Consider the following 57,671-nt stretch of genomic DNA (forward strand, 5'->3'; position numbering starts at 1 on the left):
TCGATACCCGATTTTGGCGCTGTCACCGTTGTGGCCAGCATCGTTGTCGTACCGTGCGAAGAATGGAAGCGCGTAATGACGTTCAGCTCGTCGCGGTCGGCGTCCATAAAGTCGTGACCGTAACCGCCGTGCACATGAATATCGATGAACCCGGGAAGCGCGTAGCCGCCCTCGCCGTCAATCCGCTCCAGATCGGGGGCCGCAGACGGATCAACTTCCAGTTGTTGCCTGGCTGGACCGGCAGCGCCGATTTGCGCGATGTTTCCGTCTTGCAGCAGCATCCAGCCATTCTCCAGAATCCCATCCGGAGTCACGATATTTACATGTTCAATAAGCGTTGATTTCATTGAAATAACCTCCCGGCTTCGGAATCAAGCAATACGACTAAATGAGGGTGCGTTTGCAGCAGCGATGCGGGACAATCCGTCGTAATCGGCCCGGTCAGCGCACGGTGCACGATCTCTGCTTTATCCGCACCGCGGACGACAAGCAGAATCATTTTGGCTTGCAAAATCGTACCGACTCCCATGGTCAGCGCATGCGTCGGCACTTGATCGATCGAGTCGAAGAAACGTGCGTTTGCTTGACGTGTCTCATCGCGCAAGGTCACGATGTGTGTGCCGCCGGTTAACGCATGGTCCGGCTCGTTAAAGCCGATATGCCCGTTATGTCCAAGTCCGAGCAGCTGCAGGTCGATCTGGCCGGCTTTGTCCAGCAGCATATTGTATCGGAGACACTCGGCTTGCAAATCTGCGGCGTTTCCGTCGGGAATATGAGCGCTGGATGCAGGCAGGTCGATATAGTTGAACAAGTGGCTTTGCATATAAGAATGATAGCTTTCCGGGTGTGTTTCCGGTAAACCTACATATTCGTCGAGGTTAAACGTCGTTGCCTCGCGAAAGCTGACCAATCCCCGCTCATAAGAGGCGACAACCTCCTTATAAATACCGACCGGCGTGCCCCCGGTAGCCAGGCCCAACACCGCGCGGCGGTTCGTTTGGATCAAACCGGTGATGATGCCGGCACCGGCTTCGTTTAATTTGTCCGTAGAATCGAAGGTGAGGATATTCATCCGTAATTATTCTCCTTTGGTGACGTATTTTTTAACCATTTGATAAGAATTTTCCAGCTTCGGGACATGCTCTTCGAATTGCTCGCTGACCAAAGCGGTAAACAAAATATCGATAACATGGAGCTGCGCAATTCTGGAGGCCATATCGCCGCGGCGCATGCCTTCCTCCAAGGTGGAGGTAAACAGCTGAATATCGGCGGCGCTGGCCAGCGTATTGGTCCCGAATTTCGTGAGGGAAATGGTGGTTGCGCCATTCTCCGCCGCGCAGCGAATCGCATTGACCGTCTCCGGCGTTTCCCCGGAATAGGAAATGCCGATCGCAACATCGTGTCCGGTAAGGTTAGAAGCCGATGTCAGCTGCATATGAGGATCAGCGAATGTGACCGCACGTTTGCCGATGCGAATGAGCTTCTGATAAAAATCGAGAGCGACCACGCTGGAAGTTGCAACGCCGTAAAGATCGATTTGCCTTGCCGACTTCAGGGCGTCGACAGCTTTCTGCAGCTGTTTGACGTCTTGAAGCCGCGTCGTATCGGTGATGGAGCGGAGATGATTGGCTTCCATGGCGGCGATAATGCTGGAAAGCGTGTTGCCGGCGACGATGTCCTGGTAAGATTGCACATCGGCGGGTTGGGCCAGCTCCGCGGCCAGCTTCATTTTAAATTCGGCAAAACCTTGAAAATGCAGCGCACGGCAAAAACGTGAAATCGTCGCCGTACTGCCTCCGGATTTCTCGGCCAGCTCGGTAATGGTCATCGTGACGACATCCGGAGCATGGTCCACAATGTAAGCGGCGATGTCTTGCTCCTTCGGATGCATGGAATCGTTGTGTTCGCGTATAGCGTGTAAGATACCTGACATTGTAATCACCTTATGACGAAAATGATTTACATGAATATTGTCTAGAATAAGAAAATACTTTACACAACTAATATACCTTAATCTTTCATCGACAGCAATCCTTGTCTGCATAATTTGTCGCTTTTGACCGAAAAAAAACAATCACACCCAATTGATTAATAAAATATTTCATCATGATAAAAACATATAAATTTACATTATGAAGATGATGGGGTAATCTGGATACAATGCGATATAACGTGAGTTGGACAAAGGGAGGATCATTTGATGCCAAAAGTAACCGGTTTGGAAGGAATCGTAGCTGCGGAAACAGACATTAGCTTAGTAGACGGCATTCAAGGACATCTAATTTACAGGGGATATTGGGCCAAAGACTTGGCGGTGCAAAAAAGCTATGAAGAAGTCGCTTATTTATTGTGGTTCGGCCGTTTGCCCGACGCCGCGGAAGCTTCCGGCTTTCAAGCGAAGCTGGCTCAATTGCGGGAGCTGCCGGCACATCTCAAGTTGATCATCGACAGTCTTCCCGGCACTATACCGATGATGTCGGTGCTGCAGACAGCGGTGGCTGCGCTCGCAACCCCGGATTTCGCCTGGCCGCCGACAGCGGATCAAGCGGCGCTGCTCACGGCGGTCCTGCCTACCGTTATAGCTTATCGTCAAGCGAAATTGAATGGAACGCCATGGGTTGGCCCTGACGCCGAGCTGGACCATACATCCAACTATTTATATATGCTGATCGGGAAAAAACCGGAGGAAGCTCATGCCAAAGCGCTGGGAGCGTATCTGGTGCTTGGCATGGAGCATGGCATGAACGCATCTACCTTTGCGGCGCGGGTAGTCGCTTCCACCCAGGCCGATCTGGCGTCTGCCGTATGCGGAGGTATCGGGGCGATGAAAGGGCCGCTGCATGGCGGCGCGCCGTCCGAAGTCACTGCAATGCTGGAGGAGATCGGGACCAAAGACCATGCCGAGACCTGGCTGCGCCATGTGCTTGAGCAAGGAGGCCGGCTCATGGGCTTCGGCCACCGTATTTACAAGACAAGAGACCCCAGAGCGGAAGCGCTGCAGGCTGTTGCTCTGCAACTGAACGGACAGGATCATTGGCTTGATTTGGCGCTGCACGTTGAAGAAACGGCGGTTCGCTTGTTGGAGGAATACAAGCCGGGCCGCCGGCTTTACGCCAATGTTGAGTTTTATGCGGCGGCTGTCATGAGGGCTATCGACCTTCCTGCGGAGCTGTTTACACCGACATTTACGGTCGGACGAATCGTTGGCTGGACTGCCCATGTATTGGAGCAGGCCGATGTAAACCGCATCTTCCGGCCGCAATCGGTATATACCGGAGACATGCCCGCACAATGAGGTGCAATGTTAGATATAAATAAAAAACCAGCGTCAGCCTAGGACGGCAAAGCGAAGTCCTGGGCTGGCGCTGTTTATTGAACGTGACGCAATCAGTGATATAATGGTTGCGTGATGGAACTGATATCACATCATTCATAGGGAAGTGAAATTGATGTCAACGAATGAAAGGGCATACCACCATGGCGACTTAAAAGATACGCTGATCCGCACATCTTTGAAGGTGATTTCGGAAACCGGGCTTAACGGCTTTTCAGTTGCCAAAGTTGCGAAGCAGGCAGGTGTTTCCTCGGGAGCCCCTTATCGTCATTTTCCCGATCGGGAGAGCTTGCTTGCCGCAACCGGCATCGTGTTTCTGAAAGAACTTACAGCGAGAATACGAGCTGCTATTCACGCGGCGGGAGATGACCCGATTGATCGTCTGGCTTCGACAGCCGGCGCTTATGTGAAATATGCCATTGACCATAATGTCGGATTTGAATTGTTTACCGCAATGAGAGACGCGCAGTATCCGGAATTTCATGAACGCAGCCGTGAAATGATTGGTTTACTGTTTTCGCTAGTCCAAGAAACCGAACCTCATGCCTCTTGGAGTATGATTGTCAAGTCAATGGAAGCGCATCTAGCCATGAGTCAAGGATTTGCCGATATGTACAATCAAGGTTTTTTCGCACAAATGAAACTTACGCAAGAGGAAGTTGCCGAGCGGGCCACAGCGGCCACGAGATACCTGATTAAAGGCCGAACGATGCAGTGAAGCAGCAAATAACGGTGGATATGAAAAGAGCCGCTCCATGGCCTGGGGCGGCTTTTTGTGAAGAGTAAAAATCGGGCACGTTTCGCGGCAAAACGGACCATAGGCATGCCCGAATAAACATTCAGTCCGTTTCGCGGCTCCACAAACGGCGCATTTCCTCGCTAGTCTCCAGCAGCTGCTCCAGCGTGCCTTCCGCTTCGATCAAGCCGTCCTTCAGCACGATGATATGATCCGCGCGGTGAAACGCCGCCTTCCGGTGCGATACAACCACACATGCGGCGTGCCGTTCCTCGGCCAGCCGTTCCCACAGCTTGCGCTCTGTTTCCACATCCAGCGCGCTCGACAAATCGTCAAACACCAATAAGTCGGCATCCCGCACGAACATTCGGGCGGCGGCTGTCCGCTGCGCTTGGCCGCCGGACAACTTGACGCCGCGCGGACCGATGACCGTTTCCATCCCCAGCGGCAGCCGCTCCAGATCCGGCTCCAGCACCGCGGAACGAACAGCCGCGTTTAATTGCTCCGGCGCGGCCTGCATCCCGAGCAGCACATTTTCGCGCAGCGTGTCGCTGTAAAGCCGCGGCACCTGCGGGGTGTATGCGCTGCGGGGCGGGATAAAGAAAGCTCCCGGATCGTCAATCGCTTCGCCGTTCCAGCGGATCACGCCGCCATCTTTGGGCAGCAAACCGAGCAAGGCGCGAACCAGCGTCGTTTTTCCCGACCCAATCCTCCCGGTAATGACGGTAAATGATCCCGGCCGCACCGTAAGCCGAATTTGTTCGATGCCCCGGCCGGTCTCGGGATAACGGTAGCTGAGCTCTTCCACCTGCATAAGGCGGAGTTCCGTATGAGCCGTATCCGCTTCCGGCTCCAGTTCGCCGGGTTCAGGCAGGCGGCCGCGCAAATACAGCGGGTGCGGCTCCAGCAATTTGCCCGGCTCGTCACCTTGCAGCAGGGTAGTCAGTCGATCTTTGGCGACTTGGCATTGCTTGAAGTAGGTAAGGAATTTTCCGAAATTTTGGATAAACTGAGTGACAAACGTCAAATAGTAAACGAATAGAGAGAAATCGCCTACTGTAAAACTTCCGTCGCGCATCGCCTGTGCGGCCAGCAGCAGAATCAATCCGGTCCCGATATTCACCGTGTTGGAAAATACCGAATCGAGCATCTGCGTCAGCAGCTGATCTTTCAGCGTAGCCTGACGGCGGTTGTCATTGAGCTTGCGGAATCTGCCGATCACACGCTCTTCCGCACCGGCCACTTGGATCGACTGCACCGCGCCGAACATCTCGCTGATCGCGCCGGTGACCTGAGCCGTTGCCGCCCGGCTGGCGGCGCGGTATTTCTGCAGCAGGGCGGTGGACAACTGGGCGATCGCCACAACCACGACAAGCGGTACGAACACCCAGATCGTTAAGCCGGCGTGGATTTTGACCAAAATGAAAAAGGACACGATGGCGAAAATTGTCATGCCAAAAGCGTCTACCGACCAGCTGACCGTTTCTTCGGCCTGCTCCACATCGTCCCGGAAGCTGCTGATCGCTTCGCCGGGAGAGCAGGGGATGGCGCGGGCGCCCGGTTTTTTCAGAATATGCCGGAGCAGATTGCGCCGGATCAGACCGCCGATGCGCATCCGAAAGTTGACGTCCGTAATAAAGCCGAAAATAATCAGCACCGACCTGACAAGTGCGGCGGCAATCAGCAGCGCTACCAGCGACCATACGCTGAAAGTGTAAGGAGTATGTCCCGTTAATGTATCAAAAAATTGCTTGGTTACCAGTCCCGGCAGGATAGGCGCCAAATAAATCAGCGTCCAGGCCAGCGCGTTCAGCCAATACAAGCCGGGGCGGTAACTGGTCATTTTTCGTAAAAATGATAAGGTACTCACGTCGTGCGTTCTCTCCTTCGTCCTTGATGGCCTTATGCCAGCATTTCCTCAAGCCCGACCTCCAGCGTCCGGCTGTATCTGGAGTTCGGATCGGCCGCCAGACGCACCCGGTCGCCGAGCTCGGCGATGTGCCCGTCCTCCAAAATCATGATTTGGTCGGCCCGTTGAATCGTTGCCAAACGGTGGGCGATGATAATGCAGGTGCGGTTATGCAGCAGCTTCTGGGTCGCTCTTTCGATTTTTTGCTCGGTGGCGGGGTCCAGACGGGATGAAGCTTCATCCAAGATGACCAGTCCCGGTTCGGTGAGAAATACACGGGCGAATGAAATCAGCTGCGCTTCCCCGGCCGATAAGCCGCCGCCGCCCGATTCGAGGTGTGTGTCCAGCCCTTGGGCGAGGGATTGCAGCCAGTCTTTCATGCCAAGCTCAGCGAGCACTTGTTCGATCAGCACATCCGGAACAGTGTCGTCAAACAGCGTGATATTATCGCGCAAAGTGCCTTCGACCAGTTCGATATTTTGCGTGACCAGACCCACTCTGCCGCGCAGTTCGGACAACTTTGCTTGCCGCAGATCGGTGCCTTCCAGCAGCACCCGTCCTTGGGCCGGATCATAGAAACGGAGCAGCAGCCGGGCCAGGGTCGTTTTGCCGCTTCCCGTGCGCCCGAGCAGTCCGAGCACCTTTCCGCGCGGAAGTTCAAAATCAATGTCTTTCAGCGTCATGCTGCTTTCTTCGTAACCAAAGCTGACCTGTTCGAAGCGAACGGCTAACGCTCCGTTAGGCAGCGGCGCTCCCGGGCCGTCAACGATGGCCGAGCGGGTTTGCAGCAGCTCTTTGACGCGGATGATGCTGGCATCGGCTTTTTGCAAATCTTCCATCTGTGTGCGGATTTTCTCAATCGGTTTGGCCATCAGCTCGGTATAATAAAAAACCATGTACACCGTACCCATCGAGATGGCGCCTTTCTTCCATAAATACGCCGTCAGCGCAAAGGCAATCGCATTGCCGATCGTAAACACAATCAGCGTGACAATCCACATCGACGCCCAGCCGAAAAAAGCTCTTTTGCGGATGGGCAGCCATTTGCGCAGCAGCTGATGAAACCGGTGCATGACATACCCGGTGGCGCCGCTTGCGCGAGTGTCTTCCGTGCCTTCCAGATGTTCGCCGAGAAAGCCGTAGAAATCGCTGCTCATCTGCCTCAGCCGGCCCCAATGCGGAACGGAGAAGCGGCGGACATACTGGATCGCGTAAATTGCAAAAATGACAAACAGCAGCATGCCGCAGCCAATCAGCCAGCCTTCGCGGAACATCAGGATGACGATGCCGAAGACAAGCAGCAAATTGCTGACCAGGGAAACGGCAAAGTTGGAGAAGAAGTTGGCCAAGTTGTTGATATCGCCGTCAACCCGTTCAATAATAGCGCCTGTCGTATGGGATTTATGAAAGCTCATATCCATACGGAGCGCGTGTGCCGCGACATCGCCGCGCAGCTTGTTGGTGGCGATCCATCCGATATTTTCGCCTATGTACGTAGCGACGACACTTACAGCTTGCTGGAGAATGGATACGCCGATAAACAGCCCCGCGGCATAAAGCAGCAGCCGTGAATCGCCTTGCGATTGCGCGGAATCGATGAAATAACGGATCACTTGCGGATTTACAAGCTGCATGGCCGTACCCGCAAGCACCAAAACGGCAAGCAGAATCATGCTGTTCCATTGCGAGGAGAGATAACTGCGGAGCAGCAACACATAATCTTTAATGGGAATTTTTCGCCGCAAACGATGAGCTCCTTTCAAGCAAGCGGTGCTTCTGTATTCTAGGATATGCATGTAACTTTAGTCATCAATCCTTGCGGAGTCAATGATTTTTTCAAACTCTTTTGTAAAACACAAAAAATCCCTGCTTAGTCCGCTGGGGACCGGGCAGGGATTTCGTATGCCGGGAGGATCAAAGCTTAACTGCGACGATAAAAACAACGGATAGGACACAAACTACGCTAACCATCATGCCGCTGAGGTACCGGGCCATTCCGGAACGGATGTCAAGCTGATCGCCGGCAGTCAGTTTGACGACGAGCTTTTTGCCGAGAATCGAGAGAAGCACGATAAACAAAAGAATAAACATCCCGCCGACTTCCTCCATATAATGCATCCAAAACGGTTTAGCCGATCTGATTAGACCCATATCAACGATAAGCAGAACACCACTGATTAACACGACAAATGAGCTGGGATGGGTAAGGAAATTAAAGATTTTGACTGTTTTCTGAGCGAGTTGGCCGATTTCAGGGCTGGCGATGTGCTTTTTCATCATCGTTAGCATCACAATGACGGCAACAAGTGAACCTAGCCAAATTGATAAACCGGTTAAATGAAAAAATAAAAGCAGTCCATACATCGTTTTTACCTCCAATGTGTTGTCGTTATTCATGAAGAGATTAATCACGAACAAAATAGTCATATGTGATTAATAGTACATGAGTAAGAATATCAGCTTTTGCTCTTTTAGTCAAGGGTGACTATAATGAAGTAGACGAGGTGATTTTCCGATGGATGAACGAGAGCTTTTGGTGCTGGGCTTGCTGATGACGCAAAGCCAGCACGGGTACCAAATTAACGAGTTTATAGAGAAAAATTTGGGACGAGTTTCGGATATGAAAAAGGCAACAGCTTACTCCATTTTAAAAAGACTGAACCAAAATGGCGATGTGGATGTTTCCGTCGAACAGGAAGGAAACCGGCCGCCAAGGCAAATGTATGCAATTACGCCCAAAGGGGAGCAAAAATTTTATGAGCTGCTCAGAGGCACATTGTCAACAATTGAGGAAGTTACGCCGGCCGGCGATATCGGATTTATGTTTATCGACCATCTTAGCAAGCAGGAGGCCGTTAGTTTATTGAAGCAAAAGGTTTTGAAAATCGAGCGGCAGCTTGCCTTATTGCAGGCCGTTCCCGAGCATGGCCACGGTTCCGGAGTTGATTTGTCCATTAAGCACCGGATTGCCCTGCTCAAATGTGAACAAGAATGGGCCGCTTCCACGGTCAAGGATTTCACGGACGCAGATTGAAGCCAAAAAGAAGCTTTCCGGACACAGTAAGGTTAGTGTCGGCAGCTTCTTTTTTTATAGAAATTGACACCTCGAAAAAATCGTGTTACTGTATTAATTAACTAATACAGCGATACAGGTTTTGGCCATGGAGGCTGCGATGGAATTTAATCAAAAGGAACCGATTTATACCCAAATTATCGACGACATTAAAATCAAATTCATCAATGGCACCTATAAACTGGGAGATGAGATTCCTTCACGGCGCGAGTTGGCCAAGACACTGGGGGTCAACCCGAATACGATCCAGAGAGCCTACCGGGAAATGGAAGAAATGAATCTTATTATGACAGCAAGAGGACAAGGCAGCTTTCTAACAAACGATCCCGGCATGCTCGAATCGCTGCGGGAGGAAGCGCTGCATGAGGCGGTGAGCCGCAGCATCGAGCTGCTGCGTTCCTTCGGGAAATCGGATCAGGAGATTCTGGAAACGATGAAAAGATATATGGAGCAGGGGAAAGGTCTGTAGAGAAAGCGCCGCGAACACTCAACGGTGAATCAAAATCAAAAGGAGCCTTCTTATAATATGAAGAAACTATTGTTTTTGAAAGAGTATTTCCTCCACGCCCGCCAAGTGGGAAGTGTGATTCCGAGCTCCGGGTTTCTGGTCCGCAAAATGCTGCCGGCTACCATGCCTTGGCATAAAATGAACCAAATTGCCGAGCTCGGTCCCGGCACCGGTGTGATGACCGGATTTATAGACAGCCGCAGACATGATCGCAGTCATTTTTACCTATTTGAGAAAAATGCCGTGTTTCAAAACGATTTACAACTCCGGTTTCCCCATCTAGTAATGTTTGACGATGCCTTGCAATTAAATGAAGTCGTCAAGGCGACAGGGCGCCCGTTTGATCTTATCGTTTCAGGATTGCCCTTTGCGAATTTCCCCGAGGAATTGCAGGAGCGGCTGTTTCGGACCATTCATGATGCCTTGGCACCCAACGGGGCATTTATTGCGTTCCAGTATACACTGATGCTGAGAAAAAAATTCCAGGCCCATTTTCCGGCCTGCGATCTTGGCTACACGTGTTTAAACATTCCTCCGGCGTGGGTTTTCAGATGGAAGAAGTCAAATGAAGCGCTAAATGAGCCGCATTTCGCTTCGACAACAATTTTGCAATAAAGGAGCGTCCCGCAAATGATAAGGGTTGATCATGCCGAGAAAACGTTCAGAACGAAAAAAGTTATCGACGATATGTCGTTTGTCGCGGCGGAAGGAAGTATCGTGGGACTGCTTGGAGCAAACGGCGCAGGCAAAACGACGCTGCTTAAAGCGATGGCCGGGCTGCTGAAGCTTGACCGCGGGGCGATCACGATCGACGGAAAATACCCGGGCCTTCCGGCCAGAGCGATTCTCACATATTCCCCGGATCTTGACATATGGTATCCCTGGATGAAGCTTTCGGACGCGATGCGGTTTTTAAAAGATGTGTATTGGGATTGGGACGATTCGAAGGCCCAACATCTGCTGGATTTCCTGGAGTTAAGCCAAGAAACGGTGATTGCCGAAGCTTCCAAAGGAACAAAAGCCAAGATGAGGTTATTGCTAGCATTAAGCCGCCAATCCAAATATTTGCTGCTGGATGAACCGTTTTCCGGGATCGACCCGTTTACCCGAAAGTTGATCGCCCAAGCGATTGTGGAGGATTTTATGGAGGAAGGGCAGACGGTTGTAATCAGTACGCATGAAATCGCTGAAGTGGAAAATATTCTTGATGAAATTGTGTTTATTCATGAAGGCAAGCTGCTGCTTAAAGGCAACGTGGAAACGTTAAAAAGCGATAAAAACAAGAGTTTGCTCGAAATCGTAGAAGAGGTGTACGACCATGCGCGTCTTTAGCCGTCTGATCAAAAACGATCTCCGAAACCGCAGAAATATGTTATGGGCGATCTTGTGCACCCTTATATTGTTCCATATTGCGTTTATTGCTTTGCTTGAATGGACAGATATCAACTTGCAGCTTGCTTTATCGATCGATACAACGGTATTTGTCGCGATATTCGGGTTCCCGTTTATGCATGCATTCTCAACCTGGCGTGCGGAATGGAGACAACAATCGATCCATCTGTTATTGTCCTTACCGGTATCTAGAGCTTATTTCTTATTGTCCAAATACATTGTGATCTTATTGGAAGTTTTGATGATTGCCATTGTGATGTTAACCGGATTGAGTGTGCAAAATTGGATCTGCCAAGGCCGCTTGTTTCGGATCGAACCGCTGATTACGTTTGACGCGTCCAAATTGTTAATTGTATTCGGACTGCTGCTTGGTATTACATGCCTGATCTTCTTATGTTTTTTCAGCGTACTCCTCGCCGCATGTGTCCGAAAAGCTCCTTTTGTCGTTGCCTTCCTCATTTTTACTCTAGGGTTCTTCATCTCCAGCCTGATCGTGACGAATTTGTCGCAAATCGCCGCGTTGTCTTGTCTATGCTTGCTCTTTTTTTTCGGCAGCCTCTACCTGCTTGAGCAAAAAATAGGGACGAACTAATTAACATAATTAAATAATCGAAAAATAAATTAATAACATTAACTATTTTTATTAATTGAATTAATCATTTATTAATGAATTAAATTAAATTTAAGCGGGCGCTTCAAGCGTATAAAACGGTACAGGGCTGCAAACGATAACGGTAAATTTCTTATGTTGCCGGAGACTACATGAATGGACGCATACTGATCATCGAAGACGAGGAGCATATTGCCCGCGTGCTGGAGCTTGAGCTTGGGCACGAGGGATATTCCACGCAAACCGCTTATAACGGGCGGTCAGGGGCGGACATGGCATTATCGGAAAGCTGGGACCTGATTCTGCTGGATATTATGCTTCCCGAACTGAACGGACTTGAGGTGCTTCGCCGTATCCGTCAAGCCAACGCCAACGTGCCGGTCATTCTGCTGACCGCCCGCGGCACGACCCCCGATATTGTGAGCGGCTTCGGGCAAGGAGCCAACGATTATGTCACAAAGCCGTTTGCGATTGAGGAGCTGCTGGCCCGGATCCGAAATTTACTGGCGATCACCAAAGTTGTGCCCCGGGACGACGGCATCTTAATCGCTGCGGATCTGAAGGTGGAGCCGAAGACGCGGAAGGTGTCAAGAGCCGAAACTGCGATTGAATTGACGCCGACCGAATACGATCTGCTGCTTTATTTGATTCAGCATAAAAGCCAAGTATTGTCGCGTGAGCAGATCATCTCCGACGTGTGGGGATACGATTTTGTAGGGGATACCAACATCGTGGATGTGTACATCCGGTATCTGCGGCAAAAAATCGACAAAGGCCGCACGCCCAAGCTCATTCAAACCGCGCGGGGCGTCGGTTATTATATCGAGGACTCAAGTGGTGCTAAGATATGAGCTTGAAATTTCGGCTCATTATGTTGACCAGCATCTGGCTTATACTCATTGTCGCGTTTTTCAACATATTCATCTATTTCTTTTTTGTCCGCATGTCCATGCTCAGCGAAAGCCGGGTTTTATGGAATAAAGCGCAAATTATTTTGCGCAATCCCGACGTGCATTTGCCGGATTATTGGAGCAATAAGAAGCTGCTTAACGAATTTTCCGAGCCCAATACGTTAATCCGGCTGATTGGTTCCGACCGGATCGTACACAATCAAATCGCTACCAACGACGATCTCGTGCAGCATCCCGCCGTATACCGCACCAGCTACCATTGGGAAAGCGAGAGAAGCAGCGCAGGCCGTCTTTTGTATGTGCAAGTGCCGATCTATGATGACGATAAGCAGGTCGGCCAGTTGGAGATTGGAAGAGCGCTTAATGTGCTGAACGATTATATTACGGTGCTGGCGACCGCTTTGACGCTGACGTCCGTAGGGATTTTATTGTTTTCCGTGGTCGGAGGCTTGATCTATTCCCGTTTCATCTTCCGGCCGATCCATGAACTTGCCAATACGATGCAGGAGATACAGCATAAAGGAGCGTTTGCCAAGCTGAATCCGGACTTAACACGCAAAAACGACGAGTTAGGACGGCTTGGCTACACGTTTAATGAAATGATCGACCGGCTGCAGGAAAACGACAAGCTGCAGAAGCAGTTTGTCGCCGATGCTTCGCATGAGCTGCGAACGCCGCTGACCGTGATTGAAAGTTATGTAAGCCTGCTGGGTCGTTGGGGCTGGAGCGATGCGGCGATCCGCAAGGAAGCGCTGGAGGCGATTAGCTCGGAAACGGCGCGCTTAAAATCGCTGACAGGTTCGCTGCTTCAGCTTGCGCAAGCGCACAAAGAGGATAAGCCCGAAAAACAGCCGACCCGACTGACTCCGCTTCTTACGTCGATTTCCAGACATCTAAGCGTTACCTTCCGGCGGCATATCGAGCTGTCCGAGCCAAGCGAAGATGTGGTGCTGCGGATCGATCCCGAACAGATCCGCCAACTCGTCATTATTTTGCTGGACAACGCGATCAAATACAGTTCCGATGATATTGCTCTGGAGTGGTACAGGGCACAACATTCCGTTGTCATACGGGTAATCGATAAAGGCATCGGCATCGCCGAAGATGAGTTGCCGCACATTTTTGAACGGTTCTATCGGGTCGATAAAGCGCGGAGCCGCCAAACCGGCGGATCGGGGCTTGGATTGTCCATAGCCAAACGAATTGCCGAGCTGCATGGAGGCACCATTCAAGCGGAAAGCGTAAAAGGGCAGGGGACACAACTTACCGTCACTTTGCCTACGGAAATAGAACTGATGTAGGGGGAGCCGGATTTTGCCGCCTCGCAACAAAAAAAATATTGTAAAAAATGGAATATTGCGATATGCTTGGCTTATCCAAACGGTGCGTGACTGGCGGAACATGGGTTACCATGAGGAAGCGCACCGATATGAGCCGTACGCCTGGGCGAGTGTTTGATCGATAAGATCAGGCACTTTTTTGTTTTCACCAATTAATGATGAGAGGTTGGGATTCGCCCATGAAGATGGCGTTTATTTTGTTTGATCAGATGACTGCACTGGATTTTGTCGGGTTTTACGATGCGGTGACACGGCTGCGTATTCTAAAGCTGATGGATGAAGTGAGCTGGGATTTATGCGCCGTTACGCCGGAGGTGACCGACGAGCTTGGCATTACGATGAAAACCGGGCTGCTCCGGCCGGACTTGTCGGCGTATGATCTGATTTTTATCCCGGGCGGCAGGGGGACAAGGTCTTTAAGGCATGACGAGGACTTTGTCGCGTGGATCCGTACATCCGGCAGCGAAAACATCAAGGTGTCGGTGTGTACCGGGGCGCTGCTATTGGGAGCGGCGGGATTTCTGGCCGGGAAAAGAGCGACGACCAATCCTCCGGCTTATGAGCTGCTTGAGCCGTATTGCAAGGAGGTTGTCGAGGCGCGTATTGTGCGGGATGGACGAGTGATTACCGCCGGTGGCGTGGCAACTTCCGTGGACCTCGGGCTTTATGTCGTCGAATGGTTGACCGATGCAGAAAAAGCACATAATGTGCAGGTTTCCATGGATTATCCGTATTACCAAACAGGCCGTTTGGGCGCGGATTATAAGGCTTAATTGGATGGTTGCGCTTTAAAAACCCAGCCTTCGACAAATTTCAATATATTTTGTTAATTTAATTCTCATCGTTTTCTAATAAAGCGCTAAAAAGCCAGTTCCCGTCTATGTTCGCAGGTTGCAGTGTAAATGTTGGAATTTTTCCTTGTGCTATAGTGTGTTTAGGCAATTTTGAAAGCCTCACATCACGAACCGACACAAGGGGGAACTCAGATGACGAACACGTTAAACGCGAAAAAATGGGGAAAATCTTTGATTGCAGCCGGAATCAGCTTTACTATACTATTTTCCGGCAGCATGGCACTGCCACAGCAAAGCGCATACGCTTACTCTTCATCCAAAGCCCAAAGCGTCATTTCCACGGCGAAAAAGTACACGGGCGTCAAGTACAAATACGGTGCGACGCTTGGCAATACCAGCTCTTTCGATTGCTCTTCGTTCACTTGGTATGTTTATCATAAATATGGCGTGAATTTGCCGCGTACTTCGCTGGCTCAATCCAAAGTGGGCACTTATGTTGCCAAAAGCCAATTGAAACCCGGAGACCTTGTCTTCTTCTACAGCCCGGTTCATCATGTCGGCATTTATATCGGCGGCAACAAGATGATTAATACTTACGGCGCAGGCGGCGTGAGAATTTCCGACCTGAACAGCGCTACTTGGAAAAAGAACTATAAAACAGCCCGCCGCGTGCTGTAATCCGCTTCGCTGCTGCGTTTATCCGCTAGCCGCATCCGCATTGCGGGTACGGACAAGCCTGCGGATGTATTCGACGATCGTTGGCAGCGGCGTTCCCGGGGTGAAGATGGCGCTGAATCCCGCTTTCAGCAGCTCGGCCCCGTCTTCATCGGGAATAATGCCACCCCCAAGCACGGGGATATCCAGCTTGTGTTTATGAAGCAAACGGAGCACTTCGGGAAAATGCTCCATATGAGCTCCGGATAAGCACGACAAGCCGATGCAATCGACGTTTTCGGTCGCGGCCAATGCTACAATTTCGGCAGGAGTTTTGCGGATTCCGGAGTAAACGACCTCCATTCCCGCGTCGGTTAACGCCTGCGCGACGACAAGAGCGCCGCGTGTATGGCCGTCCAAACCGGGCTTGGCGATCAATACTTTGATGCGATTTCCCACGTCCATTTAAACCTCCTCGTATTCACCGAATATTTCTTTCAGCGCACCGCATATTTCTCCGATCGTCGCATACGCTTTGACACAATCGGTAATATAGGGAATAAGATTTTGATCGCTGCCGGCGGCTTGCTTCAGTTTATGAAGCAGGGCCGCCGTTTTGCCGTTGTCCCGGTTTTGCCGAAGCTGGGCGAGACGGGAAAGCTGCCGTTCGGCGATATCGGGATCGGCGGCAAATCGTTTGAGCGGGAAGGAGCGGCCGCCGGTAAACCGGTTCAGCCCAACGATGACGGTTTGCTGCCGGTCAATATTCAGCTGGGCATCATAAGCGGCTTGGTGAATTTGGCTGCGCATGTATCCGCTGCGCAGGGCGGCCAGCGGACCACCCAACCGCTCAATCCGCTGCAAATGATCCGCCGCTTCGGCTTCCAGCCGGTCGGTCAATGCTTCGACGTAGACCGACCCGGCCAACGGGTCGCATACCTCGGCGACGCCGCTTTCGTAGGCGATGATCTGCTGCGTGCGCAACGCCGTCCGGGCGGTCTGCTCGGTCGGCAGGCCAAGCGCTTCGTCGCAAGCGTTTGTGTGCAGGCTTTGCACGCCGCCGAACACGGCGCCCAAAGCCTGCAGCGCCACGCGCGCGGCGTTATTCTCCGGCTGCTGCGCCGTGAGCGCCGAGCCGCTGGTCTGCGCATGCACGCGCAGCTGCAGCGCTTTTGGCGCCGCCTCGGCGAAGCGCCGCTTCATCAGCCGCGCCCACAGCCGCCGCGCGGCGCGCAGCTTGGCCGCCTCTTCGAGCAGGCGCAGCCCGGCGGCGAAAAAAAACGTGAAACGCGGGGCGACGATGTCGACCGGGATCCCGCGTTTCACGGCCGCTTCCACATAGGCGGCGCCATGCGCCAAGGTGAAGGCGATTTCCTGCGCGGCGGTGGCGCCCGCTTCGCGCAAATGATATCCGCTGACGCTGATCGGGTTCCAGCGCGGCAGGGCATGGACGCAATGCTCGATCACATCGACGGCCAGACGTATGGAAGGCTCAGGCGGAAAAATATACGTGCCGCGGGCAACGTATTCTTTGAGCATATCGTTTTGCACCGTACCGCTCAGACGTTCCAGCGGAATGCCGCGTTGCTCGGCGACGGCGCAATACATCGCAAGCACAATGGCGGCCGGAGCGTTAATCGTCATGGAAGCGCTGATTTCGCCGAGCGGGATGTCTTTAAGCAATATTTCCATATCGGCAAGCGAACAGACGGATACGCCAACTTTGCCGACCTCGCCCGCAGCAAGCGGATCATTCGGGTCAAGCCCAAGCTGAGTGGGCAAATCAAAAGCAAGCGATAAGCCCGTCTGGCCTTGCTTCAGCAGGTAGTGGAGGCGGCGATTTGTTTTCTCAGCCGTTCCAAAGCCGGTATATTGGCGCATCGTCCACAGCTTGGCGCGGTACATTTCGGAATGGATCCCGCGTGTATACGGATAATGGCCGGCACGTTCAGTTTCGGAGGGGCTATGCGGCTCCAGGAATGCATTCGAAGCACATTGGCCGGGATGTTCATTTTCGCCTGCAGCATGCGGCTCCAAGAAGGCATACGAAACGGATTCCGAAGGAGCCGATTTTGCCAAATGTGTTGCTGGGGCAGAGTGCGGCCCTAGTTCCTTTGCATCTGTGTCGTTCTCACCGATCTGCTGCGGATGCGTCATCGCAGGTTTCTCCTTTAGGGCTGAAGCGAAGCTGCGTTTAAAGCCGCTTCTTCAACAGAAATCCGATGCCGCAAAACAATGATATTGCCCAGCGTAACAACCGCCGCCGTCATATAAGCGCCAAACATCAGGGGTAGCGTCAACAACTCCAGCGAAACAACGACATAGTTCGGGTGGCTGATCCAGCGATAAGGCCCGCGCCGCACCCGGTTCATCCCGGGGAGAACATAGATTCGCGTATTCCAATGCACCCCTAAGCTGCTTATACACCAGATCCGCAGCACTTGGGCCGCCCCGAAGAGGAGGCAGGCGGCCGGCCACCAGACCGGCGGTTCAGTATGCAGCAGGGAGGTTTCAACCGCAAGAGCTGCGAAGAAAAAGACATGCAGCGCCACCAAATATTTATAGTGGCCGGCTCCCGCTTCATACCCGCCCATTTGCAGCAGCCGCTTGCCGTTTCGTTTGGCAATCGCCAGTTCGATCATCCTTTGTCCGATTACCAGGCTCCATAAAATCCAAAATATTGTCGGCATAGCCGGTTCCTCCTTGATTATGAAGTCCAATCGAGCAGCAGCAGCTCGGAGCTGAAGCCCGGGCCAAGCGCTCCCGCCAAGCCGTAACCCGATGTTCCGGCGGATTCCATCGCTTCTTTTAGCACAAACAGCACGGTGGCCGAAGACATATTGCCGTACCGCCGCAGCACGCTGCGCGCGTAGCCCAGCTTATCGGGGCTGAGTCCAAGCGCTTCCTCGTATGCCTTCAGCACTTTCATACCACCGGGATGCAGCACATAAGTGTCGAGCTGAGCGAGGGATAAATGGCGTTCCTGCAACAAGCTCTCCACATTGCTTTTCATCTCCTGGTGAATAAGCGTGGGGATGTCCCGCGAGAAAATGACCTTAAGTCCGTCGTTGGTCACATCCCAGCCCATGACATCCAGCGTATCCGGCCAAATGGTGCTTTGTGTGGCGGCAATTTTCGGCCCCCGCGCCCGTTCCCATTCATCTCCGCATACAAGCGCTGCCGCGGCGCCGTCGGCGAACAACGAAGTGGCCACCAGGTTGCTTTTGGATTTGTCATCGGCGATAAACGTCAACCCGCACAGCTCCACGCTGACGACAAGGCAGCAGGAGCGGGGGAAGGCGGTCACATATTCATAAGCTCTCGACAATCCGGCGGCCCCTCCGGCACATCCCAGTCCCCACACGGGGGTACGTTTGATATTTCTTCGAAAAGGAAGCCGATTGGTCAAATAAGCGTCAATGCTGGGCGTAACGGTGCCGGTCGTAGATACAAACACCAGTTGGTCTATGGTGGAGGCATCGGTTTCCGCTTCGTGCAAACAACGCACAATCGCCTGTTCGGCCAAGTCTACGGCATGCCGGGCGTATAGAAGATGTTTTTCCTCGACCGAGTGTTTGCTTTGAAACCAATCTATCGGCACGCAAGAATACCGCTCCTCGATCCCGCTGTTGTCAAATATGGTCAGTAATCTGTCCAAATGCTCAAATGAGCCTGAGAACAAGCGTTCCACTGTCGAACGCGCATCCGCTTTGCTTAACCGGAAAGGCGGGAGGGCGGTGCCTACCGAAACGACGTGTGCCATCATCATCACCTCAAATAGAAATTATACATAGCGTAACCACTAATTGGAAAAATATGCATGTGCGATTGAACGACGAACGATGCCTTGCGCAGCCCATTATAAGCATGCCGCTATGCTTTATGGTAAAATCAAACATAAATCTTATTTTGCATTGGAAAAGAGGGATATGTGGATGTCGGACCAGTTGGAGCATTATTTCACGTCGAACCGTCAAGCTCATTTGGAGGAATTAAGCCAGTTTCTGCGCATTCCGAGCATTAGCGTAGGAACCGAGCATAAAGAGCATATTCGCAAAGCAGCCGCATGGCTTGCGGATTCGCTGAAATCCGGCGGCATGGAGCATGCGCAGCTGCTTGAAACGGGCGGCAATCCCGTTGTTTACGCCGATTGGCTGCACGCTCCGGGTAAGCCGACGCTGCTTATCTACGGGCATTACGATGTCCAGCCTTCGGACCCGGATGACCGCTGGGATTCGCCGCCGTTCGAACCGACGATCCGCGACGGCAAGTTGTATGCGCGCGGCGCAACGGACGATAAGGGCCAGCTGTTCATCCATATGAAGGCCGTTGCCGCCCTGCTGGCTACAGAAGGCAAACTCCCCGTCAACATCAAATGGTGCATCGAAGGGGAAGAGGAGATCGCCAGCAAACATCTTTTTGCCTTATTGGAAAAAGAAGCGGAAAAACTGCAGGCGGATGCCGTTGTTATCTCCGACGGCCCGATGCAGGAGCGGGGCGTCCCGTCCATTCTTTACGGACTTCGCGGGTTGTGCGGATTCCAGCTGGATGTAACGGGACCACGGCACGATCTTCACTCCGGGTTATACGGAGGAGGCGTGCAGAACCCGATTTTTGCGCTGAGCGAGCTGCTCGCTTCGATGAAAAACAATGAGGGAACCATCACCATCGACGGATTTTATGAGGGAGTTGAGCCGCTGAGCGAAGCTGACCGCGAGCGTTTTACCACTCTGAAACATGACGATGCGAAGGTACAGCGGGATCTCGCTGTAAACGCCTTGTTTGGCGAAGCCGGCTACAGCTTCCTTGAAAGAACGACCGCTAGGCCGACGTTGGAGATTCATACGATAACGGGAGGATTTCAAGGGGAAGGCATTAAGCCGATCGTCCCGTCGTCCGCTTCCGCCAAATTATCGTGCCGTTTGGTCGATCAGCAGGACCCGGACCGCATTTTTGAATTGATTGAGCGCCATATTGAACTGCACAAACCGGCGGGCGTCGAAGTCAAGCTAACGCTGCTTGTCAAAGGCAAGCCGTTTCGCGTTTCCACCGACAATCCGTATATTCAAGCGGCAGCGCGTGCCTATGAAGCGGGCTTTGGCGCTTCACCCGTTTTCGTCCGGGCGGGCGGTTCGATTCCGATCGTCGATTCGTTCAGTAGATTGCTTGAAGCCCCGGTTGTGCTGATGAATTTTGGCTTGCCTGATGAGAACTTGCATGCGCCTAACGAGCATTTCCATCTTGAAAACTTTGACTTGGGCCTCCGCACGGTGTGCCATTTCGTTCGGCTGGTGGGGGCCCCCTAAATCCCCCAAGGGGGGACTCCATGCGCTGCGCCCTGGACCCGCCTTACGGTGGAGTTTCTACGTGCCGCATCCGCCGCGCTTTCGTTCGCCGTACCATCGCTGTCGCTCGGCATAGGCGAACAGCGCTCACATCGGCGCGAAGAAGCGTGGAGTTTCTACGTGCTGCATCCGCCGCGCTTTCGTTCGCCGCACCGTCACTATCGCTCGGTGTAGGCGAACAGCGCTCACTGTGGCGCGAAGAAGCGTGGAGTTTCTACGTGCCGCACCCGCCGCGCACACGTTCGCCGTACCATCGCTGTCGCTCGGTATGGGCGAACAGCGCTCACATCGGCGCGAAGAAGCGTGGAGTTTCTACGTGCCGCATCCGCCGCGCATAAGTTCGCCGCACCATCGCTAACGCTCGGTGTAGGCGAACAGCGCTCACATCGGCGCGAAGAAGCGTGGAGTTTCTACGTGCCGCAACCGCCGCGCAAACGTTCGCCGCACCATCGCTGTCGCTCGGTATAGGCGAACAGCGCTCACTGTGGCGCGAAGAAGCGTGGAGTTTCTACGTGCCGCACCCGCCGCGCATAAGTTCGCCGTACCGTCACTATCGCTCGGTATAGGCGAACAGCGCTCACATCGGCGCGAAGATGCGCGGAGTTTGTCCGTGCCGCATCCGTCGCGCATAAGTTCGCCGCACCATCGCTCTCGCTCGGTGTAGGCGAACAGCGCTCACATCGGCGTGAAGAAGCGTGGAGTTTGTACGTGCCGCATCCGCCGCGCATAAGTTCGCCGTACCATCGCTGTCGCTCGGTGTAGGCGAACAGCGCTCACAGCGGCGCGAAGATGGTGGAGTTTCTACGTGCCGCATCCACCGCGCAATTGTTCGCCGCACCCTCGCTAACGCTCGGTATAGGCGAACAGCGCTCACAGCGACGCAAAGAAGCGTGGAGCTGCTACGTGCCGCACCCACCGCGCCTTCGTTCGCCGTACCATCGCTGTCGCTCGGTGTAGGCGAACAGCACTCCACCTTGACTAATCTCTCACTTTTTAAATACAAAGAAGCAGAGCCCGATCATTTTGGGCTCTGCTTCTTTAACTGTCTTTTACTACTATGCAGGTGGAGTGTATCCCGAAGGAGTTTACGTCCGCTTTTTGAAACCTGTGAAAATTCCATAAAACCAATTCCTATTTCACAGGTTTCATTGAGCGGCCGAAGGGATACACTCCACCGTACCCCCACCGATCTTCCGAAGGGATACACTCCACCGTACTTACTCTTTTTCGTCCGCGTTCAGCGTTGATTCGGGATCTTTCTGCGCAAATTCGGCATTGTAGTTGGGCAGCGCGGCTTTGGTTAAATAATCGTGGTCGATGTAGCCGGCCAAATATTGCTTGCCGAACAACTGATCGTATTGCACTTGCCTGTAGTCGTTGACCAGACTTTCGGCTTCCGCAGGGACCGAGGTGTGCAGGTTTTGGTCCTTGTCGACGACCAAACCGCCAAGCAAACCGGGAACGGATTTAAATACTTCGGAACTAAGCGCGAATTGCGCCGGTTTTTCCATATTTAATCGGTCAAGAATATAAGCACCTAAGAAAGAATCGCTGATCGTTGGCACTTGTTCTTGCGGCATATCGAAATTGGACCACACCACAAGCGGCACACTGTGCATTTTTTTCGTTTCCTCCAGCGACCATTCGCTTGTGTTGCTTGACGAGATGAAGCCGCCCTCCTTATATACCTGATAGTCATTGCCAAGCATAGGAAGGTGATCTCCATAAAATACGATGATCGTCGGTTGGTCGGAATTCGAGTAATGATCGATCAATGTTTTTAAGCTTTGATCGGCATCGTGAGCGCCTTGCGTATAAGTTTCCAAAATGTTTTTGGCTTGTTCGCTCAAATTGCCTTCGGCTTTAATCGGGTTGGTGCCGTATCTCATGTCGTCGTACGGACCATGATTTTGCATCGTGACCGCGTAAATAAACGACGGCCGTTCCGAATCGTCGACTTGTTTAATAATACTTTTCGCAACTTCCTGGTCGGAAATAAAATCGCCCTTGTATTCCGGATTGTCAAAATGATCTTTGCTCATGAAACCTTCAAAGCCCATCTGTTTATACACTTGTTCCCGGTTCCAGAACCAGCCTTCATAGGAATGGATCGCCATGCTTTTATAACCTTTGTCCTCAAAGTAACTGGCAAGGGTAGGGACAGGTTTGCTGATATATTGCTGGTAAGGAACGGAGCCGTTTGGCAAAAAGCTCATCGAATCGCCGGTCAGCACTTCAAATTCAACGTTGCTGGTTCCTCCGCCAAATTGCGGGGAAAGCAGGTAACCCGAAGTCGATTCCTTTTGCAATTGATGGATCGTTGGCACGGGATCTTCGCTGAATGTGACTCCCGGCAGCAAAGTCGGATCCCAGAATGCTTCGTTCATAATAAAAATGACGTTTGGCGATTGGCCGTCGGATGAAGCCGGCAGCGAGGCCAATTTGGCTTGCGGGGTGGCCAGGTTTTGCGCTACCTGGGCGATGGCCGCCTCGTTATAGCCTTCCGGTTTGGCGACAATGCTATTCTTGACATTCATGGTAAAAGCGAGCGCCAAGCCGTTGTCCCCGTAATTTTGCTCCTGGTTCCACACAATTTCGCTGACGCCGGCACGATCTAGAATTTTGCCGATTTCCGCCGTTTTCATCGAAAACGAATATAAAGCCACAAGCGACAGTACGGCGAAGCCGGCACGGTACATCAGCGGCATGGAAAGCCGCGGCAGCAGCAAGGTTACCGCCAGCACAGCAACCACAGCGACACCCACCATAACGATTATGCGCAGCTGCGCCGAGCCTGTTACGAGGGAGGCGATGTCCATACTTTCTTTGTGCTGCATGATGTCCCATGGAAAAAACGGCTGGCCGACAAGCGACGACTTGAAATAATTAATAAGCGACATTAAACCTACTACAATCGTCGACAGGCTGACCGAAATAAACAAAGAACCAAGCAAGCTGTACAATAAGAGCAGTAAAAACAATACAAGCAGCGCATTAAGAGAAGCTATAGGCAGGTTGCCGCTAATCCATCCGAGCGTCCCCGTTATGGAGCCGCGCTGAACAAACTCCATGCCAAACATCAGCAGGAAAGGAGCAGCGATTAATACAAGCAGAATAAATGCATATTTTATGAGTGGATTGCGCTCTAGTGATGCCGTTCGTTTTCTAATCCTTTTTATCGGATTCATTTAATTTCCTCCTAACACTTTTAAGTAATGTAAACTCATTGTAAAGGTTGAATCTTAAATTAAGATGAAGTAAACGGTTGAATGACAAATGTTGTACGGGCATATTGTTTAAAATGGAGGAGGAAGCTTACACTGTAAATGAGTCGAAATCCATTTTTAGGACAGGATGTGTGGGAATTTTGAAAAAAGCACTGTGGGTATGGGCCGGGATTCTGATCGTATATATCGCTGCCGTTTCCGCGTATTTTCATTACCAGCCAGCAGGTTATGTCCCCGAATCGCTCCGCGGCGGACCCGCAGATCCGGCAACTTTTATGACCGCTGACAAGATCGAGAGCATTCATAAGCTGAGCACAGTGAAATATATTTCTTATTTCATATCTACGCCGCTCGAGTGGACGATCATGGCGCTGCTGCTTGTGTTTGGCGTATCGGCGTGGTTCCGCAATAAGGCGGAGGCGGTTTTTTCCGCATCGTTTCTGCGGCTTGGACTTTTTTTATTGATGTTCCAGCTTACGTTTCAACTGCTTGAGCTGCCGCTTGATATTTTTTTGCACCGGCTGAATATGGACTACGGTTTATCCAACCAGTCCTTCGGCTCATGGATGGGGGACTTGGCCAAAAGTTTTGGGGTTAACTTCATCGTATCGCTGGTCATTTACGGTTTGCTGATGTGGGTGATGAAAAAAAGCCCGCGGCGCTGGTGGCTGTGGGGCTGGCTTGCTTCGATTCCGCTTGCTTTGTTTTTTTCGCTAGTTCAGCCGATTGTGCTGGATCCCGTTTTTAACGATTTCAAACCGCTCCAGGATCAGCAGCTGAAGCAGGATATTTTAAAGCTGGCCGGGGAGGCCGGCATACCGGCCGATCAAGTGTATCAGGTCGATAAGTCCAAGCAGACCAATACGATTAACGCGTACGTAAACGGAATCGGTCCGTCGACACGGATTGTGCTGTGGGATACCACGCTGCAAAAGCTCAAGAAAGACGAAATTTTGTTTATTATGGCACATGAGATGGGACATTATGTCAGACATCATGTGTTGTGGGGAACGTTGTACGGGATTGCGGAAAGTTTCGCAGGCTTCTGGTTTGTGTATTTGTTATGGGAGGCGGTTCGTTCGCGGTGGGGAGCGGCGATGGGGCTGCGCGGCAGGTTAGATATTGCAGGTTTGCCGGTATTGCTGCTGATCGTGAATGTGCTGACCTTTGCCGCGGCGCCGCTGGATAACGCCGTTTCGCGCAATCATGAGCACAGCGCCGACCAATACGCGATTTCGCTGATGCAGGATTCGGGAGCGGGTGTACGGGCATTTCAACAATTGGCGGCCAATAGCTTGTCGGATGTGAATCCGCCGAAGCTGGTGCAGTTTTTTCTGGGGACTCATCCGACGCTGGCCGAAAGAATCGATTATTTTCAGCATTACCCGATAACGGGGGACAGCCACCAATACGAACAACGTACGTTAAGCTAAAATGTAGTTCAAACAAGCCGAAATTTCCTTTCGTTTAGGAAATCCGGCTTTTTTTTGTGCTTATTTTCGCCCCAAACCTCTGACGTTCAAAACGACTTGTAAAAAAAGGCGCTTAAAACCGGTTGACTCACGACGAAAACGAAGATATATTGAATAAGTAATTTAGTAAATTAGTAATTTAGTAAATGGCGGACGATGAAAAGATTAAGAAACGTCGGCGCACATTATTAAAAACGATGAAGGGATTTGGGGTATTCAACATGTTTAAAAATCGTTATGTTCGAACTATTGTTTGTTCCCGAGTGCTGTTGCAGCTGGGAATTTGGATCCGCAATTATGCCGTGTTGCTTTATGTCACCGATTTAACGAATAACGATCCGGTTTATGTATCGCTGATTTCGGTTGCGGAATTCGCTCCGATCTTTCTCTTCGCTCTGATTGGCGGGACATTTGCCGACCGATGGCGGCCGAAACGTACGATGGTATGGAGCGATCTGCTCTCCGGCTTATCCGTTGGGGTTGTGCTGCTTGCCGTCATGAATGGCGGATGGACCGCGCTGCTCATCGGTTCTTTTGTTTCCGCCAGCCTGTCTCAATTTTCTCAGCCTTCGGCTATGAAGTTGTACAAACAACACGTGCCGGGCGAACAGTTGCAAGGAGTGATGGCATTATCCCAAACGGTGATTGCCGTTTTTACGGTGTTGGGTCCGGTCACAGGCACGTTTATTTTCTTACAATTTGGCATTAATGTGTCCCTTGTCCTGACGGCAATTCTGTTCCTGGGGTCTTCGCTTGTGTTATCTTCGCTTCCCCGTGACGCGGAGGAGGCAAGTTCGAGTGGCGAGGGGAGCTTCATGAAGGAGCTGACGGCCGGACTGAGGTATATCGGGTCCAATCGATCCTTAAGAACGCTTTGCTTGACGTTTGCGGCAATTGGCTTGGCATCAGGACTAACTCAGCCGCTTCAGATTTTTCTTGTGATGGAAAAACTGGGTCAAAGCAAATCATTTCTGCAATGGTTGGTGATGACGAATGGGGCAGCCATGTTGGTTGGCGGAGCTGTCATCATGGGGATCGCCAAAAAGGTGCAGCCCCAGTTGCTGCTCATGGCAGGCCTGATTGTTACGGCAATTTGTACCGCAGCAATGGGAGCGTCAGAAATGGTATGGCTAACGATCGTTTTATTAGTCATCAGCGGTTTGTTTTTCCCAAGTATTCAAAGCGGAATCCAGACGCTGCTTGTGCGGAATACGGAAGGGGCCTTTATCGGGCGGGTAATGGGAGCGATCATGCCTGTTTTTATGGGGATGATGGTCATTGGCATGTTCATATCCGGTTATCTAAAAAATACGTTTTCTTTGCTAACGGTTTATCTGCTCAGCGGCGGGTTGATTCTGGTTGGAGCGCTTCTGCTGCTGCCTCTCATGACGAAGAAAAAAACAAAGTCTACGAATAAGGAGGATCCATCGCCATGACTGAATATGAATATTACTTGTCACCGTCTAGACAACTGACAGATGCGGAAAAACAGCTTGTTTGGAAAAAGCCGTTAACGCATCAAATCAGCGAAGAAGAACGGCGCATCAGTCAAGAAATAAAGCGCAACTGGCATCGCGGGGAAATGAAAATAGCCAATATTTTGCTGGAAGGCGACGCAGGTTCCGGTAAAACGCAGCTTGCCAAAGCATTATCGGCGAACTTCGGGCTGCCTTATACGAAAGTAACCTGTTTTGCCGATATGGATAAATCGGATATTATTGGCGCCATTTTGCCGGTTATTTCATCAGAACAATTAGCTGCATTGGAGCCGGAAGAGCAGACCGTCTTAAACGCATTATATGAAAGCGGCGGTTTTCACAGCATCACGGAAGTTGTGATGGAGGTATTGGGGATTACACAAGAGCAGGCTGCCTCAAAAATGAAACAAATCCTAAAGCTTGTTTCGCAAAACAATGACACAGCAGCGGTAGAATACCGGTTTTACCCGTCGGAGATCGTCAGAGCTTATCGACAAGGGTATCTTCTGGAAATCCAAGAACCAAACGTGATTCGCGACGCTGCCGTATTGATGGCGTTAAACTCTGCCTTAGAGCTGGATGGCAGCATCAACCTTCCCACTGAAATCGTTAGAAGGCACCCGGATTTCATAACGGTCATCACTACCAACCGCAGTTATGCAGGAGCCCGGCCGCTTAACGAAGCGCTGCGCGACAGAGTTCAGCACTCGGAGAAGATGGATCTGCCGGGCAAAGAAATCATGGTGGAGCGAGCGATAGCGAAAACCGGTTTTCACGATGAAAAGGTATTGGCTGTTTTGGCGGATAGCATTATTATTTTGGACAAAACGGCCCGGGCTCATGCAATCAAAGGTGTAGCCGGAATGCGTTCCTTGTTCTACTGGACAGATGCGATTGCCGGAGGAGCTTCCGCCAAACAATCGCTTTATCACAAAGTCATTTACAAGATCACAACCGATTCCGACGAAATCAAATTGCTGGAAGATGCGCTTCGAAACCATGGTTTGATGGCCGGCTTGGAGGGAATCGATAAAGAAGAAGCCGATAAGAAAGAGATCGACAAAATGGACGTAAAAAAGCAAAACGGCAGCGATGCGGTAGAGATCAGAACATGGGGAGACATAGACGATGCCGATTTTGACAGTGATCACAGTGCAGAAGAGCAGGGGATATCGGTAAAAAAATCTGCAGATAGCGAAGAAAGCTCCTCCCATACTTCTGACGATTTGGCTTATATGGAAAGTGCAGATTTGGGGGAAGATGGGTCCCCCCAATACCATCAGGCAAATCCTGAGCCGATGTCAGAGGAGGCGAAAGCAAGAGACCGTGATTTTCGTAAAAAGCTGAATCGAGACGCCCGGGAAGTTGTGTCTGCATCTATTCATAACAAGGTGAAACTTATCGTTCATCGTCCGGATTACGACAAGGAAAACCAACGGGAATACGTCAGATTAAGCAAGGGGCTTATGCCTATTGTGCAGGAAATCGCCAGAAAGACACTCCCGCTTTTGGAGCATGAGCTGTCTAACGAGTTTGCGAGGAATCGTTATTATGGCGGAAAATTTCAAGCGGACAGCGTTGCTTACAGGGATTACAAGTATTTTGCGAAAAAACGCCCTCCTACTGAATTTCCTTCCCTTGCGGTAGGTTTAAGGGTTGATGAATCCGCATCAATGGCAGCTTTCGGGAGACTGGAAGCAGCAAAGCGGGCCGTAATCGCGGTATATGAATATTGTCAAATTTGTAATATTCCCATCCTGATCTACGGCGATACTGCGGATGTTTCCAAGATCGAACAAATGTCGATTTTCGCATATACTGGCATGGATAAGACGGATCCCAACGATCGCTACAGACTCATGAAAATTCAAGCCAGAAGCAACAATCGGGATGGAATGGCTCTGCGCATCATGGCGGAACAGCTGGTTAACTCGCCGCAACAGACCAAACTGCTGGTTAGCATAAGTGACGGACAACCCAAAGCGATGGACAACTATACAGGAAGTTATGCCGTTACAGACATGCAGCAAACGATTGAACAATTTGAACGGAAAGGAATTACTTTTCTTGCGGCTGCCATAGGTCAAGACAAAGATGTAATTAGTGACATCTATGGGAACGAACGATTTTTGGATATAACCCATTTACATGAGTTCCCTGCACAATTAGTTCGAATCATCGCCCGGTATGTATAGTTTTTAATCATACTCATAACTACGATAGGAGTGAAATCAATGGACAGAAATAAACGCAAGGAGCTTTTGGAAGATTACAAGCAGATCAAGACGTATATGGGTGTCGCCCAAATCAAAAACCATGTTAACGGCAAAATCTTTATCGACAGCTACCCCAATTTGAAAAACAAATGGCTCACCTTAAAGATGCAGCTGGACGCAGGGAGATTCGCTAACGCCGGGCTGCAGAAGGACTGGAAGCAATTCGGAGCCGATGCGTTTACTTATGAGGTGCTGGAGCAAAAGGAAAGCGACAAGGTGACGGACATGCGCTGGGAGCAGAAGCAAATTTTAAAACCGTGGTTCGAGAAGTTACAGCCTTTCGGAGACAGCGGATATAACAAATCTGAGAGGGATTAAACACATATAAGATATATAGACAAGAAAAAAAGGTTAGAGGTAGGCCCGTCAATTAACAGATTGGCGGGTTTTTGATTACATAACATATATTATGTAAACTAAATTCCGCTCCAAGGAAAGTTCAATATCTCCGGCCCAATATGTTATGATAAAATAACGTCTTTTTATCCAAATACTACACATTCAGAGGAGAACATACATGAAATCGCTTGTACTCGCCGAAAAGCCAAGTGTCGCCAAAGAATTGGCGCGTGTTCTTGGCTGCAGCCAGAAGCAGAAAAGTTATTTTGAAGGGCCGAAATACGTTGTTACCTGGGCGCTGGGACATCTTGTAGAGCTGGCGGAGCCGGAAGACTACGATGCAAAATATAAAACGTGGAACCTTGAAGACCTGCCGCTGCTGCCGCAAAAAATGAACCTGAAGGTCATCCGCGAAACGGGAAATCAATTTCGCGCAGTTTCCGATTTGTGCAAACGCGGCGACTTAAGCGAATTGATTATCGCTACCGATGCAGGGCGCGAGGGAGAGCTGGTAGCCCGCTGGATCATGGAGCTTGTCCGCTGGCGCAAGCCTTTTAAGCGGTTGTGGATTTCTTCGCAGACGGATAAGGCGATTCAGGAAGGTTTCGCCCGGCTGAAACCGGGCCGTGACTATGATAATTTGTACGCTTCGGCTGTATGCCGTGCGGAAGCGGACTGGCTGATCGGCCTGAACGTCACGCGGGCGCTGACCAGCAAATTTAACGCCCAACTGTCCGCCGGACGTGTGCAAACGCCAACCTTGGCGATGATGATGGGAAGAGAGCAGGAAATTCGGCGGTTCGTGCCGGTTCCTTATGCGACAGTGAGCGCTGACTTCGGTTCTTTCCAGGCGCAGTGGAGAAGCGGCGAGCAGCAGGATGGCCGTATCTTTGATAAGACGCAAGCCGATTCGCTTGTATCCAAGCTGAAGCGCTGCTCCGCGGCCAAGGTCACCCGCCTGTCCACCACGGGAAAAAGCGAACCGCACCCGCAGCCCTACGATTTGACCGAGCTGCAGCGCGATGCGAACAACAAGCTTGGCTTCTCCGCCAAGATGACTTCATCGGTGCTGCAGCGGCTGTATGAGCAGCATAAGCTGGTCACTTATCCGCGAACCGATTCGCGGTATTTGTCCAGCGATATGGTGCCGACATTTAAGGGCCGGCTGGAAAGCATTGCGGTAGGGCCTTATGCGCCGCTGGCGAGACCGCTGCTGCGCAAGCCGCTGAATGTGACCAAACGGTTTGTCGACGACAGCAAAGTGACGGATCACCATGCGATTATTCCAACCGAGCAATACGTCAACTTAAGCGCCTTATCGAATGAGGAACGCAAGCTGTACGACCTGATTGCCCGCAGATTTATTGCTTTGTTTTATCCGGCCTATCAATATGATGAAACCAGCGTCGCCCTGCAGGCGGAAGGCGAAACTTTCTATGCCAAAGGAAGGATACAGAAGGACGCGGGCTGGAAAGAAGTTTACCAGAACGCCGGCGCTTCTGCGTTTACGGATGCCGACGACGATGCCGAAGAACGCGAGCCCGCCGGGCAGCTGCTCCCGCCGCTTAAGATGGGGGATTCGGTGCCGATGAAATCGTGCCGCCTCTCCGAGCACAAGACGAAGCCGCCTGCCCGTTACACCGAAGCTACGCTGTTGACGCAAATGGAGAAGCACAATCTGGGTACGCCGGCAACACGTGCGGATATTATCGAGAAGCTGCTGTCCAGCCAAACGATCGAGCGCCAGCAAAACCGGCTGGTCCCGACGCAAAAGGGCCAGCAGTTGATCGACCTGGTGCCGGCCGATCTGCGGTCCCCTGAGCTGACCGCCAAATGGGAGAGCGAGCTGGAGAGCATTGCCAAAGGCCGCGGCGACAAAACGAAGTTTTTGGCCGCGATTCGCGAGCAAACCGTCCATCATGTGGCTGAAGTGAAAAAAAGCGACGCCAGCTACCGTCCGCATAATCTGACCTCTTCGCGTTGTCCGGACTGCGGCAAGCCGATGCTGGAGCATAACGGGAAACGCGGCAAAATGCTGGTCTGCTCCGACAGGGAATGCGGATACCGCCGCGCCACCGAAGCGCCGTTGTCGAACAAACGCTGCCCGCAATGTCATAAAAAGATGGAAATTCATACCGGCAAAAACGGCAAATATGCCCAATGCCGCCACTGCAACGTCATCGAGATGCTTGGCGAGAAGGGCGGACGCGTCAATAAAAAACAGCAAGCTCAGCTGATTTCGCAATACAGCGATCAGATGGAACTGACCAGCAGTCTCGGCGATGCGCTGAAAGCGGCGCTTTCACGCAATGACGGGGAATAAATCGCTTTTCCATAACTAGACCTTACCGGCTGCTCCAAGCGAATCTGGAGCAGCCTTTTTTTAGGAGAAATTGCCCAAGGAAAAATTTTTTCCCAAAAGAGGATTTTGTCGACCTATTTAGAATATATTTAATTAGTTCTATATTTTTTAATTTTTCAGTTAATTCTCAACCCATTCTCAATTAAGTCCATCATTCATGTGTTGCACAATGGAAAGGAGTCATCGAAATTGGTCAACTTACCAAAAACAAACGAGCTTGGATTCTTTGAAATTCGCTTGGAATCCATCGGGGGGCTTGGAGCCAATCTTGCCGGCAAAATGCTTGCGGAAGCCGGGATCATGGGCGTTAACCTCAATGGGGTCAGCTTTTCGTCCTACGGGTCCGAAAAGAAAGGTTCCCCGGTTAAAGCGCATATCCGCTTTTGCGATATCGATACCAACATCCGCGATACGTCTCCCGTCGAACGCCCGCATGTTGTTGGTGTTTTTCACGAAAATTTGGCGAAAACCGTCAATGTCGTCAGCGGCATCTACGAAGATACGATCGTACTTGTCAATTCCAAGAAATCGACCGAGACGCTGAAGGAAAACTTGAAGCTGCTTGGCGGCACCATCGCCGTAGTGGATGCGACGGGCATAGCTCTGGAAGAAAAGAACCGAGTGAACATGGCTATGCTGGGCGGTTTGTTCCGCTTGTGCCCATTCCTTGATGTGGAATATATGAAAGGCGTTATCCGCAAGTCGCTGGAGAAGAAATACCCGCAAGCCGTTCAACCGGCGATCAACACCTTTGAAAGAGGTTACAATGAAGTGCAGTTCCAGACGTTTTCGCTGGCTGAAGGCCAGACGATGCCGGCATTTATCCGCCAGGATACGCCGGTGCTGGGTTACGAAACGCAGCCAATCGGCGGCATGGTTGTGAACCCGGGCAACAGCATTCTGAAGGACCTCAGCATTTCCCGCGCCGGCATGATGCCTGGCTTTGACGATGAGAAATGCATTCATTGCGCCGCTTGCGACAACGTTTGTCCGGATTTCTGCTTCGTTTGGGAAGAACAGGCCGACAAGAAGGGCCGTCCGCAAATGTTTCTGCAAGGCATCGACTATCAATATTGCAAAGGTTGTTTGAAGTGCGTACAAGCATGCCCGACAGAGGCGCTTTCGAGCTTGATTGAAGTTGAAGGATACGAAGCCGAGCACCGCGTTCCGCATCGCTTTAATCTTGCTGTAAACGCTTAAGGTTATTAAATATACACAGAAGGGTGGAGTTACGTTTGGCAATCGATGTGAAAAAAGAGCTGCCGCAAGGTACTGTCGAGCAGCGTATCGTATATGAATCCGGCAATGAGATGGCGGCTTATGCAGCTCATCAAATTAACTATCACGTGATGGGGTATTTCCCGATCTCGCCTTCGACCGAGGTTGCGCAATTTTTGGACTTGATGAAAGCAAACGGCCAACACGACATCAAGCTGATTCCCGCTGACGGCGAACATGGCTCCGCCGGCGTCTGTTACGGCGCTTCCGCGGCAGGGGGCCGCGTATTTAATGCCACAAGTGCAAACGGTTACCTGTATATGCTGGAGCAGATGCCGGTCCAATCGGGCACGCGTTTTCCGATGGTGCTGAACTTGGTTTGCCGTTCCGTTTCCGGTCCGCTGAACATTCATGGCGACCATTCGGATTTATATTTCGCACTGAACACAGGCTGGCCGATCCTGATGTGCCGCGATCCGCAAGCCGTTTATGATATGAACATTATGGCCATCAAGCTGGCGGAGGACCCGGAGGTGCGTCTGCCGGTTATGGTCGCTTCCGACGGTTACTTTACGTCCCACCAGAAACGCCGCGTCATGACGTTTACGCATCGCAAGGATGTACACGACTTTATCGGTGAACTGCCTCCTGAAGGGTATGCGCACGTTCTTGACCGCAATAATCCGGTAACGGTCGGCCCGTACATGAACGAGCCGGACTACATCAACAACTGTTACCAGCAGTCGATGGCGATGTACCGTGCGGGCGACGTATTCGACCGCATTCAGAAGGAATACTTCGAGCTGACCGGACGCGAATATCCGATCCTCGATTTGTACAAGATGGAAGACGCCGAGGTTGCGGTATTTTTGATGAATTCGTCTTCCGAAATCATCAAGGACGTTGTCGACCAATTGCGCGAGAAGGGCATCAAGGCCGGATCGATCGCACCTAACATGATCCGCCCGTTCCCGGCGAAGCAAATCGCAGAAGCGCTGCGCAATGTGAAGGCGGTAACCGTAGGCGACCGCGCCGATTCATACGGCGGCCATGGCGGTAACATGACGATGGAAATCAAAGCCGCATTGTTTACGCATGGGGTGAAGGATATCCATGTGGTCAGCCGGATTTATGGCTTGGGCGGCAAAGACTTCTATGCCGAAGACGGTCATCAGATGTTCGAATATGCACTCGAAGCGCTCAAAGCCGGTAAAGTGGAGAAACCTTTCGATTACCACGGCCATACGCCGGGCGATCCGGCCAAAGCGCCAAAACGCGTGCTGGAGCCGATGAAATACGAAGACCTCAAAACCGGCCTGATTACAGTCAGTCCGGACGCAGCCACCGGCAAGGTCAATGTCAAAATTCCGCCGCTGCGTTCGCTTACGAAAAAACCAAAACGGATTGCCCCAGGTCACGGCGCATGTCCGGGCTGCGGCATTTTCTCCGGTCTGGAGTTGTTCTTCAAAGGTATTGAAGGCGACATCGTAGCGTTGTTCCAAACCGGCTGTGCAATGGTTGTGACGACAGGTTTCCCTTACTCCGCGCACAAAGCAACGTACATCCATAACTTGTTCCAGAACGGCGCAGCAACATTGTCCGGGGTTGTGGAAATGTTCTGGGAGCGTAAGCGCAGAGGCGAACTGGATCAATACGGCCTGAAAGACGACTTCACCTTTGTTATGGTCACCGGCGACGGCGGTATGGACATTGGGATGGGGCCGGCTATTGGCGCCGCATTACGCAACCATAAAATGATTATCTTGGAGTACGATAACGAAGGATATATGAACACAGGCGCGCAGCTGTCGTATTCGACGCCGATGGGCCACAGAACGTCGACCTCCAACGTTGGCAAACAGCAGGGCGGCAAAATGTTCCATCATAAGGATACGGCGCAAATTATGGCGGCAACCAATATTCCCTACGTATTCACTGGCTCCGAGGCCAGTCCGCAAGACTTGGTCAGAAAAGCGGCCAAAGCGCAGTGGTATGCGCAAAACGAAGGCCTCGTCTACGGCAAAATTCTCATCACTTGTCCGCTTAACTGGTTGTCCGAAGATAAGGACGGCTCGAATATTATCGGCGCGGCGGTGGATTCCTGCTTCTTCCCGCTGTACGAGATCGAACGTGGCGTGACAACGATTACCTACAATCCGGAAGACAAAAACAAGAAGGTTCCGCTGTCCGACTGGCTGAAGATGATGGGCAAAACCAAACATATGACAAGGCCCGAATACGACGCGTCTTACAAAGAGTTCGAACGGGAAGTGGAACGCCGTTGGGGCAGGCTGAAAGCAAGACACGAAAGCGAATATTTGTAAGCCGCCGGGTTGTAAAGGAGCTAATCTGTGCCTTACGTTCTTAAGCATAAAACCACATCGCAACTGTACTCTTGTTTGATGAAAAACAACTATAACCTCGTTTATTACGGGGTGAAGTATTGGGATTGGGAAGATGAAGCGAATAAAGAAGCCGCGGAGTTTCTTGGCGGGCAAGGAGCCGAGGATTCCGCTGAGTGGGAAGTGTTCCGGATGGAAGAAAACCGGATCAAGCTTTGCAACGTGAAGTTGAAAAGCAACCCGGCTCTTATCGTTTCGCTGACCGAAGAGGATCAGCTCAGAGTGCAGCCCCGGCCTTAAGCAAAAGGACGGGCGCCGGCACGCTGATTGGACTTTGAAATGAATAGAAAGGAGCGCCTGCCATGAATAAGCAGCGCTCCTTTTTTTATGTGCCAAATTCCATAATGAGTTGTTGAATTTTTTGCAGGCGGATATATTCATTTTTCTCAAGCTGAGGGCGGAAATAACCAAACATATAAGCCGCTTCCATAAAGGTAAGTCCCGGATAACAAGCGGTTTGCTGTATGGCGATCGGATTGTCCATAACAATCTGCCATTCGCCATCGCGTTCACCGGCCGGAATCGTTTCAAACACTTTCAGCTTCAAACGGGTTGTCTGCTCCAGCTCCGTCCATATCGATTGCCAGGATGGGCTGAACTTGGCAGGCACAGGAAACAGTTGGCGAGCTTTATCGATCAGCGCCAGCACATGTTGTGCTTCATCTTGCGTAAAGTGGCGGACACGCTCATGGAAATGTTCCTGCAGCTGATAAAACGAAGAGTATCCGCCTTGTGTAACCTCTTGCTGGAGTTCCGTCAACTGCTGCTCGCTTTCGGCTTGTTCGAGCCGCTCAAACAGCTCGCGGTTCATCGTGCTTTTCATGATCGTTTCCCCTTTTTTGGTGACTTGGAATAACTGTAGCATATTTCCAAAACGAAAAAAAGATTAGATTATCTCGAAACAGTAAAATCCGAACGTTCGTATTTATAATTGTCGAAACGATCCGTAGAATCCGAACTATAGACTATTGACACCCCAAAACAGTTCGTGTATTATCGATTTGTGTTCATCATATTGATCCTTATTTTCAATTCGTATATCCCCGTGATAAGGTCTGGGGGTTTCTACCAGGAGCCGTAAATTCCTGACTACGATTGGGTGCCGAAGTGTACCCTTTGGCGGTCAGGTTTTTTTGTGTTTGTTTACACCTATGAATGGAGGAAATGTAAATGAGCGTGTACGATTTTATCGTGGTAGGGGCCGGCCCGGCCGGAATATTTGCATGTTATGAAATGACTTTGAAGCACCCCCAGGCCAAGGTGCTGCTAATTGATAAAGGACATGACATATACAGTCGCAACTGTCCGATTCTTCAGGAGAAAATTAAGCTTTGTCCGCCGCCTGCGGGCAAAAAGGAGTTTGCCGGATGTTTGCCTGCTTGTTCGATTACCAGCGGTTTTGGCGGCGCAGGCGCTTACAGTGACGGCAAATTTAATATCACAACCGAATTCGGCGGCTGGATGACCGATTACTTAGCGCCTTCCAAAGTGCTCGATCTGATTCAATATGTGGACGGAATTAATTTGCAGCACGGGGCGACGGAGACGATTACCGACCCGACCACCGATGCGATCAAGCAAATCGAGCAGCGCGGTTACGCTGCCGGCTTAAAGCTGCTCCGCGCGCAGGTGCGCCATCTGGGAACGGAGCAAAATCTGCAAATTTTGCAAGCGATTTATGAATATTTAAAAACAAGAATCGACATGGTATTTAAAACCGAGGTTGAAGATATACTTACGGTAAAGGGCAAAGAAGGACATGCGATCAAAGGCATCCAGCTCAAATCCGGCGAAACGATGCAGGCTGATTTCGTCATGATTGCTCCGGGCCGGGACGGTTCCGTCTGGCTCAGCTCGATTCTGAAAAAAAGGCGTCTGAAAATGTACAATAACCAGGTAGACGTCGGCGTTCGTGTGGAAACATCGGACGTGGTCATGCGCGAAATCAACGAGCATTTATATGAAGGGAAATTTATTTTCAATACGTCCGTAGGCACACGGGTACGCACATTTTGCAGCAATCCTTCGGGTCATGTCGTTGTCGAGAATCACAGCGGCGTCATGGCCGCCAACGGCCATTCCTACAAGGATCCGGCGCTTGGCTCGCGCAACACGAACTTTGCTTTGCTGGTGTCGCACAGGTTTACCGAGCCTTTCGATAAACCTAACGAATATGCGCGTGAAATATGCAAGCGGGCCAATGATTTGTCAAGCGGCGGCGTAATTGTGCAGAAGTACGGAGACATTATGCGCGGCCGCCGCTCCACGGCAGACCGGATTAAGGAAGGATTTCTCGAACCTACGCTGCATGAAGCTGTTCCCGGCGATTTAGGGCTCGTATTGCCTTACAATACGATGAAAAGCTTAGTGGAGATGGTTGAGGCGCTGGATCAAGTCACTCCCGGCATTGCGTCGGAGCACACGTTGTTTTACGGAGTGGAAGCGAAGTTTTATTCGGCCCGTCCGAAATTGACGGACCGCTTCGAAACGGAAATCGAAGGCCTTTATTGCGGCGGCGACGGTGCGGGGATCACCCGCGGTTTGGCTCAAGCAGGCGCCGCGGGAGTATGGATTGCGCGCGGCGTCATCGAACGGATGAACCAAAAATAAAAGTGGACACCGGGGCGCCGCAAGGTTTATGATACTATGAGAATAACTGATGAGGCCGCATGCCGCTAGAAATGGGGGATTAAGAGCAATGCCTCGGCGTTTTGTCATAGAAGCCGTCATGATGACGATATACGGGCAATTGCTGAGCCCCAGCAATACCGTACAATATTATATTCCGTATTCCACGATCATGGAATTGTACGAGATGAAGGACCACCCGGAGCAGGTTATGCCCGATCCGGCCGATGACGCTCACGTTAAACAGAAAATCGCTGAATTGATTGCTTATTTCGAAGACTCGTTTAATAAAAAGAAGCTGGAGCGTGCTTTGGCTTCCGTCTGGCGTGAAAGCCCTCCGCTGCCGATCAACGATTTGGTCTCGCTGATCGTGGTGAACGCCATCGATAATGCGGAATACGGCGATGCCGTCGATCCGGTCGAAACGGAGCTGATCCTGACGTCCATGCGCACGCAGGCTCCCATATTGACCGATCAATTTGAGTTTATGGATAAAGTGATTGACGGTTCGATCCCGGTCCAGATGTTTGACATTGAAGATTTTGAATACGCATTGGAAGCGGACCATCCCCAATTCTTTTAAAGAAGAGGGGATTTTGCTTTTATACTACATAACAGAGGCGGATTATGGACATTCATCGCATTTTAGTGACAGGCAGGCTTTACCGTGAAATGGGTGAGATCCTGTCAGACAGCTCCCCAGATCGGGAGTACCGCTTTATCGCGGAAGATCAAGTTACTTTCGCGGATTACGATTGGGCCGATGCTTTTGTGGCGTTTAAGCCGGCGGCGAATTTTCATTTCGGGCAGCTGAAATGGATTCATGCTTTGGGGGCGGGGGTAGATGCCTTTCTTTCGCTGCCGAATTGGAAAGAGGATGTTGTTCTGACGCGGACTACCGGCGACTTCGGGCAAAAAATCGGCGAATACTGCTTAAGTTACATCTTGGCCGACAGCCAGCATCATGCCTTATTCCGCAGGCAGCAGTCCGATACATTATGGAAGCAGGCTGTTCCGACCCCTTCGAACCGGCTTGTTGCCGTTGTTTACGGTACAGGGTCTGTCGGGCGGCAGGTGGCAAAGGTGCTGTCATTATTAAACGTCACCGTATACGGCGTATCGTTGAGCGGCACGCCGCATCCTCATTTTCAACATGTATGTAAGCCGGACGAAGCCGCCGGTTTGTTGGCCGAGGCGGATTGGGTCATTAATACGCTGCCGCTTACTGCGGATACGCAAGGTCTTTTTCAGGAGACGCTTTTTGCCCGTATGATTCAATGCGGATTTATTAATGCGGGGAGAGGGGCTTCGGTGAACGAACCGGCGTTATTGCAGGCATTGCAAGCCGGGCACGTCAAGTGTGCTGTACTGGATGTGTTTGCGGAGGAGCCGCTGCGAAAGGAATCGGCTTTGTGGAGCCATCCCGGCGTGATCGTAACTCCGCATATTTCGGCTGTGACCAGTACGGAGGAAGCGGTCCAGACGTTTATTTGCACGCTTGCCGAGATGGAACGGGGAAACACGGACTTGCCGGGACTCGTTGACCGGACAAGAGGATATTGATACTCATAAATGTGCGCCGATGAAAGGAGATTCCATGCCGTTAGGAATTGTTTATGCATTGCTTGCTTATGTCGCATGGGGCTTGCTGCCACTGTATTGGAAGCTGTTCGCTTCCATGGAATCCATGGACATTTTGGCGTTTCGTGTGTTGTGGTCTTTTATTTTTGTCGTTATCGTGATCGGAGTGACCCGCCGGTGGAAGGAAGTGCGGCAGGTCTTCTCCAATCGTCAAACGACTTGGGCGATCGTGGCCGGCTCGCTTCTGATCAGCAGCAACTGGCTGCTCTTCATATGGGCGGTGAATCATGGGCAAGTGGTCGAGACAAGCCTTGGCTATTATATGAACCCGCTGCTTAATGTGGTGATCGCTGTCGTCTTTCTGAAAGAAAAGCTGAACCGCGGCCAATGGACCGCTATCGGGCTGGCGCTGATCGGCGTCATCGTGCTGACCGTCTCGCATGGCTCATTGCCCTGGATTTCGCTGTCGCTTGCGTTGACGTTCGCTTTGTACAGCGTGGTGAAGAAAAAAATCAAAGCCGATGCTATGCCCGGACTGGCAGGAGAAACGGCGATTGTACTGCCGATTGCCGTTATATATTTGTTGTTTTCCCAATCGGGAGAACAATCGGCAGCCGCAACGCTTAATGTGTTTCAATGGGTGATGCTGATTTTATCCGGAGCGGCAACGGCAATGCCGTTATACTGGTTTGCTCTGGCGGCCAAACGTCTTCCCTTGACGATTGTCGGTTTGGTTCAATATGTGGCTCCGTCAATCAGCTTAATGCTGGGCGTGCTTGTTTTTAAAGAGACGTTTACAACGGTTCATGCGGTCAGCTTTGCTATGATTTGGCTTGCGCTTGTCATTTTTACGTGGTCGTCGCTGGTGCGGCAATCCAAAATGCAGCAGGCTAAGCTGGATGCGTGAATGTGTGCCACTTACCTCCAGGATAGCTGCTCTCGTTTTTTTCACTCATAGGCGGGCAAGCTTTGAAGTATTATAATAGCTATAAAGCTTGTTTTATCCAAATGGAGGATGATCGATTAATGGAGACACGCAAACTGGGCCGATTGGGTCATGACAGCACCGTAGCCATGTACGGCGCAGCCAAACTAGGCAAAGTAACTCAAGAAGAAGCAGATGAATCGATTGAATTTGCTTTGGCTAACGGCATCAATCATTTCGACACGGCGGCAAGTTACGGCGACGCAGAGCTGCGGATGGGGCCGCTGATGAAGAAGTATCGCGACCGGCTGTTTTTGGCTACCAAAACGGGCGAACGCACCAAGGAAAAAGCGAAGGAGCAAATCTACCGCTCTCTGGAGCGCCTGCAGGTGGATTCCGTCGATCTGCTCCAGCTCCATGCCGTCGGCACCCTAGACGAGTTGGATAAATGTCTCGGCAAGGGCGGGGCGATTGAGGCGGCATTGGAAGCCAAAGATGAGGGCATCGTCAAAGCGATCGGCATCACCGGACACGGCCATCTGGCCCCTGCTACGCATCTGGAAGCGCTCAAACGGTTTCCTTTTGACACGGTGCTGAGTCCCTTGAACTACCGGCTGTATTCGATCCCGGAATACCGCGAGGCGTTTGATGCGCTGCTCGCCGAAACGGCCAAACAGAACGTGGCGCTGCGGGTCATTAAAGCGATCGCCAAAGGACCGTGGGGCGCCGAGCAAACCCGCAGCTATGCGACTTGGTACGAACCGTTCGACGAACAGACCGTTATCGACGCTTGCGTTCATTTTGTATTGTCGTTTCAAGGCATTACCAGCTTCGCCACCGCCGGCGATATTCGCCTGCTGTCCAAAATCGTCAGCGCCGTCGAACGCCATAAGGAAATGACGGATGAGACGTGTGAACAAATTTTAAGCGGCGTGGAACATTACGAAAGTCCGTTTGGCGCGCCGACTTCGATCGCCTAAATTTTGTGCGACGCCTTATCTGGTAGTAAGCCCGGAATGCGATAAACGCAAGTTCACGTCGATGGATGCAAGCGACGAATCCTTTAATTCAAACTTTTTGTCTTTATTCAGTTGTTTCCATTCTTTATAATGCTCCTTAAAAAATACATTTTCCAGCTGAAAAATATCGGCATGGATGCCCAGCCCTTGTCTGTAGGTGTATAAGATCTCCTGTTTGACGAGGGCTTCCGCTTTTTTGATGATCCCGTCTTCATCTGTTTTCTCCGCCATTTCCACGATATTTCCCGTCAACTCCAACTTCAGGGAAAATTTCGGCTCTCCGTCAACAAGACTGCTTTTAAAATGATGCTGTGGTTTCCCAAGCGACAAAACGACCTTTACATTGTTTTGTTCGACCATGATAGGGGAGCGCAGTGTAGATTTCGTCATCCATCTAAGCCCTTTCAGCTGCTTGTCCCCAAGCCGACCATAAAATTGTTTGTCGTTAAAAAGAAAGGCTCCGTCCATAATTAATTTGGGATCGGGTTTGTTGTCCCGGGTCCAATGCGTTGTGTTGATATTTAAAGAAGGCAAGATGACCGTTTTCCCCGGTTCCTGTTTATCGCCCATAAAATACATATAGCGGATCGGTTCAATCCAGGCCCTCTGGCGATACGTTTCCGTCGGTTCATGAGAAATCGTGTCCAGCTCGGATAAGTTGTAAAAAGCCGGTGTGGTCATCAACTCCCCAATATCGCGTTGAGTGCCGAAGATCCAAGGCGTTTTCCGGAATTCCCGGTATCGGCTGAGCGCGTCGTTAAAATTATCAGTCCCTTGTTTTAAGGCCCTCTCCGTAATCATGATAGAGGTGACTTGACTCCACAATATACGCTGCTGCGAGGTTCGATACAAATCGTTTAATGCCAGGTTATATGCTTTTCCTTTCCCTTTGCCAACCCACGTGGTCGCAGGTGTGGCTGGACGTCCGCTTTCTTGTTTGGCCACCGCGGAAAAATCAAGCAGTTGGCCGTAGGCAATATATTCGTTGTCGACGTAATCGAAGCCAAGCGCCGTAATATAGTTTTGGTTCTCAATATTGTGGAGATCCCAGCATCCCGTAAGACCAAACAGAAGAGGGATCAACGCAAGCCGCAGCCAATTCTTCATTTATTATCCCCCCGGGTTCCTTTTCCCGTAGTAAGCCCTGTATGGACCAGACGTATCGCAACGTTCACATCTGCGAGCGATGATTCCTTCAGATCAAAGGAATTGGAATTGGCAAGTTGTTTCCAGACCTTGTAATGATCTTTGTAGAGGCTATTCTCCAGCTGATAAATGTCCACATGCCGCTGCAGCGCCTGCTTGAACGTGGATAACACTTCCTGCTTCACCGTTTCCTCAGCAAGCCGCTGAAGCTCCTCTTCGCCGATAGGAGCGTCCATTTCCGTTACATTTCCTTTAAGTCGGATCCTTATCGAAAATACCGGCTGTCCGGAAACGATACGGCTGCCGATATGATAAACCGGATTCTCAAGGGATATCACCGCGGCCACTTTGTTGTTTGTTTCTACGCCCAAGGGGGTGCGCTTCGTCTCGGGAGCGAGCCAGCGGCGTCCTTTAAGCTGATCTTCATTCAGCCATCCTTGAAGTTGGCCGTGATTTAAAACAAACGCGCCGTTTATTTCCAGCTTGGTATCCGGCATTCCATTTCTAGCCCATTGGTTGTTATTGATGCCAAGCGTCGGCAGTATCGCCGATTTGCCGGGCTCAAAATAATCGGCAATAAAGCTCATGTAATGGACCGGCGGAATCATGGAATGCTGACGGAATATTTCGAGCGGATCGTGAAGAATAGTGGCGATACCCGATAAATTGAAAAAAGCAGATGTCGTAAACAGCTGCTCCATATTTTCCTGTGTACCGTAAATCCAAGGAATAAAGCGGTTTTCCCGATAGCGCGTATATCCGTCGTTTAATTCCTCGATGCCGTGCCGGATGACTCTTTCCGATAGAACTACCGCTGTCACATGACTCCAGATGATTTTTTCTTGAGCAGAGCTGTATAAGTCGTTTGCCGCCATATTCACTGTGGGACCTTTCCCTTTGCCAACCCATGTGCTGGCGGGAGTATTCGATTTCGCCCCCATTTGTCTGGAAACTGCGCCAAAATCAAGCACCTGGGTATACATGATGTATTCATTATTGACGTAGTCAAATCCCATGGCGGATACATAATTCGTATTTTCTATATTATGTATGTCCCAACATCCGCTCAGTAAGCTTGTACTTAATAATAACAGCAGCAGGAGATGCTTTTTCATGTGGTTACACCGTCCGTGCACTATTTTTTAAACATATCCGGTTTCACTTGCCTTTTCCATTTCTTTGGAATATCCAGCAGCGCTCTTGGCACATTGTTGAATGTAATGGGCGAGAGGGGCTCCAAGTAGCCGACTCCGAACGATTCCAAACCCGACAAATAAATCACAATAGCCATCACGCTGATAAAAAAGCCAAACATCCCCAATATAGACGACAACAGCAAGGTAAAGATGCGCAGGATACTCACGGTACCGCTGAGCGATTGATTGACCAAAATAAACGTGGCGACGGCGGTCACCCCGGAAGTAACAAGCATCGTTGGCGAAGTCAGCCCGGCGCGAATGGCCGAGTCGCCGATGATGAGACCGCCTACAACCGCAATCGTTTGGCCGACCGCTCTTGGGAGGCGGATTCCGGCTTCGCGAAACAGCTCGAACAAGCCGAGGATCAGCAAAGCTTCAAGCGGCGCGGAAAGCGGCAGCCCGAGCCGTGAGTTGGTGACGGTTGCAAGCAGCCGGAACGGAATTTGCTCCATATTAAACGAAGTTAGAGCGATCCAAAACCCGGGCAAAAATATCGCCACAAATAAGCCGATGAACCGCAATACGCGTTCAAACGCGACGAAATAATACGGAAAATGAAGGTCTTCCGGAGATTTAAGCTGTTCCGTCAAATTGGAAGGGCCCATAATCGCCATCGGAGAACCGTTGACAAGTATCGTAAACCGGCCGCGCAGCAAACATTGGGCGACATAGTCGGGTCTGCCGATATAATCGATTAACGGAAATATAGAGTAAGGATTATCGGCCAGCGTTTCTTCAAATTGGGCGCTGCTGAACAATCCCGTTGTGCGGTAATTTTTGATTCGTTCGCGCACTTCGTCGATCAGGTCCGGACTGGCGATATTTTGCAAATACAGCAAGGAGACCGTGGTGATACTTTCATCCCCGATAATAAACTGTTCGTTTTGCAAATTGGTGGAACGAAGCCGTTTGCGGATCAACGAGATATTGGTGGAAACCTCTTCCGTAAACCCGTCCCGCGGGCCTTTCAGCGAAATTTCGCTTGCCGATTCCTCCGGGCTCCTCTTAGGCATATTCTCCAGATTGTAGGTATAAACCTTACTGCCGATGAACATGATCAGCTCGCCGCTGAACAACCTGAGCGACCAATCCTGGTCGGTTTTTACGACATATAATTGCATCCGCGCTTCCAGATAAGCGACAATTTGTTCCAAGTCATCAGCCAATTCCGTGGCCGGTTTCAGATGAGGAAGTACGATTTCGTTCAGTTGTTTCAAATCCGCCATGCCTTCGCAATAGACCAAAATCATACAAGGTGTTTCATTGTAAGGATACCCTTGAATTTTGACATCATGGGTCGTTCGAAACAAAGCATTCAGCTTACCTTCATCCCAATCGCTTATCGCATCACTTCGAAGAGTAGGGATTTCGCAGGCGTTCATAGATCAGCTTCCTTTTTTCTTGTTTTGATGAAAACAACGGCAAGAAGAAGAAACGACAGGGGGAAAATGCAATAAAACACGATTCTATAATACGTTTTCAGTATGGCGGAATACTGCACATCCGTAATGTTGAGAAATGTGATCATCACGACATGCACGACACCTGCCGCGATATAACCGAAATTGCGCAGCTTTTTACTTTTCATCTGCAAGATGTCAATCATTAAATACAGCGATAAGGAAATACGGATAAACGCTCCGGAAATCCATTGATAAATCGATAAAAAGTCGACATGAGAGACAAATGCGCCCAATTGCACGAGACGCCACTGCTCGAAGGCAGGATATTTCAGCTTTTCAGCTTCATAACCAAACGCCGCTATCGAACCCATCAGCGGTCCCAAGGTGAGCCCGAGAATCATGATGACAAGGATGATGACTTGCCACCATTTAACTATTTTGCTCATATGCTGCTGAAGCAATACGATCAGAATGAATTCCATCGAGCTGCTAAAGACAAATACCATGCATCGGATGATCGAAGCGCTGTCCGAGGTAAACAAGGGAAGCAGTAACTCGTAACGTTTTACTTGAAAATTGCTGCTCATCACAAAATAACCAAGCAATATTACAAAGGGCAGAAGCACTCCGCCCGCCACCGAAATTGCTTTAATGCCGCGGATGGCGGCGTATACGCACACTAACATCAGTGTGAAGCCGGAGACGAAAACCGGGGTTTGCGGCAAGTAGGTGATTTTGGTCCAAGCCAAAACTTCGCGAAAGGTGAGATAACTGTTGCAAAATAAATAAGTAAACAGCAGGGAGGCGGTTACGAAAGCAAGCCAAGATTGATTATTGGTTTTTAACCACTGAATGAGGTTGGTTCCGTTCAGTTTTTTTGCAATATAATAAGGAGCAAACGACCATAAAATACATAAGGGGACGGCGAAAATGACACTTATCCATGAATCTTTATGGGCGGTGTGCAGCAATAGAGGAATGATGGTGACGTGGTTGACGAGCCCGACGCTTAACATGAGAAGAATGCACATTTGCAGAACGGAAAAGCTTGGATTACGCACACCATCACCTCATTTCGTCGTTGTCTATACTCGTTAGTTATATCCAATATGTGGATGGACTAGACAACACAAAATCCGCTCAACAAAAAGAATAAAATTGCCAAAAAATACGAATAATCAAGGGTGGAGGTGACCACCCTTGATTACTCATTTGTTTATGGCTATAGCCGTTTCGTTTTGGAGTTTACCCCCTGTAATCGAAGAAATGGAGTTGCCTAAAAGGTCCCGGGAGGTGCTTCAAAATATTCGTAAAGAGAGCAATAATACGCTATCGGTGAAATGGAATGAAGCTACGGGGACTCCTGAAGTCATTTCCGGAACATTAACAAAACCTTCTTTGCACTCTCCTGGATGGATATCCTATGATTATCTCCATAAGATTAAAGAGTTATATGGAATTAAGCGGGTAAACGAGGATTTAAAAATTGTGCATATCGATAAAAGCGAAAATATGATTAAAGTGTATTTGCAGCGTCAGTTATTCAAAAAGCCGGTATACGGGGAACGGATGATTGTGGAGATAGATCCGAATGGTTCCATCTTACGGATCGAAGGAGTTCTTCATCCAGAGCTGGAGAAGAAAAGATTAGGCAGACCGATGTATCCAGCGGTTACGCTAGATGAAGCCAAGAAAGCTGCGTTCGAGTCGGACGACTCTATGCGGGTAAGTAAATCATTGTATACGGAGTCATGTTATTTACCCGACAGAGAAGGAGTCCCCCTGGTTTATGTCTTCCATTATGAAAAAAACGGCCGCCCGGCCTCGATAAAGGTTCATGCTTTAACCGGGCGAGTCATTTAATAGCTATGAATTCTGCTGAGGAATCCGCACATTATGAGGATTCCTTTTGCCATTCTAAACGGGTCAATAAACCATGTCTAAAAAGCTGAAGTATGAAGTCAACATAAAAATCTTTACGAACCACGATTCTATATTCATGATGAGGGAAAGCGTAAAAGAAGACGTCAGTGAGCACTTCATTGTTTTCAAAAATTTGTTGAATCCGCTTAATAGTATCGGCATAAGCCGGATCGACAATGCGGATGGAGAACTCGAAATCTTCCATGACTTCTTCTACAGATTTCATGTCTATAACGCTACGATCCCAATCATAAACTAAATTCACATGTATTCCTCCTCAGGTTTTCTTTAAAACAGATACCGGAAATAAACGTATACACTAGCTATTATGACGGTAAGCAACATCAGCGGAAAGCCATATTTCATAAATGTAACGAATTTAATCGGATGACCTTCTTTTCCGGACATGCCCGCAACGATTAGGTTGGCGCTGGCGCCAATCAATGTGCCGTTTCCTCCAAGACACGCCCCCAAGGCAAGGCTCCACCAAAGCGGCTCCAAATTGGTTACTCCCATATTGCCCATTTCTTGAATCATTGGAATCATCGTGGCCACAAACGGTATATTGTCTAAGAAGGCGGATGCGATGGCGCTGAGCCAAAGAATCAAAAACGATGTTGCAATGAGATTGCCGCCGGTTAATTCAATGGCTTGGGCCGCCAATTTGGAGATTACGCCGGTTTCCACCAACCCGGAGACTAGTACAAATAACCCTACAAAAAAGAAAATGGTAGTCCATTCCACCTTTGTGAAAGCCACTTCCATGGAATGTTCACCCGTGAGAAGCAGCAGGAGAAAGGCTCCTGCCAACGCTACTGTGGCCGACTCAAGATGAAGCGTTTGATGGAGAAAAAATCCGATGATGGTAAGTCCAAGAACGGTAAGGCTTTTGATTAAAAGTTTGCGATCTGTGATGACATCTTGTTCATTCATTTGCATGATGCTCATCTTTAACTCGGAAGTAGTCTGTATTTGCTTGCGGAATAAAAAGACAAAAATGGGTACGGTGATTGCCATAATAACGATCACAATAGGGGCGAGATTCGTGATGAACGCCATGAAGGTAAGTTCTTTGACCGCACTTCCGATCATAATGTTTGGCGGATCGCCAATTAACGTTGCAGTTCCACCGATGTTGGAGGCAAAAATTTGGGTAATGAGATAAGGAACCGGATTCACGCGCAGCTGCCGTGTGATGCTGAACGTCACCGGAACCATAAGCAGCACAGTCGTAACATTGTCTAGGAATGCGGAACCGACTGCTGTGATGAGTACAAGCGCGACCATAATTTGAACGGGGTCGCCTTTTGCTTTTTTCGCTGAAATGAGTGCAATATATTTAAATAATCCCGTTTCAGCTGTGATGCTAACAATGATCATCATACCGATTAATAGTCCCAAGGTGTTAAAGTCAATATGATGTAGGGCTGACTCTTGATCGACGATACCTAAGACGACCATAAGAATCCCGCCCAACATCGCAACGATCGTCCGATGAATTTTCTCAGCGATAATAAATCCGTATGTGACCAAAAAAATGCCAATCGCCAAAATCGCTTGCTGCTCCATGTACGCCTCCTAAGTTTGAATATTAATTTGAATATTAAGCCTTGCAATCCTTATGTTGCCTATATCATGTTATAATTTCCCGGTTTATGGATGGCAATCCAAATGATAAGATGATCCATTGCAGTGTTCCTTCTCAGCAGTCTGATCCGCTGCAATTTTGACCGTTTTCTCCTTTCTTTGCATAAAAAAAAGCCCTACCAAGGGCTTTTCGCGTCGAAAAAAATAAACGGAGCCCTTGGTGACAGGCTCCTCCAAAATGCAATAAATATTCAGTTCATTCCAAATCAAATCTCTAGTTCAAGCCTCGTTACACTGGCACTAGAAGTCGTTCCAACAACTCCTAACCTTAAATAAGAATATCATTCTCGCTAATGGTAAGTCAAGGACGGGAAGGGGCGGAAGGGAATTTGGACAGGAATTTGGGCGGAATGCTTGTCAGCGGAAACGATTGATGTTATATTAATTACAAGCCGTGTGGTACCGGTTACATATTCATTGCATCCCATATGGCATTCTGATTTTTTATGGAGTTAAAGGAGGCTGATCGCAGGATTGGGGAGGTTTGATTTGGTTTTATTTGATCTGGACGGCACGTTAACCGATTCCAGCAGGGGGATTATCAACGGAATCCAATATGTTTTGTCCAAATTCGGCATGCAAGAGCAGTCCCGAGAGCGATTGCTCGAATGGATCGGGCCGCCGCTCGCGGATTCGTTTCGCACGTATTGCAGTCTTGATGAACATGAGGCGAGACAAGCAGAAACGGTTTTCCGTGAATATTACATTCGCCAAGGCATGTACGAAAACGCCGTGTTTCCCGGCATTCCGCAGCTGCTGGACAAGCTTTGGCAGAGGGGCACGCCGATGCTGGTGGCCACCTCAAAGTATACGCCGATTGCCGAAAGCATTCTGGAGCATTTTGGTCTTCGCCCTTATTTTATCGGTGTGGTGGGGAACAATGAGGCAGCGCCTGCCGGTAAAGTGGAGGTCGTTGAAACCGCTCTGTCAAAATGGAAGAGTGCAGTGGATCGCAATGTCGTGATGGTAGGGGACCGCAAGCACGATATCGCCGCGGCTCATGCCAATGGCATCGCTTCCGCAGCTGTTGCATACGGATTCGGGTCAGCCGAAGAATTACACAATGCGCAGCCAACCTACATGGTCGATTCGGTGGATGAATTGGGCAAGCTGCTGCTCGTTTAACAACAAACAAAGGAGACCGCGATGGATACGTTACTTGCGCAAGAAATATACCGGACAGCCCATTTGACGGGCTCATTCCGGCTTAGATCGGGCAAAGTGTCAACCGATTATTTTGACAAATATATGTTTGAATCGGACCCGGGTTTATTGAACCGGATCACGGACCGGCTGCTGCCGCTCATTCCGGACAACACGGAACTGCTGGCAGGGCTGGAACTCGGCGGCATTCCTATCGCTACCGCTTTATCGCTAAAGACGGGCATACCGGTCTTGTTCGTACGCAAGAAAGCGAAGGAATACGGCACTTGCAAGCTGGCCGAAGGCATGCCGCTGGCCGGCAAAAACGTATGTATCATCGAAGATGTCGTAACGACGGGCGGACAAATTGTGCTAAGTGCGGACGATATGCGGGCATTGGGGGCACAAGTCGCCCATGCCGTCTGTGTAATCCAAAGAGAAGATGCGGCGCAAGCGCATCTATCTGCCAATGGTTTGCAGCTTACGGCCTTATTTACGTTCGAAGATTTAATGCTTGCGTTTAACTGATGTGGTAACGGTTACACATAAGTTCGTGCAAATCCATACGGTGACGAGGCTTCAAAGTATTCGGAAGCTTTTCTTTTTGTCACATGTGGTACCGGTTACACATAGAGATAGTACCATTTGGAAGGAGCTTTATTGGTGGAACAAATGATCTTGGATACGGATATCGGCACGGATGTGGATGACGCTTTGGCGTTGGCCTTGGCTCTGAAATCCGAGGAAATTTCCATAGAAGGAATTACGACCGCATACGGTCATGTCGATTATCGCGCGAGGGTGGCTCGCAAACTGCTGCGGATGTGCGGCAGAGAGGAAATCAACGTATACGCCGGTATCGGTGCGGCATTGCTTCGCCAGCGGCATTTGATCGGATACGGCCATGAAGTGGAAGAGGACGTATTGGCCGACGAACGGAATACGTACGAATCGAAACATGCCGTAGATTTTATTATCGATACGGTATTGAAGCACCCGCACGAAATTACGCTAATGTGTATCGCACCCATGACCAATATTGCAGCTGCGATCATCAAGGAACCTAAAGTGGCCAAGCTTGTCAAACGTATCGTGCTTATGGGTGGGGTAACCCGTTTAGGCGATAACGGAATCGACCTGCCGGTCATGGAGTATAACGTCAAATGCGATCCGGAAGCCGCTTCCGTCGTTTTTTCCAGCAAGGCGCCGATTTATATGGTTGGGCTGGACGTCACACTCAAAGTGAAGTTGACGGCGAGTGAACAGCGGCAGCTTGCGGATTCGGAGCAGCCGATCAATAAGGAGCTGGCGAAGCTGATCACCCGCTGGCAGCAGCTGTCGGGTAAAGACTGGTGTGCGATGCATGATCCGCTGGCCGTCTCGCTGCTTTTTGACCCGTCGCTTGTAACGTTCCGCCCGATGGATATTCACGTCGAATACGACCATTGCCATCCGACAGGCCAAACGGTCGCCGTGGATAATCCGCAGTCTACCGTTCACGTCGGTCTTGACGTGGATGCGAATCGATTTATGAATCAGCTGATGCGAAGACTTCTTGCCAACTAATTGTACATGTACAAAGGGGAGAATTGCATGAAAAGACCGATTTCCAAAGCTGTTTGTATACTAAGCGCGCTGCTTGCGGTTTCCGCATGTTCGCAGCCAACCGAGACGAGCAATCCGTCGCCTAAGCCAGGGGCGCGCACCGAGCTGACTTTTGTCACCTTAAACGGGAGGGATAACGACGGATTCACCGATGTGATCAAACAATTCGAAAGCGCCAATCCCGACATTAAAGTGAAATTGGAAATGTATCCGTACCGCCAGCTGCTGGAAACGATCGAAGTGAAGATGGGCTCCAAGTCCAAGGACATCGATATCTTGTCGGTCGACGCGCCGCTTGTCGCCAATTATACGGTGAAAGGTTATCTCGAACCGCTGGAGCCGTTAGTTAAGGGCATTAACTTTAAGGACAAATGGATTAAGTCGTCGCTTGACGCAGGAACTTATAACGGCGCGCTTATGGCAGCCCCAATCAATTCGTCCAGTCAGGTGCTTTATTACAACAAGGACATCTTTGCCGAAAAAGGCGTTACGCCGCCGGCTGCGGACATCGATAAGAGGTGGACGTGGGAACAACTGGCCGATACAGCCAAAAAGCTGACCTACGATAAAAACGGCGACAATCAGACCGATGTGTTCGGCTTCAGCTTCGAGCAGATCGACCGCCCTTACCAGCTGCTGGCGTTGCCGCAAAGCCTCGGAGCCCAGGTGATCAGCCCTAACGGCATTACGGCGACAGGATATACCAATTCGCAGCAGATGATCGATGCCGGCAAATTTTATGCGGATTTGTTTAACGCTTCCAAAGTCAGTCCCAAAATTTCTGCGGACTTATCGGTCGAATATTTTATGACAGGCAAAATCGCCATGCTGATCGGCGGCCCTTATAACGCCGACAAGTTTAAGAAGGCGAATCTGAACTTTGGCATCGCCCCGCATCCATATTTTCAAGGCAAGCAAATCGCTACGCCAACCGGAAGCTGGCATGCCGGCATTTCCAAATATTCAGCGAAAAAGGATGCGGCCGCCAAGTTCGTGCAATATTTGACCTTCGGCGAAGGCGCGAAAATATGGAACGACAAACATCACGACGTGCCGGCTGCTTTGGACATTTTAAATGAAATCGACAAAGACCCGAAGTATAATGCGTTTCCGGATCAAGTGATGCGGATCGCTGCATACGAAGCCCGCAATACGGGAGTTCCGCGTCCTTCGACGCCGGGTTATCTGGAATGGGAATCGATTGTCGGCAAGTCGTTCGAAGATATGAAAAACGGAGCCGAACCGAAGTCGACGCTGGACACGGCGGCTAAACAAATTGACGGTTTGTTGAAAAAATACGAGTCTCTGGTTAAATAATACGGCGCGGGAAAGGGGAGAGGCCGCATGCACTCCTCTTTCCTTCCGGGGAAAAGCATCACATCTCTGTTTAAAGGTGGCTTTCAGCATGCTTCGAAATAAACTCGTGCCTTATACGTTTCTTTTTCCGGCTTTTGTCGGGCTGCTCGTTTTTAAACTGTATCCGATTTTGGACGCGTTGATCCAAAGCTTCTATGCGCCGACCTTTATCACCGACGTCAAGCAGTTTATCGGTTTGCGCAACTATACGGAACTGCTGACCGACTCTGTCTTTTGGAATTCCGTCAAAGTAACGCTGCTGCTGAATATCGTGATTAATCCGCTGCAAATCGCACTTGCCTTCTTGCTCGCCATGCTGCTCAACCGCAAGCTGAAAGGGATTGGCGTTTTCCGCGGCATTCATATCGTTCCGATCTCCGTTTCCGTGCCGATTGCCTGTATTTTATGGGCGATTATGCTGAATCCCGAGCAAGGTCTGGTCAATACGATGCTGGTTTGGCTTGGCTTTGATCCCCAGCCTTTTTTGGCGAGCAAACATCAGGCTTTATGGACGATCATTTTGATTGCCACGTGGAAAGGAGTCGGGTATTGGTCGATCTTTTTGCTGGCCGGATTGCAGGAAATTTCGCCTTCGTTATACGAAGCCGCTTCGATCGACGGCGCCGGGAAAACACAGCAGTTCCGCAACGTCACCTTCCCGATGCTGAAGCGCACGCTTACCTTCGTCGCGGTTGCCGACACGGTCGCCAATTTCCTGCTTTTTGCTCCGATGTACATCCTCACCCGAGGAGGGCCGGAGAACAGCACCAACGTGCTGATGAACGAAAGCTTCAACCGGGCGTTTGTGTATTCGGATATGGGCAAAGCTTCGGCGATCATCATTATGCTGCTGCTCATGCTTGCCGTCATTATTACGCTGCAGTTCAAGTTTCTTAAAGCGGAACATTAAAGGGGATTTCACATGATGTCTACAAGAAAAACCGGCTCTGCGCTTTATTTCATCGCTCATCTGGTCATTGCCTGCTTGGTGCTGCTGCCGTTGTTGTTTGCGTTTGCTTCGTCCTTCCGGCCGCTGACGGAAATATTCCGGTACGTGTCGCCTTTTTCCTGGAGGACGTTTATTCCGACGGAGCTTACGTTTGAGGCCTATACGAGCTTGTTTGCGGCAAGGGGTTTCGGGAGAATATTTCTGAACACGTTTTTTGTGACCTTCACTACGGTTATTGTCGGAGTGGTCATCAATTCGATGGCGGCGTTTGCTTTTGCAAAATTTGAATTTCGCGGTAAACAATTGCTGTTCCTGCTTGTTTTGGTGACGTTTATGATCCCGTTTGAAGTCATTGCCATTCCGTTATACAATTTAGTTGACCAATTGGGCTGGATCGATTCGTATACGGGATTAATCGTTCCCGGGCTGGCCAACGGCCTTGTGATCTTTTTGTTCAGGCAATTTTTTATGGATTTACCGACGATGCTGTTAGAATCGGCGCATGTGGAAGGCGCATCCTGGACGACGATTTACACGAAAATCGTGATGCCGCTGAGCAAGCCGGTTGCGATCAGCGCGGGTCTGCTGTTGTTCCTGTTTCAGTGGGAATCATTTCTGTGGCCCGTGATTGCGACACGCTCGAAACAATATAAAGTGATCCAGGTGGCGATGAGCGATTTTGTAACCGAACACGCCACATACTGGAATGAAATGTTTGCGGCCTGCACGCTGGTGGTGCTTGTACCGGTTCTCGTGCTGCTGCCGCTGCAAAAATATTTCGTGCAGGGCGTTACCGGGACGGGCATTAAGGAGTAACGGCCCCGGTTTCATATAGAGAGGAATGAATGGAATTATGGCAACTATTCGCGATGTGGCCAAGCTGGCCGGTGTATCGGTGGCGACCGTTTCCCGGGTGATCAACCAAAGCGGTTATGTCAATAAACAGACGGAAGACAAAATTCTCGAAAGCATGCATCAGCTGCAGTACACGCCCAATACGCTGGCTAGAGGGCTGGCCAACAAAAAAACGGATTCGATTGCGCTGATTATCCCCAACATCACTAATCCGTTTTTTCCGGAGCTTGTGCAGGCTGTGGAGGATGCGGCGAGCCGTTACGGATATACGCTGCTGCTTGGAAACTCCTACAATAGCGAAGAGAATGCCCTTCAGTACGTGCAAATTTTTAAAAATCGCTTTGTGGACGGCGTATTAATTTTCGCCTCGCATCAATTTGATTCGAAAGATGTAAGCGAGATCGACAAGATCGAAATCCCTACGGTGGTGATCGATAAAGCGCTGGACAACAATCAGATTTTTTCGGCCAAAAACCGCAATTTCACGGGCGCTACGATGGCGGTGGAGCATTTGCAGTCAATCGGCTGCAAACATATCGCCCACATTCGTGGTCCGGAAAAGCTGTACCCTGCCCGCGAACGGTTTCGCGGATACCATGATACGCTGCAAAAGACAGGGGAATTCCGCTCAAGTTATGTGGAGCAGGGCGATTTTTCCATGGAGAGCGGATTGGCAGCGACGATGCGCCTTTTGGACAAACACCCGGAGATCGACGGCATCTTCGCCGCCAATGATCTTATGGCGGCAGGAAGTCTAAAAGCGCTGCAGCGCAAAGGGAAAAAGGTGCCGGATGAAGTGGCGCTGATCGGTTATGACGGCATTCATCTGCTGGAGATGTTCGAACCCGAGATTAGCACGATTGCCATCCCAATCTACGATATCGGCAATGCCGCCGTTTCCGTATTAATCGACCAGATCAACGGCAAGGAAAGCCGTTTCGGCATCCATTCGAACATTATGGACGAATTTGACGTGCAGTTGATTCAACGAGCGTCGACAATCAAGACGAAATAATTGCGGCTTCTTAAGAGGTGAGAGTGACGGATGAGTATTCTGGTAGTGGGCAGCGTAAACATGGATGTAGTCAGCTATGTAGACAAGCACGCTGTTCCCGGTGAAACCGTGCAGGCGCTGCGCACGGAGCATCACGCCGGCGGCAAAGGAGCGAATCAGGCGATCGCCGCTTTGCGTTCCGGCGCTGAGGTGACCATGGTCGGAGCGGTCGGCGACGATGCTATTGGAAAATCGCTGCTGCAGGGACTTGCGGGCAGCGGATTGTCGTGCAGCTGCATAAGCAGGAAAGCCGGTAGCTCGGGAATGGCTTTTATCACGGTAGACCGCTTCGGGGAAAACCAAATTGTGTTGTCAGCAGGAGCCAATGCGAAGCTTTCAACCCAATATCTGGAAGTCATGTTCGCCGATACGGCTGCTGTCTGCAAGATCCGCATGATGGTGCTGCAAAACGAAATTCCGTGGGAGCTCAACGCTTATTTGCTGCAGCTGGCCGGCCGTTTCGGCATAAAGACGTTGTTTAATCCCGCTCCCGCGGTGAACATAACCCCGGAAATGCTGAGTTCCTTCCATACGGTTATTTTGAATGAAACGGAAATGGCCGCTATTACGGGACGCCATATCGGCAGAGAGACCGCAGCCGAAACGGATGCGGAAGAAGCGGTCAAAGCGATTGCCGCGTCAGGCGTCGAAGAGGTCGTTCTGACGCTGGGAAGCGCGGGGGCGCTTTATGCAAACAGGCAAGGCCGGATCATACGTATCGCAGCTTTTCCTGTCAGCGTAGCCGATACGACGGCAGCAGGGGATACGTTTATCGGCGCTTTTGCCGCGGCTAGCTGTACGGGCATGGAAGCGGAGGAACGGCTTCGCTTTGCTGCAGCGGCCGCGGCGCTGGCCGTATCCAGAGCCGGCGCGCAAAGTTCGATCCCGCAGCGGGACGACACGTTGGAATTGCTGCGTACGTTAGCAAAATAAGCTGTGTCTGGCGGCCGGCCTAACAAATTTTGAAAGAGGTTTTATCCTTCATGGAAAAAATATTCATCCTGCTGTTTATTGTCGCCGGCATCGGACTGAGTTCTCAGGCTGCGATCAACGGCGGTTTGGGCAAAACGATCGGCGCGCTGGAAGCGACGTTTGTATCTTTTATGGTGGGTACGATCGTATTGTTTTTAATGATCTTGTTTTTTGGCAAAGGCAATGTGCTTCAAGTCTTTACCGTTCCCAAATGGCAGCTGGTCGGGGGGCTGATCGGCGCCGCTTATATCGCGATTCTTACGTTTGCCGTACCCAAAATCGGGGTCGGCGTATCAATCATTTCCGTCATCTGCGGGCAAATTTTGATGAGCATGCTGGTCGACCATTTCGGCTGGTTCAACACCGCCAAGTTTCCGATTACCGGTTCCAAAGTAGTCGGACTTGTCTTCCTGATCGTTGCATTAATTTTTCTCGCTCACGGCAATGCGGCTAAAGCTTCTGGGGCATCTTCTACGGCCCAAGAGCCCGAGGCCCATGTGTCGGATGGCGTTCAAAGCCAAACGATGACGCATAGGAACTGATCGCTATAGTAAATGAACGCAGCAAGACATATAGAAACAACGTTTCCCGCGCTGCGGTACAGCGGCACGGAAAACGTTGTTTTTTGCTGCAAGCACGTCACCATCAAATGTGCTGCTGCCAGTTTACGTGAAGTTGTCCGATGCCTGCAAACAAAATGCATCAAAGCGGAAATGCCTCTCAAAATCGGGGGCATAAGGGCTAGTCGTATCTTACACCATTCGAGATGCGATCCAGCTCGTCCCAGTCCAATATGTCGATTCCATTTTTATTTTTGGCTATGATTCCACGGCACTCCAGCTTGTGAACTAACCGGTTGATGTGACGTGAGCTAGTTCCGACGATG

Annotated in this window: 54 protein-coding genes and 2 riboswitches (2 of these 56 cut by a window edge); of the genes, 35 read left to right on the forward strand and 19 right to left on the reverse strand. The window is 50.5% G+C overall.

From position 1 onward, the window contains the following. The 3 genes in view from nagA to EYB31_RS08140 are tightly spaced (at most 6 nt apart) and all read right to left on the reverse strand, a layout consistent with a single transcriptional unit that may run on beyond the window. Positions 1–347: the 5' portion of an N-acetylglucosamine-6-phosphate deacetylase gene (gene nagA, locus EYB31_RS08130; RefSeq protein WP_131012786.1), read on the reverse strand. Its footprint begins 838 nt before the window's first position; 347 of the gene's 1,185 nt are visible here — the first part of the coding sequence; the start codon lies at positions 345–347; its stop codon lies off the left edge, out of view. Then, on the reverse strand, positions 344–1,072 hold the full coding sequence (nagB, locus tag EYB31_RS08135) for a glucosamine-6-phosphate deaminase (protein ID WP_131012787.1): 729 nt from the start codon (positions 1,070–1,072) through the stop codon (positions 344–346). Before nagB ends, nagA begins: the two co-directional genes overlap by 4 nt. 6 nt (positions 1,073–1,078) lie before the next feature. Further along, positions 1,079–1,933, reverse strand: coding sequence for a MurR/RpiR family transcriptional regulator (locus tag EYB31_RS08140; RefSeq protein ID WP_131012788.1), 855 nt, complete (start codon positions 1,931–1,933; stop codon positions 1,079–1,081). A 267-nt stretch (positions 1,934–2,200) separates the two neighbouring features. Here EYB31_RS08140 and EYB31_RS08145 point away from each other — a divergent pair, with 267 nt between their 5' ends. After that, positions 2,201–3,295, forward strand: a complete 1,095-nt coding sequence (locus tag EYB31_RS08145) for a citrate synthase/methylcitrate synthase (protein WP_131012789.1) — start codon at positions 2,201–2,203, stop codon at positions 3,293–3,295. A 154-nt stretch (positions 3,296–3,449) separates the two neighbouring features. After that, positions 3,450–4,052: a TetR/AcrR family transcriptional regulator gene (locus EYB31_RS08150; RefSeq protein ID WP_131012790.1), complete on the forward strand. Its 603-nt coding sequence runs from the start codon at positions 3,450–3,452 to the stop codon at positions 4,050–4,052. Between the two features lie 121 nt (positions 4,053–4,173). Here the strand turns inward: EYB31_RS08150 and EYB31_RS08155 are convergent, their stop codons facing one another. The 3 genes from EYB31_RS08155 to EYB31_RS08165 form a co-directional block, all read right to left on the reverse strand. After that, positions 4,174–5,940: an ABC transporter ATP-binding protein gene (locus tag EYB31_RS08155; RefSeq protein ID WP_131012791.1), complete on the reverse strand. Its 1,767-nt coding sequence runs from the start codon at positions 5,938–5,940 to the stop codon at positions 4,174–4,176. Between the two features lie 32 nt (positions 5,941–5,972). Beyond that, positions 5,973–7,775, reverse strand: coding sequence for an ABC transporter ATP-binding protein (locus EYB31_RS08160; protein ID WP_131012792.1), 1,803 nt, complete (start codon positions 7,773–7,775; stop codon positions 5,973–5,975). 118 nt (positions 7,776–7,893) lie between these two features. Beyond that, positions 7,894–8,406, reverse strand: a complete 513-nt coding sequence (locus EYB31_RS08165) for a hypothetical protein (RefSeq protein WP_131012793.1) — start codon at positions 8,404–8,406, stop codon at positions 7,894–7,896. An 88-nt stretch (positions 8,407–8,494) separates the two neighbouring features. On the opposite strand from EYB31_RS08165, the gene EYB31_RS08170 reads away from it, so the two are divergent. The 9 genes from EYB31_RS08170 (at position 8,495) to EYB31_RS08210 (ending at position 15,285) form a co-directional block, all read left to right on the forward strand. Next, positions 8,495–9,013 (forward strand): PadR family transcriptional regulator, encoded by a 519-nt coding sequence (locus EYB31_RS08170; RefSeq protein WP_131012794.1) that lies wholly within the window; start codon positions 8,495–8,497, stop codon positions 9,011–9,013. Between the two features lie 139 nt (positions 9,014–9,152). Next, entirely contained in the window at positions 9,153–9,521 is a 369-nt protein-coding gene (locus EYB31_RS08175) for a GntR family transcriptional regulator (protein ID WP_206105442.1), read from the forward strand. A gap of 57 nt (positions 9,522–9,578) precedes the next feature. Next, positions 9,579–10,175 carry a class I SAM-dependent methyltransferase gene (locus tag EYB31_RS08180; RefSeq protein WP_131012796.1) on the forward strand — a complete coding sequence of 199 codons (597 nt, stop codon included), beginning with the start codon at positions 9,579–9,581 and terminating at the stop codon, positions 10,173–10,175. 15 nt (positions 10,176–10,190) lie between these two features. Further along, on the forward strand, positions 10,191–10,892 hold the full coding sequence (locus tag EYB31_RS08185; RefSeq protein ID WP_131012797.1) for an ATP-binding cassette domain-containing protein: 702 nt from the start codon (positions 10,191–10,193) through the stop codon (positions 10,890–10,892). Further along, positions 10,879–11,544 carry an ABC-2 transporter permease gene (locus tag EYB31_RS08190; RefSeq protein WP_131012798.1) on the forward strand — a complete coding sequence of 222 codons (666 nt, stop codon included), beginning with the start codon at positions 10,879–10,881 and terminating at the stop codon, positions 11,542–11,544. The genes EYB31_RS08185 and EYB31_RS08190 overlap by 14 nt, the downstream gene beginning before the upstream one ends. 170 nt (positions 11,545–11,714) lie before the next feature. Further along, on the forward strand, positions 11,715–12,413 hold the full coding sequence (locus EYB31_RS08195) for a response regulator transcription factor (protein WP_131012799.1): 699 nt from the start codon (positions 11,715–11,717) through the stop codon (positions 12,411–12,413). After that, the gene (locus tag EYB31_RS08200) at positions 12,410–13,774 is read left to right on the forward strand and encodes a sensor histidine kinase (protein WP_131012800.1); all 1,365 of its coding nucleotides are present in this window, start codon (positions 12,410–12,412) and stop codon (positions 13,772–13,774) included. Before EYB31_RS08195 ends, EYB31_RS08200 begins: the two co-directional genes overlap by 4 nt. A 76-nt stretch (positions 13,775–13,850) precedes the next feature. Then, positions 13,851–13,928, forward strand: a riboswitch (ZMP/ZTP riboswitch). A 64-nt stretch (positions 13,929–13,992) separates the two neighbouring features. Next, complete coding sequence (locus EYB31_RS08205; RefSeq protein WP_131012911.1) at positions 13,993–14,586, forward strand: DJ-1/PfpI family protein; 594 nt, start codon at positions 13,993–13,995, stop codon at positions 14,584–14,586. 213 nt (positions 14,587–14,799) lie between these two features. Continuing rightward, positions 14,800–15,285 carry a C40 family peptidase gene (locus tag EYB31_RS08210; RefSeq protein WP_131012801.1) on the forward strand — a complete coding sequence of 162 codons (486 nt, stop codon included), beginning with the start codon at positions 14,800–14,802 and terminating at the stop codon, positions 15,283–15,285. Positions 15,286–15,303: 18 nt separating this feature from the next. Here the strand turns inward: EYB31_RS08210 and EYB31_RS08215 are convergent, their stop codons facing one another. The 4 genes from EYB31_RS08215 to EYB31_RS08230 are packed head-to-tail and all read right to left on the reverse strand — an operon-like array spanning position 15,304 to position 19,030. Next, positions 15,304–15,726 (reverse strand): cobalamin-dependent protein, encoded by a 423-nt coding sequence (locus EYB31_RS08215; protein ID WP_165452298.1) that lies wholly within the window; start codon positions 15,724–15,726, stop codon positions 15,304–15,306. After that, entirely contained in the window at positions 15,727–17,418 is a 1,692-nt protein-coding gene (locus EYB31_RS08220) for an acyl-CoA mutase large subunit family protein (RefSeq protein ID WP_131012802.1), read from the reverse strand. A 14-nt stretch (positions 17,419–17,432) separates the two neighbouring features. Beyond that, on the reverse strand, positions 17,433–17,951 hold the full coding sequence (locus EYB31_RS08225; RefSeq protein ID WP_131012803.1) for an isoprenylcysteine carboxyl methyltransferase family protein: 519 nt from the start codon (positions 17,949–17,951) through the stop codon (positions 17,433–17,435). 17 nt (positions 17,952–17,968) lie between these two features. Next, positions 17,969–19,030 (reverse strand): type III polyketide synthase, encoded by a 1,062-nt coding sequence (locus EYB31_RS08230; RefSeq protein WP_338119916.1) that lies wholly within the window; start codon positions 19,028–19,030, stop codon positions 17,969–17,971. Between the two features lie 166 nt (positions 19,031–19,196). Between EYB31_RS08230 and EYB31_RS08235 the strand changes: the two genes are divergently transcribed. Beyond that, the gene (locus EYB31_RS08235; protein ID WP_131012804.1) at positions 19,197–20,567 is read left to right on the forward strand and encodes a dipeptidase; all 1,371 of its coding nucleotides are present in this window, start codon (positions 19,197–19,199) and stop codon (positions 20,565–20,567) included. A gap of 1,256 nt (positions 20,568–21,823) precedes the next feature. Here the strand turns inward: EYB31_RS08235 and EYB31_RS08240 are convergent. Beyond that, the gene (locus EYB31_RS08240) at positions 21,824–23,794 is read right to left on the reverse strand and encodes an LTA synthase family protein (RefSeq protein ID WP_131012805.1); all 1,971 of its coding nucleotides are present in this window, start codon (positions 23,792–23,794) and stop codon (positions 21,824–21,826) included. A gap of 179 nt (positions 23,795–23,973) precedes the next feature. Between EYB31_RS08240 and EYB31_RS08245 the strand changes: the two genes are divergently transcribed. From EYB31_RS08245 to EYB31_RS08280, 8 genes are all read left to right on the forward strand, one after another. Beyond that, the gene (locus EYB31_RS08245) at positions 23,974–25,266 is read left to right on the forward strand and encodes a M48 family metallopeptidase (protein ID WP_165452299.1); all 1,293 of its coding nucleotides are present in this window, start codon (positions 23,974–23,976) and stop codon (positions 25,264–25,266) included. A 260-nt stretch (positions 25,267–25,526) separates the two neighbouring features. Next, complete coding sequence (locus EYB31_RS08250) at positions 25,527–26,741, forward strand: MFS transporter (protein WP_131012807.1); 1,215 nt, start codon at positions 25,527–25,529, stop codon at positions 26,739–26,741. Then, positions 26,738–28,978: an AAA family ATPase gene (locus EYB31_RS08255; protein ID WP_131012808.1), complete on the forward strand. Its 2,241-nt coding sequence runs from the start codon at positions 26,738–26,740 to the stop codon at positions 28,976–28,978. The genes EYB31_RS08250 and EYB31_RS08255 overlap by 4 nt, the downstream gene beginning before the upstream one ends. 39 nt (positions 28,979–29,017) lie before the next feature. Beyond that, complete coding sequence (locus EYB31_RS08260; RefSeq protein WP_131012809.1) at positions 29,018–29,377, forward strand: GIY-YIG nuclease family protein; 360 nt, start codon at positions 29,018–29,020, stop codon at positions 29,375–29,377. A gap of 199 nt (positions 29,378–29,576) precedes the next feature. Beyond that, complete coding sequence (locus tag EYB31_RS08265) at positions 29,577–31,721, forward strand: DNA topoisomerase III (RefSeq protein WP_131012810.1); 2,145 nt, start codon at positions 29,577–29,579, stop codon at positions 31,719–31,721. A 228-nt stretch (positions 31,722–31,949) separates the two neighbouring features. Beyond that, the gene (locus tag EYB31_RS08270) at positions 31,950–32,960 is read left to right on the forward strand and encodes a 2-oxoacid:acceptor oxidoreductase family protein (RefSeq protein WP_131012811.1); all 1,011 of its coding nucleotides are present in this window, start codon (positions 31,950–31,952) and stop codon (positions 32,958–32,960) included. Between the two features lie 35 nt (positions 32,961–32,995). Continuing rightward, complete coding sequence (locus EYB31_RS08275) at positions 32,996–35,302, forward strand: thiamine pyrophosphate-dependent enzyme (RefSeq protein ID WP_131012812.1); 2,307 nt, start codon at positions 32,996–32,998, stop codon at positions 35,300–35,302. A gap of 78 nt (positions 35,303–35,380) precedes the next feature. Beyond that, a complete protein-coding gene (locus EYB31_RS08280) occupies positions 35,381–35,620 on the forward strand; it encodes a hypothetical protein (RefSeq protein ID WP_131012813.1) in 240 nt (79 codons plus the stop codon). Between the two features lie 85 nt (positions 35,621–35,705). Here the strand turns inward: EYB31_RS08280 and EYB31_RS08285 are convergent, their stop codons facing one another. Then, positions 35,706–36,203 (reverse strand): hypothetical protein, encoded by a 498-nt coding sequence (locus tag EYB31_RS08285; protein ID WP_165452300.1) that lies wholly within the window; start codon positions 36,201–36,203, stop codon positions 35,706–35,708. Between the two features lie 190 nt (positions 36,204–36,393). Next, positions 36,394–36,492: riboswitch (purine riboswitch) on the forward strand. 58 nt (positions 36,493–36,550) lie between these two features. Here EYB31_RS08285 and EYB31_RS08290 point away from each other — a divergent pair. The 5 genes from EYB31_RS08290 (at position 36,551) to EYB31_RS08310 (ending at position 41,494) form a co-directional block, all read left to right on the forward strand. Then, positions 36,551–37,990 carry an NAD(P)/FAD-dependent oxidoreductase gene (locus EYB31_RS08290; RefSeq protein ID WP_131012815.1) on the forward strand — a complete coding sequence of 480 codons (1,440 nt, stop codon included), beginning with the start codon at positions 36,551–36,553 and terminating at the stop codon, positions 37,988–37,990. A gap of 88 nt (positions 37,991–38,078) precedes the next feature. Continuing rightward, the gene (locus tag EYB31_RS08295) at positions 38,079–38,591 is read left to right on the forward strand and encodes an ADP-heptose synthase (RefSeq protein WP_131012816.1); all 513 of its coding nucleotides are present in this window, start codon (positions 38,079–38,081) and stop codon (positions 38,589–38,591) included. A 44-nt stretch (positions 38,592–38,635) separates the two neighbouring features. Then, positions 38,636–39,571 carry a D-2-hydroxyacid dehydrogenase gene (locus EYB31_RS08300; RefSeq protein ID WP_131012817.1) on the forward strand — a complete coding sequence of 312 codons (936 nt, stop codon included), beginning with the start codon at positions 38,636–38,638 and terminating at the stop codon, positions 39,569–39,571. 34 nt (positions 39,572–39,605) lie between these two features. After that, entirely contained in the window at positions 39,606–40,496 is an 891-nt protein-coding gene (rarD, locus tag EYB31_RS08305) for an EamA family transporter RarD (protein WP_131012818.1), read from the forward strand. A 119-nt stretch (positions 40,497–40,615) separates the two neighbouring features. Continuing rightward, the gene (locus EYB31_RS08310; protein WP_131012819.1) at positions 40,616–41,494 is read left to right on the forward strand and encodes an aldo/keto reductase; all 879 of its coding nucleotides are present in this window, start codon (positions 40,616–40,618) and stop codon (positions 41,492–41,494) included. A gap of 15 nt (positions 41,495–41,509) precedes the next feature. On the opposite strand, the gene EYB31_RS08315 is transcribed toward EYB31_RS08310, so the two are convergent. The 4 genes from EYB31_RS08315 to EYB31_RS08330 are packed head-to-tail and all read right to left on the reverse strand — an operon-like array spanning position 41,510 to position 46,342. Further along, entirely contained in the window at positions 41,510–42,640 is a 1,131-nt protein-coding gene (locus EYB31_RS08315; RefSeq protein WP_131012820.1) for a Ger(x)C family spore germination protein, read from the reverse strand. Beyond that, positions 42,637–43,794 (reverse strand): Ger(x)C family spore germination protein, encoded by a 1,158-nt coding sequence (locus EYB31_RS08320; protein WP_131012821.1) that lies wholly within the window; start codon positions 43,792–43,794, stop codon positions 42,637–42,639. The genes EYB31_RS08315 and EYB31_RS08320 overlap by 4 nt, the downstream gene beginning before the upstream one ends. 20 nt (positions 43,795–43,814) lie before the next feature. Then, a complete protein-coding gene (locus tag EYB31_RS08325) occupies positions 43,815–45,260 on the reverse strand; it encodes a spore germination protein (protein ID WP_131012822.1) in 1,446 nt (481 codons plus the stop codon). Continuing rightward, on the reverse strand, positions 45,257–46,342 hold the full coding sequence (locus EYB31_RS08330) for an endospore germination permease (protein WP_131012823.1): 1,086 nt from the start codon (positions 46,340–46,342) through the stop codon (positions 45,257–45,259). The genes EYB31_RS08325 and EYB31_RS08330 overlap by 4 nt, the downstream gene beginning before the upstream one ends. 139 nt (positions 46,343–46,481) lie before the next feature. Here EYB31_RS08330 and EYB31_RS08335 point away from each other — a divergent pair, with 139 nt between their 5' ends. Then, on the forward strand, positions 46,482–47,144 hold the full coding sequence (locus EYB31_RS08335) for a hypothetical protein (RefSeq protein ID WP_131012824.1): 663 nt from the start codon (positions 46,482–46,484) through the stop codon (positions 47,142–47,144). A 31-nt stretch (positions 47,145–47,175) separates the two neighbouring features. Here the strand turns inward: EYB31_RS08335 and EYB31_RS08340 are convergent, their stop codons facing one another. Together EYB31_RS08340 and EYB31_RS08345 are read right to left on the reverse strand one after the other, a co-directional pair. After that, positions 47,176–47,469, reverse strand: coding sequence for a hypothetical protein (locus tag EYB31_RS08340; RefSeq protein WP_131012825.1), 294 nt, complete (start codon positions 47,467–47,469; stop codon positions 47,176–47,178). 23 nt (positions 47,470–47,492) lie between these two features. Next, the gene (locus tag EYB31_RS08345; RefSeq protein ID WP_131012826.1) at positions 47,493–48,773 is read right to left on the reverse strand and encodes an ArsB/NhaD family transporter; all 1,281 of its coding nucleotides are present in this window, start codon (positions 48,771–48,773) and stop codon (positions 47,493–47,495) included. A 567-nt stretch (positions 48,774–49,340) separates the two neighbouring features. Between EYB31_RS08345 and EYB31_RS08350 the strand changes: the two genes are divergently transcribed. The 9 genes from EYB31_RS08350 to EYB31_RS08390 all read left to right on the forward strand — a co-directional run bounded on the left by EYB31_RS08350 (position 49,341) and on the right by EYB31_RS08390 (position 57,327). Continuing rightward, entirely contained in the window at positions 49,341–49,976 is a 636-nt protein-coding gene (locus EYB31_RS08350) for an HAD hydrolase-like protein (protein WP_165452301.1), read from the forward strand. A gap of 21 nt (positions 49,977–49,997) precedes the next feature. Then, positions 49,998–50,522 carry an orotate phosphoribosyltransferase gene (gene pyrE / locus EYB31_RS08355; protein ID WP_131012828.1) on the forward strand — a complete coding sequence of 175 codons (525 nt, stop codon included), beginning with the start codon at positions 49,998–50,000 and terminating at the stop codon, positions 50,520–50,522. Positions 50,523–50,666: 144 nt separating this feature from the next. Further along, the gene (locus tag EYB31_RS08360; RefSeq protein ID WP_240762228.1) at positions 50,667–51,560 is read left to right on the forward strand and encodes a nucleoside hydrolase; all 894 of its coding nucleotides are present in this window, start codon (positions 50,667–50,669) and stop codon (positions 51,558–51,560) included. A 27-nt stretch (positions 51,561–51,587) separates the two neighbouring features. After that, on the forward strand, positions 51,588–52,916 hold the full coding sequence (locus EYB31_RS08365) for a sugar ABC transporter substrate-binding protein (protein ID WP_165452302.1): 1,329 nt from the start codon (positions 51,588–51,590) through the stop codon (positions 52,914–52,916). An 88-nt stretch (positions 52,917–53,004) separates the two neighbouring features. Beyond that, positions 53,005–53,865, forward strand: a complete 861-nt coding sequence (locus tag EYB31_RS08370; protein WP_131012831.1) for a carbohydrate ABC transporter permease — start codon at positions 53,005–53,007, stop codon at positions 53,863–53,865. Between the two features lie 12 nt (positions 53,866–53,877). Continuing rightward, positions 53,878–54,720, forward strand: coding sequence for a carbohydrate ABC transporter permease (locus tag EYB31_RS08375; RefSeq protein WP_131012832.1), 843 nt, complete (start codon positions 53,878–53,880; stop codon positions 54,718–54,720). 37 nt (positions 54,721–54,757) lie between these two features. Then, positions 54,758–55,774, forward strand: a complete 1,017-nt coding sequence (locus EYB31_RS08380; RefSeq protein WP_131012833.1) for a LacI family DNA-binding transcriptional regulator — start codon at positions 54,758–54,760, stop codon at positions 55,772–55,774. A gap of 30 nt (positions 55,775–55,804) precedes the next feature. Continuing rightward, positions 55,805–56,746 (forward strand): ribokinase, encoded by a 942-nt coding sequence (locus tag EYB31_RS08385; RefSeq protein ID WP_131012834.1) that lies wholly within the window; start codon positions 55,805–55,807, stop codon positions 56,744–56,746. A gap of 50 nt (positions 56,747–56,796) precedes the next feature. Then, positions 56,797–57,327 (forward strand): DMT family transporter, encoded by a 531-nt coding sequence (locus EYB31_RS08390; protein ID WP_131012835.1) that lies wholly within the window; start codon positions 56,797–56,799, stop codon positions 57,325–57,327. Between the two features lie 199 nt (positions 57,328–57,526). On the opposite strand, the gene EYB31_RS08395 is transcribed toward EYB31_RS08390, so the two are convergent. Continuing rightward, positions 57,527–57,671: the 3' portion of a Crp/Fnr family transcriptional regulator gene (locus tag EYB31_RS08395; RefSeq protein ID WP_131012836.1), read on the reverse strand. Its footprint extends 545 nt past the window's final position; 145 of the gene's 690 nt are visible here — the last part of the coding sequence; the start codon falls outside the window, past its right edge; its stop codon occupies positions 57,527–57,529.

Origin of the sequence: Paenibacillus thalictri (assembly GCF_004307995.1) — a bacterium.
GTDB lineage: Bacteria > Bacillota > Bacilli > Paenibacillales > NBRC-103111 > Paenibacillus_AF > Paenibacillus_AF thalictri.

Bases quoted from the DNA above. Each gene is read 5' to 3' on its own strand.
- EYB31_RS08215 (WP_165452298.1), bottom strand. From the start codon at position 15,726: ATGGACGTGGGAAATCGCATCAAAGTATTGATCGCCAAGCCCGGTTTG.
- EYB31_RS08315 (WP_131012820.1), bottom strand. From the start codon at position 42,640: ATGAAGAATTGGCTGCGGCTTGCGTTGATCCCTCTTCTGTTTGGTCTT.
- EYB31_RS08225 (WP_131012803.1), bottom strand. From the start codon at position 17,951: ATGCCGACAATATTTTGGATTTTATGGAGCCTGGTAATCGGACAAAGG.
- EYB31_RS08265 (WP_131012810.1), top strand. From the start codon at position 29,577: ATGAAATCGCTTGTACTCGCCGAAAAGCCAAGTGTCGCCAAAGAATTG.
- EYB31_RS08175 (WP_206105442.1), top strand. From the start codon at position 9,153: ATGGAATTTAATCAAAAGGAACCGATTTATACCCAAATTATCGACGAC.
- EYB31_RS08190 (WP_131012798.1), top strand. From the start codon at position 10,879: ATGCGCGTCTTTAGCCGTCTGATCAAAAACGATCTCCGAAACCGCAGA.
- EYB31_RS08370 (WP_131012831.1), top strand. From the start codon at position 53,005: ATGCTTCGAAATAAACTCGTGCCTTATACGTTTCTTTTTCCGGCTTTT.
- EYB31_RS08180 (WP_131012796.1), top strand. From the start codon at position 9,579: ATGAAGAAACTATTGTTTTTGAAAGAGTATTTCCTCCACGCCCGCCAA.
- EYB31_RS08160 (WP_131012792.1), bottom strand. From the start codon at position 7,775: ATGCATATCCTAGAATACAGAAGCACCGCTTGCTTGAAAGGAGCTCAT.
- EYB31_RS08375 (WP_131012832.1), top strand. From the start codon at position 53,878: ATGATGTCTACAAGAAAAACCGGCTCTGCGCTTTATTTCATCGCTCAT.
- EYB31_RS08185 (WP_131012797.1), top strand. From the start codon at position 10,191: ATGATAAGGGTTGATCATGCCGAGAAAACGTTCAGAACGAAAAAAGTT.
- EYB31_RS08195 (WP_131012799.1), top strand. From the start codon at position 11,715: ATGAATGGACGCATACTGATCATCGAAGACGAGGAGCATATTGCCCGC.
- EYB31_RS08200 (WP_131012800.1), top strand. From the start codon at position 12,410: ATGAGCTTGAAATTTCGGCTCATTATGTTGACCAGCATCTGGCTTATA.
- EYB31_RS08320 (WP_131012821.1), bottom strand. From the start codon at position 43,794: ATGAAAAAGCATCTCCTGCTGCTGTTATTATTAAGTACAAGCTTACTG.
- EYB31_RS08295 (WP_131012816.1), top strand. From the start codon at position 38,079: ATGCCTCGGCGTTTTGTCATAGAAGCCGTCATGATGACGATATACGGG.
- rarD (WP_131012818.1), top strand. From the start codon at position 39,606: ATGCCGTTAGGAATTGTTTATGCATTGCTTGCTTATGTCGCATGGGGC.
- EYB31_RS08260 (WP_131012809.1), top strand. From the start codon at position 29,018: ATGGACAGAAATAAACGCAAGGAGCTTTTGGAAGATTACAAGCAGATC.
- EYB31_RS08240 (WP_131012805.1), bottom strand. From the start codon at position 23,794: ATGAATCCGATAAAAAGGATTAGAAAACGAACGGCATCACTAGAGCGC.
- EYB31_RS08365 (WP_165452302.1), top strand. From the start codon at position 51,588: ATGAAAAGACCGATTTCCAAAGCTGTTTGTATACTAAGCGCGCTGCTT.
- EYB31_RS08290 (WP_131012815.1), top strand. From the start codon at position 36,551: ATGAGCGTGTACGATTTTATCGTGGTAGGGGCCGGCCCGGCCGGAATA.
- EYB31_RS08390 (WP_131012835.1), top strand. From the start codon at position 56,797: ATGGAAAAAATATTCATCCTGCTGTTTATTGTCGCCGGCATCGGACTG.
- EYB31_RS08280 (WP_131012813.1), top strand. From the start codon at position 35,381: ATGAAAAACAACTATAACCTCGTTTATTACGGGGTGAAGTATTGGGAT.
- EYB31_RS08345 (WP_131012826.1), bottom strand. From the start codon at position 48,773: ATGGAGCAGCAAGCGATTTTGGCGATTGGCATTTTTTTGGTCACATAC.
- EYB31_RS08300 (WP_131012817.1), top strand. From the start codon at position 38,636: ATGGACATTCATCGCATTTTAGTGACAGGCAGGCTTTACCGTGAAATG.
- pyrE (WP_131012828.1), top strand. From the start codon at position 49,998: ATGGATACGTTACTTGCGCAAGAAATATACCGGACAGCCCATTTGACG.
- EYB31_RS08255 (WP_131012808.1), top strand. From the start codon at position 26,738: ATGACTGAATATGAATATTACTTGTCACCGTCTAGACAACTGACAGAT.
- EYB31_RS08205 (WP_131012911.1), top strand. From the start codon at position 13,993: ATGAAGATGGCGTTTATTTTGTTTGATCAGATGACTGCACTGGATTTT.
- EYB31_RS08380 (WP_131012833.1), top strand. From the start codon at position 54,758: ATGGCAACTATTCGCGATGTGGCCAAGCTGGCCGGTGTATCGGTGGCG.
- EYB31_RS08325 (WP_131012822.1), bottom strand. From the start codon at position 45,260: ATGAACGCCTGCGAAATCCCTACTCTTCGAAGTGATGCGATAAGCGAT.
- EYB31_RS08140 (WP_131012788.1), bottom strand. From the start codon at position 1,933: ATGTCAGGTATCTTACACGCTATACGCGAACACAACGATTCCATGCAT.
- EYB31_RS08235 (WP_131012804.1), top strand. From the start codon at position 19,197: ATGTCGGACCAGTTGGAGCATTATTTCACGTCGAACCGTCAAGCTCAT.
- EYB31_RS08165 (WP_131012793.1), bottom strand. From the start codon at position 8,406: ATGACTATTTTGTTCGTGATTAATCTCTTCATGAATAACGACAACACA.
- EYB31_RS08385 (WP_131012834.1), top strand. From the start codon at position 55,805: ATGAGTATTCTGGTAGTGGGCAGCGTAAACATGGATGTAGTCAGCTAT.
- EYB31_RS08170 (WP_131012794.1), top strand. From the start codon at position 8,495: ATGGATGAACGAGAGCTTTTGGTGCTGGGCTTGCTGATGACGCAAAGC.
- EYB31_RS08220 (WP_131012802.1), bottom strand. From the start codon at position 17,418: ATGACGCATCCGCAGCAGATCGGTGAGAACGACACAGATGCAAAGGAA.
- EYB31_RS08360 (WP_240762228.1), top strand. From the start codon at position 50,667: ATGATCTTGGATACGGATATCGGCACGGATGTGGATGACGCTTTGGCG.
- EYB31_RS08210 (WP_131012801.1), top strand. From the start codon at position 14,800: ATGACGAACACGTTAAACGCGAAAAAATGGGGAAAATCTTTGATTGCA.
- EYB31_RS08285 (WP_165452300.1), bottom strand. From the start codon at position 36,203: ATGAAAAGCACGATGAACCGCGAGCTGTTTGAGCGGCTCGAACAAGCC.
- EYB31_RS08250 (WP_131012807.1), top strand. From the start codon at position 25,527: ATGTTTAAAAATCGTTATGTTCGAACTATTGTTTGTTCCCGAGTGCTG.
- EYB31_RS08150 (WP_131012790.1), top strand. From the start codon at position 3,450: ATGTCAACGAATGAAAGGGCATACCACCATGGCGACTTAAAAGATACG.
- EYB31_RS08310 (WP_131012819.1), top strand. From the start codon at position 40,616: ATGGAGACACGCAAACTGGGCCGATTGGGTCATGACAGCACCGTAGCC.
- nagB (WP_131012787.1), bottom strand. From the start codon at position 1,072: ATGAATATCCTCACCTTCGATTCTACGGACAAATTAAACGAAGCCGGT.
- EYB31_RS08145 (WP_131012789.1), top strand. From the start codon at position 2,201: ATGCCAAAAGTAACCGGTTTGGAAGGAATCGTAGCTGCGGAAACAGAC.
- EYB31_RS08230 (WP_338119916.1), bottom strand. From the start codon at position 19,030: ATGATGATGGCACACGTCGTTTCGGTAGGCACCGCCCTCCCGCCTTTC.